Origin of the sequence: Streptomyces adelaidensis, assembly GCF_016598475.1 — a bacterium.
GTDB classification, from domain to species: domain Bacteria; phylum Actinomycetota; class Actinomycetes; order Streptomycetales; family Streptomycetaceae; genus Streptomyces; species Streptomyces adelaidensis.
On the sequence record NZ_JAEMUX010000052.1, the window covers coordinates 1 to 57671 of the forward strand.

Annotated in this window: 46 protein-coding genes and 8 pseudogenes (1 of these 54 running past the window's edge); 27 read left to right on the forward strand and 27 right to left on the reverse strand. The window is 71.1% G+C overall.

Annotated features, from left to right (window positions below):
- Positions 1–2 precede the first annotated feature (2 nt).
- The 4 genes from I8N67_RS26475 to I8N67_RS26490 all read right to left on the reverse strand — a co-directional run bounded on the left by I8N67_RS26475 (position 3) and on the right by I8N67_RS26490 (position 4494).
- Positions 3–590 (reverse strand): PadR family transcriptional regulator, encoded by a 588-nt coding sequence (locus I8N67_RS26475; RefSeq protein ID WP_200306283.1) that lies wholly within the window; start codon positions 588–590, stop codon positions 3–5.
- A gap of 41 nt (positions 591–631) precedes the next feature.
- A complete protein-coding gene (locus I8N67_RS26480) occupies positions 632–2647 on the reverse strand; it encodes an NADPH-dependent 2,4-dienoyl-CoA reductase (RefSeq protein WP_200306285.1) in 2016 nt (671 codons plus the stop codon).
- 122 nt (positions 2648–2769) lie between these two features.
- Positions 2770–3546 (reverse strand): putative protein N(5)-glutamine methyltransferase, encoded by a 777-nt coding sequence (locus tag I8N67_RS26485; RefSeq protein WP_200306287.1) that lies wholly within the window; start codon positions 3544–3546, stop codon positions 2770–2772.
- A gap of 198 nt (positions 3547–3744) precedes the next feature.
- Positions 3745–4494, reverse strand: coding sequence for a GNAT family N-acetyltransferase (locus I8N67_RS26490; RefSeq protein ID WP_200306289.1), 750 nt, complete (start codon positions 4492–4494; stop codon positions 3745–3747).
- A 104-nt stretch (positions 4495–4598) separates the two neighbouring features.
- On the opposite strand from I8N67_RS26490, the gene I8N67_RS26495 reads away from it, so the two are divergent.
- The 10 genes and pseudogenes from I8N67_RS26495 to I8N67_RS26540 all read left to right on the forward strand — a co-directional run bounded on the left by I8N67_RS26495 (position 4599) and on the right by I8N67_RS26540 (position 13621).
- Positions 4599–5861 (forward strand): FAD-dependent monooxygenase, encoded by a 1263-nt coding sequence (locus I8N67_RS26495; protein ID WP_200306291.1) that lies wholly within the window; start codon positions 4599–4601, stop codon positions 5859–5861.
- Between the two features lie 243 nt (positions 5862–6104).
- On the forward strand, positions 6105–6287 hold the full coding sequence (locus tag I8N67_RS42915; RefSeq protein ID WP_234046331.1) for a SpoIIE family protein phosphatase: 183 nt from the start codon (positions 6105–6107) through the stop codon (positions 6285–6287).
- A gap of 99 nt (positions 6288–6386) precedes the next feature.
- The gene (locus tag I8N67_RS26505) at positions 6387–6992 is read left to right on the forward strand and encodes a sulfite oxidase-like oxidoreductase (RefSeq protein ID WP_200306293.1); all 606 of its coding nucleotides are present in this window, start codon (positions 6387–6389) and stop codon (positions 6990–6992) included.
- Positions 6993–7047: 55 nt separating this feature from the next.
- Positions 7048–7812: a ferredoxin reductase gene (locus I8N67_RS26510; protein ID WP_200306378.1), complete on the forward strand. Its 765-nt coding sequence runs from the start codon at positions 7048–7050 to the stop codon at positions 7810–7812.
- A 156-nt stretch (positions 7813–7968) separates the two neighbouring features.
- A complete protein-coding gene (locus tag I8N67_RS26515) occupies positions 7969–8556 on the forward strand; it encodes an Rv1733c family protein (protein ID WP_200306295.1) in 588 nt (195 codons plus the stop codon).
- A 357-nt stretch (positions 8557–8913) separates the two neighbouring features.
- Positions 8914–9276, forward strand: coding sequence for a DUF485 domain-containing protein (locus tag I8N67_RS26520; protein WP_200306297.1), 363 nt, complete (start codon positions 8914–8916; stop codon positions 9274–9276).
- Entirely contained in the window at positions 9270–10889 is a 1620-nt protein-coding gene (locus I8N67_RS26525) for a solute symporter family protein (protein WP_200306299.1), read from the forward strand. Before I8N67_RS26520 ends, I8N67_RS26525 begins: the two co-directional genes overlap by 7 nt.
- Before the next feature lie 102 nt (positions 10890–10991).
- Positions 10992–11960: an acetylxylan esterase gene (locus I8N67_RS26530; protein ID WP_200306301.1), complete on the forward strand. Its 969-nt coding sequence runs from the start codon at positions 10992–10994 to the stop codon at positions 11958–11960.
- Positions 11961–11969: 9 nt separating this feature from the next.
- Positions 11970–12368: pseudogene (locus I8N67_RS26535) on the forward strand (nuclear transport factor 2 family protein); the annotation flags it as partial.
- 98 nt (positions 12369–12466) lie between these two features.
- Positions 12467–13621 (forward strand): serine hydrolase domain-containing protein, encoded by a 1155-nt coding sequence (locus I8N67_RS26540; RefSeq protein WP_200306303.1) that lies wholly within the window; start codon positions 12467–12469, stop codon positions 13619–13621.
- Positions 13622–13676: 55 nt separating this feature from the next.
- On the opposite strand, the gene I8N67_RS26545 is transcribed toward I8N67_RS26540, so the two are convergent.
- Positions 13677–14477, reverse strand: coding sequence for a class I SAM-dependent methyltransferase (locus I8N67_RS26545; RefSeq protein ID WP_200306305.1), 801 nt, complete (start codon positions 14475–14477; stop codon positions 13677–13679).
- Positions 14478–14541: 64 nt separating this feature from the next.
- Here I8N67_RS26545 and I8N67_RS26550 point away from each other — a divergent pair, with 64 nt between their 5' ends.
- The gene (locus I8N67_RS26550) at positions 14542–16134 is read left to right on the forward strand and encodes an alpha-amylase family glycosyl hydrolase (protein WP_200306307.1); all 1593 of its coding nucleotides are present in this window, start codon (positions 14542–14544) and stop codon (positions 16132–16134) included.
- A gap of 104 nt (positions 16135–16238) precedes the next feature.
- Here the strand turns inward: I8N67_RS26550 and I8N67_RS26555 are convergent, their stop codons facing one another.
- From I8N67_RS26555 to I8N67_RS26570, 4 genes and pseudogenes are all read right to left on the reverse strand, one after another.
- Complete coding sequence (locus tag I8N67_RS26555) at positions 16239–17027, reverse strand: SDR family NAD(P)-dependent oxidoreductase (RefSeq protein WP_307835375.1); 789 nt, start codon at positions 17025–17027, stop codon at positions 16239–16241.
- Positions 17024–18325, reverse strand: coding sequence for a histidinol dehydrogenase (gene hisD, locus I8N67_RS26560; RefSeq protein WP_200306309.1), 1302 nt, complete (start codon positions 18323–18325; stop codon positions 17024–17026). Before hisD ends, I8N67_RS26555 begins: the two co-directional genes overlap by 4 nt.
- A gap of 33 nt (positions 18326–18358) precedes the next feature.
- Positions 18359–19293, reverse strand: a pseudogene (locus I8N67_RS26565) (VOC family protein).
- Positions 19290–20267, reverse strand: coding sequence for a fumarylacetoacetate hydrolase family protein (locus I8N67_RS26570; protein ID WP_200306311.1), 978 nt, complete (start codon positions 20265–20267; stop codon positions 19290–19292). Before I8N67_RS26570 ends, I8N67_RS26565 begins: the two are co-directional and overlap by 4 nt.
- A gap of 162 nt (positions 20268–20429) precedes the next feature.
- Between I8N67_RS26570 and I8N67_RS26575 the strand changes: the two genes are divergently transcribed.
- From I8N67_RS26575 to I8N67_RS26610, 9 genes and pseudogenes are all read left to right on the forward strand, one after another.
- On the forward strand, positions 20430–20876 hold the full coding sequence (locus tag I8N67_RS26575) for an antibiotic biosynthesis monooxygenase family protein (protein WP_200306313.1): 447 nt from the start codon (positions 20430–20432) through the stop codon (positions 20874–20876).
- 9 nt (positions 20877–20885) lie between these two features.
- A complete protein-coding gene (locus I8N67_RS26580) occupies positions 20886–22010 on the forward strand; it encodes an FAD-dependent monooxygenase (RefSeq protein ID WP_200306315.1) in 1125 nt (374 codons plus the stop codon).
- Positions 22007–23025, forward strand: a pseudogene (locus I8N67_RS26585) (amidohydrolase family protein). The gene I8N67_RS26580 and the pseudogene I8N67_RS26585 overlap by 4 nt, the downstream one beginning before the upstream one ends.
- Complete coding sequence (locus I8N67_RS26590; RefSeq protein WP_200306317.1) at positions 23022–23999, forward strand: cyclase family protein; 978 nt, start codon at positions 23022–23024, stop codon at positions 23997–23999. The pseudogene I8N67_RS26585 and the gene I8N67_RS26590 overlap by 4 nt, the downstream one beginning before the upstream one ends.
- 10 nt (positions 24000–24009) lie before the next feature.
- On the forward strand, positions 24010–25317 hold the full coding sequence (locus I8N67_RS26595; RefSeq protein ID WP_234046325.1) for an FAD-binding oxidoreductase: 1308 nt from the start codon (positions 24010–24012) through the stop codon (positions 25315–25317).
- Between the two features lie 73 nt (positions 25318–25390).
- A complete protein-coding gene (locus I8N67_RS42920) occupies positions 25391–25621 on the forward strand; it encodes a hypothetical protein (RefSeq protein ID WP_234046326.1) in 231 nt (76 codons plus the stop codon).
- A pseudogene (locus I8N67_RS26600) lies at positions 25533–25922 on the forward strand (fumarylacetoacetate hydrolase family protein); the annotation flags it as partial. The gene I8N67_RS42920 and the pseudogene I8N67_RS26600, both read left to right, overlap by 89 nt.
- Before the next feature lie 254 nt (positions 25923–26176).
- Positions 26177–27070: a LysR substrate-binding domain-containing protein gene (locus I8N67_RS26605; RefSeq protein ID WP_234046327.1), complete on the forward strand. Its 894-nt coding sequence runs from the start codon at positions 26177–26179 to the stop codon at positions 27068–27070.
- Positions 27071–27111: 41 nt separating this feature from the next.
- Positions 27112–27876: pseudogene (locus I8N67_RS26610) on the forward strand (SDR family NAD(P)-dependent oxidoreductase); the annotation flags it as partial.
- A 144-nt stretch (positions 27877–28020) separates the two neighbouring features.
- Here the strand turns inward: I8N67_RS26610 and I8N67_RS26615 are convergent.
- The 4 genes from I8N67_RS26615 to I8N67_RS26630 all read right to left on the reverse strand — a co-directional run bounded on the left by I8N67_RS26615 (position 28021) and on the right by I8N67_RS26630 (position 32735).
- Positions 28021–29553, reverse strand: coding sequence for an MFS transporter (locus I8N67_RS26615; RefSeq protein ID WP_200306319.1), 1533 nt, complete (start codon positions 29551–29553; stop codon positions 28021–28023).
- Between the two features lie 11 nt (positions 29554–29564).
- Complete coding sequence (locus I8N67_RS26620; RefSeq protein ID WP_200306321.1) at positions 29565–30005, reverse strand: VOC family protein; 441 nt, start codon at positions 30003–30005, stop codon at positions 29565–29567.
- Between the two features lie 6 nt (positions 30006–30011).
- Entirely contained in the window at positions 30012–30791 is a 780-nt protein-coding gene (locus I8N67_RS26625) for an SDR family NAD(P)-dependent oxidoreductase (RefSeq protein ID WP_234046328.1), read from the reverse strand.
- A gap of 141 nt (positions 30792–30932) precedes the next feature.
- The gene (locus I8N67_RS26630) at positions 30933–32735 is read right to left on the reverse strand and encodes an alkaline phosphatase family protein (RefSeq protein WP_200306323.1); all 1803 of its coding nucleotides are present in this window, start codon (positions 32733–32735) and stop codon (positions 30933–30935) included.
- A 392-nt stretch (positions 32736–33127) separates the two neighbouring features.
- Between I8N67_RS26630 and rho the strand changes: the two genes are divergently transcribed.
- Positions 33128–34255, forward strand: a complete 1128-nt coding sequence (rho, locus tag I8N67_RS26635) for a transcription termination factor Rho (RefSeq protein WP_200306325.1) — start codon at positions 33128–33130, stop codon at positions 34253–34255.
- Positions 34256–34505: 250 nt separating this feature from the next.
- Positions 34506–35708, forward strand: a complete 1203-nt coding sequence (locus I8N67_RS26640) for a D-alanyl-D-alanine carboxypeptidase family protein (protein WP_200306327.1) — start codon at positions 34506–34508, stop codon at positions 35706–35708.
- Positions 35709–35983: 275 nt separating this feature from the next.
- Here I8N67_RS26640 and I8N67_RS42925 read toward each other — a convergent pair.
- The 12 genes and pseudogenes from I8N67_RS42925 to I8N67_RS26700 form a co-directional block, all read right to left on the reverse strand.
- Positions 35984–36841: pseudogene (locus I8N67_RS42925) on the reverse strand (glycosyltransferase family 87 protein); the annotation flags it as partial.
- A pseudogene (mptB, locus tag I8N67_RS26650) lies at positions 36838–38236 on the reverse strand (polyprenol phosphomannose-dependent alpha 1,6 mannosyltransferase MptB). The pseudogenes mptB and I8N67_RS42925, both read right to left, overlap by 4 nt.
- 142 nt (positions 38237–38378) lie before the next feature.
- Complete coding sequence (locus I8N67_RS26655) at positions 38379–38771, reverse strand: hypothetical protein (RefSeq protein ID WP_200306329.1); 393 nt, start codon at positions 38769–38771, stop codon at positions 38379–38381.
- 66 nt (positions 38772–38837) lie between these two features.
- Positions 38838–39776, reverse strand: a complete 939-nt coding sequence (locus I8N67_RS26660; RefSeq protein WP_200306331.1) for a glutaminase — start codon at positions 39774–39776, stop codon at positions 38838–38840.
- Positions 39777–39869: 93 nt separating this feature from the next.
- Positions 39870–41282: an aspartate ammonia-lyase gene (gene aspA / locus I8N67_RS26665; protein ID WP_200306333.1), complete on the reverse strand. Its 1413-nt coding sequence runs from the start codon at positions 41280–41282 to the stop codon at positions 39870–39872.
- Positions 41283–41490: 208 nt separating this feature from the next.
- Positions 41491–42540 (reverse strand): asparaginase, encoded by a 1050-nt coding sequence (locus I8N67_RS26670; RefSeq protein ID WP_200306381.1) that lies wholly within the window; start codon positions 42538–42540, stop codon positions 41491–41493.
- Positions 42541–42551: 11 nt separating this feature from the next.
- Positions 42552–44000 (reverse strand): amino acid permease, encoded by a 1449-nt coding sequence (locus I8N67_RS26675; RefSeq protein ID WP_200306335.1) that lies wholly within the window; start codon positions 43998–44000, stop codon positions 42552–42554.
- Positions 43997–44674 carry a FadR/GntR family transcriptional regulator gene (locus tag I8N67_RS26680; RefSeq protein ID WP_200306382.1) on the reverse strand — a complete coding sequence of 226 codons (678 nt, stop codon included), beginning with the start codon at positions 44672–44674 and terminating at the stop codon, positions 43997–43999. The genes I8N67_RS26675 and I8N67_RS26680 overlap by 4 nt, the downstream gene beginning before the upstream one ends.
- Before the next feature lie 367 nt (positions 44675–45041).
- Entirely contained in the window at positions 45042–45875 is an 834-nt protein-coding gene (locus tag I8N67_RS26685) for an undecaprenyl-diphosphate phosphatase (protein ID WP_200306337.1), read from the reverse strand.
- Positions 45876–45990: 115 nt separating this feature from the next.
- On the reverse strand, positions 45991–46365 hold the full coding sequence (gene crcB / locus I8N67_RS26690; protein ID WP_200306339.1) for a fluoride efflux transporter CrcB: 375 nt from the start codon (positions 46363–46365) through the stop codon (positions 45991–45993).
- On the reverse strand, positions 46362–46874 hold the full coding sequence (crcB, locus tag I8N67_RS26695) for a fluoride efflux transporter CrcB (RefSeq protein WP_200306341.1): 513 nt from the start codon (positions 46872–46874) through the stop codon (positions 46362–46364). Before crcB (I8N67_RS26695) ends, crcB (I8N67_RS26690) begins: the two co-directional genes overlap by 4 nt.
- A 202-nt stretch (positions 46875–47076) precedes the next feature.
- Positions 47077–48095, reverse strand: a pseudogene (locus I8N67_RS26700) (SMP-30/gluconolactonase/LRE family protein).
- A 124-nt stretch (positions 48096–48219) separates the two neighbouring features.
- Between I8N67_RS26700 and I8N67_RS26705 the strand changes: the two are divergent.
- On the forward strand, positions 48220–49074 hold the full coding sequence (locus I8N67_RS26705; RefSeq protein WP_200306344.1) for an ATP-grasp domain-containing protein: 855 nt from the start codon (positions 48220–48222) through the stop codon (positions 49072–49074).
- A 121-nt stretch (positions 49075–49195) separates the two neighbouring features.
- On the opposite strand, the gene I8N67_RS26710 is transcribed toward I8N67_RS26705, so the two are convergent.
- Complete coding sequence (locus I8N67_RS26710) at positions 49196–50764, reverse strand: glycoside hydrolase family 53 protein (RefSeq protein WP_200306346.1); 1569 nt, start codon at positions 50762–50764, stop codon at positions 49196–49198.
- Positions 50765–51350: 586 nt separating this feature from the next.
- Positions 51351–53384 carry a beta-galactosidase gene (locus I8N67_RS26715; RefSeq protein WP_200306348.1) on the reverse strand — a complete coding sequence of 678 codons (2034 nt, stop codon included), beginning with the start codon at positions 53382–53384 and terminating at the stop codon, positions 51351–51353.
- A gap of 208 nt (positions 53385–53592) precedes the next feature.
- Here I8N67_RS26715 and I8N67_RS26720 point away from each other — a divergent pair, with 208 nt between their 5' ends.
- The 4 genes in view from I8N67_RS26720 to I8N67_RS26735 are tightly spaced (each overlapping or abutting the next) and all read left to right on the forward strand, a layout consistent with a single transcriptional unit that may run on beyond the window.
- Positions 53593–54915, forward strand: coding sequence for an extracellular solute-binding protein (locus I8N67_RS26720; protein ID WP_200306360.1), 1323 nt, complete (start codon positions 53593–53595; stop codon positions 54913–54915).
- Positions 54912–55835 (forward strand): carbohydrate ABC transporter permease, encoded by a 924-nt coding sequence (locus I8N67_RS26725; RefSeq protein WP_200306362.1) that lies wholly within the window; start codon positions 54912–54914, stop codon positions 55833–55835. Before I8N67_RS26720 ends, I8N67_RS26725 begins: the two co-directional genes overlap by 4 nt.
- Positions 55832–56737 carry a carbohydrate ABC transporter permease gene (locus I8N67_RS26730; protein WP_200306364.1) on the forward strand — a complete coding sequence of 302 codons (906 nt, stop codon included), beginning with the start codon at positions 55832–55834 and terminating at the stop codon, positions 56735–56737. Before I8N67_RS26725 ends, I8N67_RS26730 begins: the two co-directional genes overlap by 4 nt.
- Positions 56734–57671: the 5' portion of a LacI family DNA-binding transcriptional regulator gene (locus I8N67_RS26735; protein ID WP_200306366.1), read on the forward strand. Its footprint extends 94 nt past the window's final position; only the first 938 of its 1032 coding nucleotides appear in the window; it begins with the start codon at positions 56734–56736; its stop codon lies beyond the right edge, outside the window. Before I8N67_RS26730 ends, I8N67_RS26735 begins: the two co-directional genes overlap by 4 nt.

The window sequence follows — 57671 nt, forward strand, 5'->3', positions numbered from 1 at the left end:
AACTAGCTCTCCGGCTGCTCGCGCTCCGGCTCTTCTTCGCGGCCACCGTCCTCCGGGAGCCGCCCGAACTCCTCCAGGGCGCTGGCCAGCCACTGCGTCCAGACGGTCTCCAGGTCGATCCCGGCCCGCAGGATCAGATGTTGGAGCCGGTCCTGAGCCGTGTCGCGGCCGGGCCCGAAGTCCCGCTTCTCGATCTCCTCGTACTCCGCCAACTGCCGCTGATGCAGGCTGAGATGGCGCCGCAGATCGTCCTCGACGCCAGTGGTGGTGCCGACCACCGCCGAGGCGCGCAGCCGTACGAACAGCGCGTCGCGCCAGGGCTTCGGATCCTGGGGTGCCGAGGTCCAGCGGGCCAATTCCTCGCGGCCCGCCGGCAGCACCTCGTAGCTCTTCTTCTGCCCCCGGGCCGGCCGCTCGGTGGGGAGGGCGCGGATGTAGCCCGCGCCCTCCAGTTTTCCCAGCTCGCGATAGATCTGCTGGTGCGTCGCCGACCAGAAGTAGCCGATCGACCGGTCGAACCGCCGGGTCAGCTCCAGGCCGGACGACGGCCTTTCGAGCAGGGCGGTGAGGATCGCGTGCGGGAGAGACATGCAGTCATCCTAGGGAGCTCCCCGGGCTCCCCCACAGCCTCCTACAACGCCGCCGCCAGCTCCGTTCCCTGTTTGATCGCGCGCTTGGCGTCCAGTTCGCAGGCCACGTCGGCGCCGCCGATGAGGTGCGGGGAGCGCCCGGCGGCGACGAGCGCGTCGTACAGGTCGCGGCGCGGTTCCTGCCCGGTGCAGAGGACGACCGTGTCGACCTCCAGGACCTGGCGGACCCCGTCGACGGTGACGTGCAGCCCGGCGTCGTCGATCAGGTCGTACTGGACGCCGGGGACCATCGTGACGCCGCGGTGCTTGAGTTCGGTGCGGTGGATCCAGCCGGTGGTCCTGCCGAGTCCGGCGCCGACCTTGGTGGTCTTGCGCTGGAGGAGGTGGACCGAGCGGGGCGGGGCGGGGCGCTCGGGGGCGGCGAGGCCGCCGGGGGCGCGGTAGTCCATGTCGACGCCCCACTGCCGGAAGTAGGCCGCCGGGTCCTCGCTCGTCTTCTCCGCGCCGTCGGTCAGGTACTCGGCGACGTCGAAGCCGATGCCGCCGGCGCCGAGGATCGCGACCCGGTCGCCGACGGGGGCGCCGTCGCGCAGCACGTCCAGGTAGCCCAGGACCTTGGGGTGGTCGGCGCCGGGGAGGTCGGGGGTGCGCGGGCTGACGCCGGTCGCGACGACGACCTCGTCGTACGCCGTGAGGTCGTCGGCCGCGACCCGTATGTCCAGTCGTACGTCCACGCCGTGTGCGTCGAGCTGGGTGCGGAAGTAGCGCAGGGTCTCGTCGAACTCCTGCTTGCCGGGGACCTTGCGGGCCACGTTGAGCTGGCCGCCGACCTCGCTCGCGGCGTCGAACAGGGTGACCTCGTGGCCGCGTTCGGCCGCGCTCACGGCACAGGCGAGACCCGCCGGGCCCGCGCCGACGACGGCGACGCGTTTGCGCAGCCGGGTGGGCGAGAGCACCAGCTCCGTCTCGTGGCAGGCGCGCGGGTTGACCAGGCAGGAGGTGATCTTGCCGCCGAAGGTGTGGTCGAGGCAGGCCTGGTTGCAGCCGATGCAGGTGTTGATGGAGTCCGAGCGTCCGTCGCGGGCCTTGTTGACGAAGTCCGGGTCGGCGAGCATCGGGCGGGCCATGGACACCATGTCGGCGTGGCCGTCGGCCAGCAACTCCTCGGCCAGTTCCGGGGTGTTGATGCGGTTCGTCGTCACCAGCGGCACCGAGACCGCGCCCATGAGTCTCTTGGTGACCCAGGTGTAGGCGCCGCGTGGCACGGAGGTCGCGATGGTGGGGATACGGGCCTCGTGCCAGCCGATGCCGGTGTTGATGATGGTCGCCCCGGCCGCCTCGACGGCCTTGGCCAGTGTGACCACCTCGTCGAAGCTGGAGCCGCCGGGCACGAGGTCGAGCATCGACAGCCGGTAGACGACGATGAAGTCCTCGCCGACCGCCTCGCGCACCCGGCGCACGATCTCGACGGGGAAGCGCGTCCGGTTCTCGTACGAGCCGCCCCAGCGGTCGTCGCGGTGGTTGGTGCCGGCGGCGATGAACTCGTTGATCAGATAGCCCTCGGAGCCCATGATCTCGACGCCGTCGTACCCCGCCTGCCGGGCGAGCCGGGCGGCGTTCGCGTAGTCGTCGATCGTCTGCTCGATCTCGCCGTCGGTGAGCGCGTGCGGGACGTACTGGCTGATCGGGGCCTGGAGGGCGCTCGGCGCGACCAGGTCGCGGTGGTAGGCGTACCGCCCGAAGTGCAGGATCTGCATGGCGATCCGGCTGCCCTCGCGGTGTACGGCCTCGGTGATCTCCCGGTGCTGTTCGGCCTCGGCGTCGGTGGTGAGCTTGGCGCCGCCCTCGTACGGGCGGCCGGCCTCGTTGGGTGCGATGCCGCCGGTGACGATGAGGCCCACTCCCCCGCGCGCCCGGGCGGCGTAGAACTCCGCCATGCGCTCGAAGCCGCGCTCGGCCTCCTCCAGGCCCACGTGCATGGAGCCCATGAGCACGCGGTTGGGGAGCGTGGTGAAGCCCAGGTCGAGCGGGCTCAGCAGGTGTGGGTAATGGCTCATGTGGCCCTCCGTGCGTGGCGTCGTCTCGACTGTTGTAGACGACGCCACGCTCTTTGTGCAACTAGTTGCACAATGACTGAGGGCAAGGCCACATCAGGGCGCCGGTCGGCTGCGGCGGGGGCTCAGGGCCTGGTGCCGGTCACCACGTGGGCGTACATCTCCGCCGAGACGGCAGCGTGCGCGGTGAGGCCGGAGCCGCGGAAGGCTTCGAGGGCGAGCGGGGCCTGGCGTTCGCTCGTCTCGACCAGGAGCAAACCGCCGGGGGCCAGCCACTCGGGGGCCTCGGCGGCGACCCTGCGCAGGACATCCAGGCCGTCCGCCCCGCCGTCGAGGGCGACCAGGGGCTCGTGGTCGCGGGCCTCGCTCGGCAGGAGCGGGACCTCGCCGGTGGGGACGTACGGCACGTTCGCCGCGAGGATGTCGACGCGGCCGCGCAGGGTGGTGGGCAGCGCCCCGAAGAGGTCGCCCCCGTGGGCGTGGCCGCCGTGGGGCGCGAGGTTGTGGCGGGCGCAGCGCACCGCCGCCGGGTCGATGTCGGCGGCGTGCAGTTCGGGGCCGTCCAGCGAAGCGGCCAGGGCGGCGCCCACCGCGCCCGAGCCGCAGCACAGGTCGACGACGACCGAGGCCCCGGGGACGGCGGCGAGGGCCCGCTCGACCAGGAACTCGGTGCGGCGGCGGGGGACGAACACGCCGGGTTCCACGGTGATGCGCAGACCCGCGAACTCGGCCCAGCCGAGGACGAGTTCGAGGGGCAGCCCGGCGACGCGCCGGTCGATCATGGCGGCGGCCTCGTCCGGGGTGCGGGCGGTGGTGAGGATCAACTCCGCCTCGTCCTCGGCGAAGACGCAGCCTGCGGCGCGAAGTGCCGTGACGACGGAGACGGTGGAGAGAAGTGGCATGACAGCCGAGAGCCTTTCGGTGGGCCGAAGGGCGCTCCCGCGGTGGCCTATCGGCGATGCACCGCGCCGCGTTGAGGTGAGAGCACCCGACCTGACACAGCGGTAATGGGTCTCACCTCCTCGGTCCACGTGACAACTGGCCCGGCCACCTTATCCCATGCACACGACAGGGCTTCAAGCGCCGACCACCCCAGGTGGCTACACGCCCACCCGCTCCTGCCCCGCCTCGACGGCGGGCACCCGGGCCGCCATGAAGCGGGTGGTGCGGCGCAACCGGAAACCGAGCGCCTCGTACAGCCGGATCGCGGTCGTGTTGGTCGCGGCGGTGTGCAGGAACGGGGTCTCGCCGCGCTCGCGGATGCCGTGGGCGACGGCGTGGATCAGCCGGGTGGCGAGGCCCGAGCCGCGGAAGGCCGGGTCGGTGCAGACCGCGCTGATCTCGGTCCAGCCCGGCGGGTGCAGCCGCTCGCCGGCCATCGCGACCAGGGCGCCGCCCCGGCGGATGCCGAGGTAGGTGCCGAGTTCGACGGTGCGGGACAGGAAGGGGCCCGGCTGGGTGCGCTCGACGAGGTCCAGCATCTCGGGCACGTCGGCGGGACCGAGCGGTACGGCCTCGTCGTCGGGGGCGGCGGCGATCCCGCCGTCCACGAGCTGAACGCCCGCCAGGTCGAAGGTCATCTCCCAGCCGCCCGGGAAGGTCCCGCTGTAGGCCGCAACGGCCGCCTCCGCGCCGGGGCCGGCCAGCACCGCCACGTCGGCCCAGTCCGCCGCGACGGGTTCGTCGGGCAGAGCCAGCCACGGCGACACGTCCACCGGGTAGCGCAGCACCCGGCCGCGCCGCTCGGCGAAGTGGGCGTGCGGCCCGGTGAGCGAGGCGAGGGCGGGGTTGTCGAGGACATGCGGCACCGGTCCCGCGCCACCCTTGATGCCACTCGCGTTCTCGGACATGCGCTCTCCCACGCTCACTCCCACTCTCTCGCCGCTGTTCGCCACTGTTCGCCCGGGCATCGAGTCGCCGGCCGTGCGGGCCACCGGCACCGGATCGGCTGCGAGTGGCACGCACACGGCAAGGAAGATCGCGGAGCGCCTATTCCCGGCTGCCGAAGAGTTCATGTCGCCGCAAGTTACGCAACGGCACTCGCGCCGAGGCCCCGGGAGATTCCACGACCGGCCAGCACGACGGCAGGGACCAGCAGATCGAGGCGACCGTGTACGAGCAGGCGCCGGCCCGCACCGACGTCGGTGCGGGCCTCGTCGTCTCCCCGAACGCCGTGCGGCTGCTGCGCGGCCTCGGTCAGCTGGACCGCTTCCGCGAACGCGCGGTTCCGTTGCAGGTCGGGTGGGAGTTCCGGCGCTGGGAGGACGGTCGTGTGCTGTTCTCCCAGAACCTCGGCGAGGCATGCGAACGGCGCTTCGGCGAGCACAGTTACGTCGCGCACCGCGCCGACCTCCTCGCCGCGGTGCGGGCAGCGGTCCCCGAGGCGGCACTCCGGCTCGGGACCCGTCTCGCCGGCCTGCGCCGCCTGGACGAGGCAGTGGAGCTGACGTTCACCGATGGAACACGGGAGGTCGCCCACGTGGTCGTCGGCGCCGACGGCGTCCACACCACCGTGGGACGGTACGTGACCGAGGCGGGCTCACCACGGTTCTCGGGCATCTGCGCCTGGCGATGCCTCGTGCCGGCCGAGAACGCGCCGGAGTTCGCGCGCCATCCGGTCCAGACACTGTGGCTCGGCCCCGAGCGTCATCTGGTCCACTATCCGATCTCGGCCGGCACACAGATCAACATCGTCGCGTTCGGGCCGGCGTACGACTGGACGACGGAATCCTGGTCGACCGAGGGGCGGATCGAGGACCTGCGCGCCGAGTTCGCCGGGTGGGCCGACGATCTGCGAGCGCTGCTGGCGGCCGCTGAGCGTACCGGGCGCTGGGCGCTGCTCGACCGGGACCCGCTGCCCCGCTGGACGAACGGTCCCGTCGCATTGCTCGGCGACGCCGCGCATCCCATGTTCCCCTTCTTCGCCCAGGGAGCGGCACAGGCGATGGAGGATGCCGCCGTGCTGGCGGCATGCCTCGCCGACCAGCCGGAAGACCCCTCCGCCGCGCTGCGCCGGTACGAGGACATACGCCACCCGCGCGCCACCCGCGTGCAGCGGATGAGCCGGGGCAGGGCGGAGAGCAACCACCTGCCCGACGGGCCCGCTCAGCAGGCCAGGGACGCATCGTTCTCCAGCGCGGACCCCTTTGCCCAGAGCGGATGGATCTACGGGCACGACGCCGAGCGGTCCGTGCGGGAGGCACTGGCGGCAGGCTGAGCCGATGGGGAGGCCGCCGGCCGCGGTCGACGACCTCCCCGTTCGCGCACACGGTCCGGGTGGTCGACTCGTCGGCGACACCGGTCGGCACGCGATCCGCTGCCGGTCCGCTTCGCCGGAGAACGGCACGGGCTACTCCCTCGCCGACCTGGAGATGCCGCCCGACGAGCTGTCCAGCCGTCTCGACGACCTGGTCTGCGCCTTCGGCTCTGCGCCTTCGGCGAGGACTTCCACGCCACCTGCCTGTACGCCGTCTTCGACCCCGTCGCCCGCACCTGCACGTACTCCCTGGCCGGGCACGCTCCGCCGGTCGTCGTCCACCCCGACGGCACCGTGCACAGTCCCCACCTCGCCTCCGACCCGCCTGCGGCCATGTTCAGGACGGCGACGACCAGGCCGGCGTCGTGTCGCTCTCCCATCGCGTAGCCGAGTCATGGAGCGCCGACCGCCCCGGGGACGGAGCACCCGCCCCGGGCACGTACGGTTGTATGACTCAGCAATCACCGCCGTCACGTGGGACCCCTCATGAACGTCACCCGAGGTTTCACCGGGCGCCCCCGCGTCCTCGATCCGGGGCTGCCGCCCGGCCAGTACGACGCCGGCGACGACTGGCCCGTCCTGTCCGCCGAGGTCACCCCCGACCTCACGCCCGCTGACTGGACGTTCCGGATCGACGGCCTGGTGGCCGAGCCGCGCACCTGGGACTGGGACGAGGCGCACGCGCTGCCCGCGTCGGTGTACGAGGGCGACATCCACTGTGTGACCGGCTGGTCGAAGTTCGGGGTGCGGTTCGGGGGTGTGTCGCTGGACGCGTTCCTGGACGTGGTCCGGCCCGGCGCGTCCGCCACCCACGCGGTCGCGTACTCGCACAGCGGCTACACCACGAACCTCCCGCTCGCCGACCTCACCGGTGGGCGTGCCTGGATCGCCTGGGAGTACGACGGCAAGCCGCTGCCCGCCGAGCACGGCGGTCCGGCGCGGCTGCTGGTGCCGCACCTGTACTTCTGGAAGAGCGCCAAGTGGATCGCGGGCCTGCGGCTCCTCGACCACGACGAGCCCGGCTTCTGGGAGCGGAACGGCTATCACGCGCGGGGCAACCCGTGGGAGGAGCAGCGGTACTCCGGTGACTGAGACGACAGTGGCCGAAGCGACGACCGTGACCGAACCGGCAGCCGCCGGGGCGACGGTGACCGAACCGACCGGGGCCTTCTCGCCGCCGACGCGGTTCGCCGTGCCCGGGCGGATCGCCGTCAGCGACCGGGCGGCGGCGCTCTGGCAGACCGCGACGCTGACCGAGATCCGGCGGGAGACACCGACCGTGGCCACGTTCCGGTTCGCGGTGCCCGGGTGGGCGGGGCATCTGCCCGGGCAGCACCTGATGCTGCGGCTGACCGCCGGGGACGGCTACACGGCGCAGCGCCACTACTCGCTGGCGTCCCCGCCCGACGACACCGGGCACATCGAGCTGACCCTGGACCACGTCGAGGGCGGTGAGGTCTCCGGGTGGTTCCACACGGAGGCCCGGCCCGGTGACGAGGTGGCGGTGCGTGGCCCGCTCAGCGGTTTCTTCGCGTGGCCCGGGGACCGGCCGGCGCTGCTGATCGGCGCCGGTTCCGGGGTCGTACCGCTGATGTCGATGATCCGCCACCACCGGGCGCGCGGTCTTGACGTGCCGCTGCGGCTGCTGGTGTCGGCGCGGGGGCCCGAGGAGCTGGTCTACGCGGCGGAGTACGGCGCGGAGACCACCGCCGTGTTCACGCGCCGGGCGCCCGAGGGGGTGCCGGTGGGGCGGCTGTCGGCGGCGCTGGTGGCGCCGCTCGTGGCCGAGCGGCCGCCGGGCGGGTGGGAGGCCTATGTGTGCGGTTCCAACGCGTTCGCCGAGCATGCCTCACGGCTGCTGGTCGAGGCGGGGCAGCCGGTGGACCGCATCCGCATCGAGCGCTTCGGCTGACGTTTCCGGACCGGAACATCGCGTTCCGCCGGTCCGCGCTTCCAGGATTTCTGGCGCAAATCATGCCATCACGCCTTCTTTCGGGTACACCGGAAGTGCGGACCAGTCCTAACCGGGGTTCTCGTACATGAGGGCCGCGCCGGTGAGGAGGGCGAGATGCGGGACCAGGTGTTCGGTTGGCGTTGGCGTCACAATGCGCTGCGCCGGCACTCGGACGTCGTCGAGGCGTGGACGGTGCTGCTCGTCGTGCTGCTGCTGGTTCTCGGCGCGCCGGCCGCCGGGGTGGCGGTGGGCCGGTGGGCACACGGGGACGCCAGCGCGCACGCGGCGGCCGAGCGGGCCGAGCTCGACCTGGTCAGTGCCGTGATCGTCGAGAACGCCCCGGCCGCGATGCCGTCGACGCACGGCGGCAACGAGCAGCCCCATTACTGGGTGCGGGCCCGCTGGACCGAGCCCGACGGCGGCTCCCGGACCGGCGAGGCCCGGGTACCGGCGGGCACCGGGCGCGGCGACCGGGCCGATGTCTGGCTGGACGCGGCGGGCCACAGCGTCCCGCCACCGCCGACCGACACCGCCGTCTGGCAGCACGCCCTGGCCATGGGGACCTGCGCCACGGGCGGCGTCGTCGGCATCGTCCTCGTGGGGCATGTCGTCGTCCGCCGGGTCGCCATCCGGCACCGGCTGGCCGAATGGGAGCAGGAGTGGGCGCGCACGGGGCCCGACTGGGGACACCGCTGGGCATGACACCGAACCAGAACACTGCTCAGCTAATAGCCGCGCGGCACTTATCGGCCACCCCCGAAACATCCACAAAATCCATCTCCTCAACGCAGTTGATAGTTCAATAGCCCTGCTGACATACTCCCCTCTCTCCCCCACAGTTTCCGCACAGTGACTCGGCTCCCGCGATTGTCGAATTCCCCAGCGGCGACCACCGCGACCGGACAGAGTCGACTGCGAGACATAAGGCAGCGAAGAGGGTGCATTGTGTCCAACTACACGGCACGGTACGACAGTTCCGTCCCGTTTCCTCCCTCGTCCGACCCGGGAGGTGATCCGTATTCCCCCCTACCTGGTGTCATCGGCGCGAACGGCTCGTCCATGAGTCGGCAACCCGTCCACGCGCACCCCGAATTCCGTTCAATAAGCGCCGCATATCGCAGATTCGGGGCATGGGCGACAGCACTGTCCGTCGGCGGATTCCTGTCGTACGTCCTACTGTCGAGTTTCGTACCAGGAGTAATGAATCAGCGGCTGATCGGACATCTGACGCTGGGGCTGCTTCTCGGCCTGGCCCAGTTCGCCGTCATGGGGGTGACCGCGGGGCTGTATGTGCGGCACATGCGGAAGAACTTCGACCCGATCGCCCGTCGGCTCCGCGCCCAGCTGGACGACGACCGTGCGGCCGAGCAGCGCCGCGCTCCGGGCCGTGTTCCGGCCGGACGGCGGTTCCGCACATGGTGAACCTCTCCGCGAGCACGGCACGCCTCTCCGCGAGCATCGCCGACGCGTTCAGCCTGCGGCTGACCTTCGTGCTGTTCCTGTCCGTCGTGGTGATCACCCTGTTCACCGCGTTGCTGACCGCTCCGCAGCGCGACGAGATCAGCGAGTTCTACCTCGGCAACCGTGACATGTCGCCGCTGCGCAACGGCCTCGCGATGTGCGGCGACTATCTGTCCGCCGCGACCCTCCTCGGCAGCACCGGCCTCGTCGCCCTCACCGGGTACGACGGTCTGCTCTACCTCGGCGGCACGGTCGTCGCCTGGATGATGGTGCTGCTGCTCATCGCCGAACCCCTGCGCAACTCGGGCAAGTTCACGCTCGGCGACACACTGGCCCGGCGGCTCCCGCTCCAGCAGCGGCCCGTCCGGCTGGCGCTGGCCATCTGCACGCTCACCGTGTGCACCCTGTATCTCGTCGCCCAACTGGTCGGCAGCATCGCTTTGATGACCCAGTTCGTCGGCGAACCCGGCCCGACCACCCGGACGATGATCGTGATCACCATCGGTTCCATCGTCACGATCTACGCGGCGATCGGCGGCATGCCGGGCGCCACGTTCATCCAGGTGGTGAAGGCCGTGATGCTCGTCGCCGGTGTCTCGGTGGTCGCGGTGATGGTGTTGAACCGCTTCGACTGGAACATCGACAGCCTCCTGTCGTCCGCGACCGAGGGCAGCGGTCTGGGCACCCAGTACCTCGAACCGGGACTGCGCTACGGGGCGGGCCCGATCAGCAAGATCGACTTCCTCAGTCTGCAACTGGCCATCGTGCTCGGGCTCGCCGCGCTCCCCCACGTGATGATGCGACTGCTCGCGCCCCGCAAGACCCGGGTACTGCGCGCCTCGGTGGTGTGGGCCGTGGGTCTGGTCGGGTTCGTGTGTCTGGCGGCCGGCGTGCTGGGTCTCGGCGCCACCGCCGTCGTGGGCCGGGAGACCATCTCGGACATCGACCACAAGGGCGACGCGGCCGTGCTGTTGCTCGCCCACGAGCTGGGCGGCGAGATCCTCACGGCGATCGTCTCGGCCCTGGCCTTCGTCACCCTGCTCGCCGTCGCGGCCGGTCTCACGCTCGCCGCGGCCTCGTCCCTCGCCCACGACTTCTACGGCGAGGTGATCCGCAAGGGCAGGGCCAAGGAGACGGAGGAGCTGGGCGTGGCCCGGATCGCCGCCGTGGCCATGGGCGTTCTCGGCATGATGTTCGCCCTGCTCGCCTGGGGCACCAACACGGCGACCCTGGCGTTCCTGGCCTTCGCGATCGCCGCGTCCGCCATTCTGCCGACCATCGTCTACAGCCTGTTCTGGCGCGGGTTCACCGCCCGCGGCGCCCTGCTCAGCCTGTACGGCGGTCTGCTGTCGTCGGTGCTGCTCGTGGTGTTCTCGCCGGTCGTCTCCTCCACGCCCGACTCGGTCTACCCGAACGCCGACTTCGCGTGGTTCCCGCTGCAGAACCCGGGCATCGTCTCGATCCCGGCGGGCTTCCTGCTGGGGTGGCTCGGCTCCCTCCTCAGTCCCCCGCAGGAGGAGACCGTGTACCAGGACTTCGAGGTCCGGGCCCTGATCGGGGCCGACCAGAGGTGAGCCGTGGGGCGTCGCGGGCCGGGAAATGCCCCTTGGCGGGTCCGCGACGCCCCACGTACGGTGTGATCATCCGCACCTCAGAACTCAAAAAGGTGGTCATTCATGGCCCTGTTCGACCTGCCGTTGGACGAGCTCCGGGACTATCGAAGCGCTTCGACGGAGCCCGAGGACTTCGACTCCTTCTGGGCGAAGACACTCCAGGAGGCCCGTGAGCACGACCTCGACGCACGTTTCGAGCCGGTCGAGACCCACCTGAAGACCGTCGAGACGTACGACGTCACCTTCTCCGGGTTCGGCGGGCACCCGGTCAAGGGCTGGCTGGTCCTTCCGTCCGGCGCGCGTGAACCGCTGCCCACCGTCGTGGAGTTCATCGGTTACGGCGGTGGCCGCAACCTGCCACACACCCATCTGCTGTGGGCCTCGGCGGGCTACGCGCACTTCGTCATGGACACCCGGGGCCAGGGCAGCGCCTGGGGCGGAGGCGGCGACACCCCCGACCCGGTGGGCGGCGCGCCCGCCTTCCCCGGCTTCATGACCCGGGGCATCGACGCCCCGGAGAACTACTACTACCGGCGGGTCTACACGGACGCCGTGCGCGCGGTGGAGGCCGCCCGCTCGCACCCGCTGACCGACGCCTCGCGCACGGCGGTCGTCGGCTCCAGCCAGGGCGGCGGCATCTCGATCGCGGTGGGCGGGCTGGTCCCCGACCTGGTCGCGGTCGCACCCGATGTGCCGTTCCTGTGCGACTACCCGCGCTCCACCACGATCACCGACCGCGATCCGTACCGCGAGATCGGCAAGTACCTCAAGACCCACCGCGGTCGCACCGAGCAGGTCGGGCGCACCCTCGCCTACTTCGACGGCGTGCACTTCGCCGCCCGCGGCCGGGCCGCCGCCCTGTTCTCGGCGGCCCTTGAGGACCAGACCTGCCCGCCGTCCACGGTCTTCGCGGCCTTCAACGCCTGGGCCGAGGCCAACAAGCGCATCGAGGTCTACGACTTCAACGACCACGAGGGCGGCGGCCCCTTCCAGGAGGCGGTCAAGCTGCGCTGGCTGGCATCGCAGTTCTGAGGGGGGCTGATGGACACCGCCGAGGCCGCGCGGCGTTTCGTCAGGGTCTGGCGGCGGGCATGGGCCGCCCATGACGTGGACGCGATCCTGGAGCTGTACGCCGAGGACTGCGTGCACCGCTCGATGCCGTTCCGCGAGCCGCACCGGGGCCGGGACGAACTCGCCAGGCATCTGCGCCGGTCGTTCGCCGGCGAGCGGGTGGACGACGTGCGCTTCTCCGAACCCGTGATCGGCCAGGACGGCCTGGCGGTCGCGGAGTTCCGGGTGCTGTCCGAGGAGAACGAGGAGCCCCGGACACTCGCGGGCAGCGTCTTCGTACGGTTCGACGCGGCCGGCATGGCCGTGGCGACCCGCGACTACTGGCACACGCTTCCGGGCCACACGGAGCCCGCCCCGCCGATGTTCCTCCTCCAGGGACTGCCGCACGGGTTCCCTCCCATCCGACCAGTCGGTATGTTCGGGGAGCCCGGGCGGCCCCCGTCCGGGCGACCGATGGTGGAGGGCGCATGGCTGAGGTGCGGGGTCGCTGCGAGGCGCGGTTCGAGGCCGTGCGGAGCGCGTTCGAGGAGAACTTCGGCGACCGTGCCGAGGTGGGGGCGGCGGTCACGGTGACGTTGCGCGGGGAGACCGTGGTGGACCTGTGGGGCGGCTGGGCCGACGAGGCGCGGACCCGCCCCTGGGAGCGGGACACCGTGGTCAACCTATGGTCCACGTCCAAGGGCCCGATCGCGCTGTGCGCGCACATCCTCGCCGACCGGGGGCTCCTCGACCTGGACGCCCCGGTGGCCGCGTACTGGCCCGAGTTCGCGGCGGCGGGCAAGGAGGGCGTACTCGTACGGCATCTGCTGTCGCACCGGGCGGGACTTGCCGGGCTGCGCGAGCCGCACTCGTTCGCACAGCTGTGCGACTGGGAGCTGACGGTCAAGCGGCTCGCGGCGCAGGAGCCCTGGTGGGAGCCGGGTACACAGGCCGGATACCACGCGATGACGTTCGGCTTTCTCGTCGGCGAGGTCGTCCGGCGGGTGTCAGGTCTGCTGCCGGGGGCGTTCCTGGAGCGAGAGGTCACCGGGCCGCTCGGGATCGACTTCACGATCGGGCTGCCGGAAAAGGAGGCGTCCAGGGCGGCCGAGCAGGTCCATCCGCCGGCCGCGACGACCAGCGAACAGGCCGCGATCTTCGTCCAGTTGACGCCCACCGCGCTGGCCGCCCTCACCAACCCGCCGGTCGGCGTCGCCGAGGCGGGCAGCCCCGAGTGGCGGGCCGCCGAGATCCCGGCGGCCAACGGCCATGGCACCGCGCGGGCGGTCGCGGCGCTCTACGGCATCCTCGCGCTGCGCGGCACCTGGGGCGGACAGCGGTTGCTGTCCCCCGAGGCGGCCGAGCGGGTCCGCGAGGGCCAGGGCGGCTGCCGTGACCTGGTGATCGGCGCCGGCCTCGGCCGTGACACCGAGATCGGCCTCGGCCTGTGGCTGAGCGGCGCGCACGGCTCGTACGGGCCGAATCCGAGGGCCTTCGATCACGACGGCTACGGCGGCTCCTGCGGCCTCGCCGACCCGGAGGCGGGCGTCTCCCTCGGCTATGTCATGAACCGCATGGGCCCGCACATCGCCGACGACCCACGCAAGATGGCGCTCGTCGAGGCGCTGTACAGCGCGCTCTGACGCGTGGGCCCGGCCGGGCGACAGGGGAGGAATGGCGGGAGCGTTGAGCGGTCGGTCATCCCTCGCGGGTCGCCACGACCATCCGGCACCGAGGGCTGCCGTCGGGCCGGTGCCCGAACTCGGGCAGGGGGAACAGCTCCACCTCGAACCCGGTCCGGGCCAGCTCACGCTGGACGAGGCCGAGCCGGAAGGGCCGGTAGTACATGACGAAGGGCGGTCGCCGGACCGCGTTGCGGACACGCATCGCCGTGTCGAAGCCGAGTGCCGCCCAGTACCAGGGGGAGTTCGGCGGGGCGGGTGCCGGGAGGGGGAAGGCGAAGCGGCCGCCCGGGCGCAGTACGGAGTGGACCTGGGCGAAGAGACCCGGCAGTTCGGCCGGCAGGAAGTGTCCGAAGGCGCCGAAGCTCACGGCCAGGTCGAAGGCCGGCCCGAAGGGGAGGGCTCGGGCGTCACCGCGCACCCAGGAGACGCGGGGCCGGGCGGAGGGGGACTGCGTGGAGGCAAGCCTGGCGGAGCCGGGCCCATCGGAGTCCGGCACATCGGAGCCGGTGGTGTCGGAGCCCAGCCGCTCCCTCCCCACCGCCAGCATGCCCACGCTGATGTCGACCCCGGTGACGCTCTCCCGGCACAGCTCGCGCAGCACCTCCATCCCGGCGCCGGTGCCGCAGCACAGGTCCAGTCCGTGCTGGAAGGGGCCCAGTGACGACAGGGCCCCCTCGACCGCGTCGAGGATGGTGTCCGGCGTACGGAACGGCGTCTGGTCGAACTTCGGTGCGAGCAGGTCGTAGCCGTGTTCGACGGACGAGAGCGCCTGAACGGCGAGTTCGCGGAGGCTGGGGCCTTGCGGGGTGAACATCACGTCAGCTTAGGCCTTGGGGTGGGGCAGCGGTCGGGGTGTCTGCTCGCCTATGGTCCGCTGCATGACTTCGTTCCGTCCTGCCCCGACCTGGCTGGCCGACGCCGTCTTCTACCAGATCTATCCGCAGTCCTTCGCCGACTCCGACTCGGACGGCATCGGGGACTTCGCCGGAATCACCGAGCACCTCGATCATCTGTCCTGGCTGGGCGTCGACACCGTCTGGCTCAACCCCTGCTTCGTCTCGCCGTTCCGCGACGCGGGCTATGACGTCGCGGACTATCTGAACGTCGCCCCGCGCTACGGCTCGAACGACGACCTCGCGGGGCTCGTCGACGAGGCGGGCCGGCGCGGCATCCGGATCCTGCTGGATCTCGTCGCCGGGCACACGTCCGTCGACCATCCGTGGTTCCGGGCCGCCGCGGACGACCCGGACGACCACCGTTACATCTGGACGGCTCAGGGCCGGCCCGACGGCTTCGTCGCCTCCCCCGGCAGCCGCCCGGGCGCCTATCTGCCGAACTTCTTCGACTCCCAGCCCGCCCTCAACTTCGGCTACGCGCACGGCAATCCGGCCGAACCCTGGCGGCTGCCGGTCGACGCCGACGGCCCGCGCGCCAACCGCCGGGCCCTGCGCACGGTCATGGACCACTGGCTGAGCCTCGGCCTGGCCGGCTTCCGCGTCGACATGGCCGCCTCCCTGGTCAAGGACGACCCGGGCAGGACCGAGACCGCCCGGCTCTGGACGGAACTGCGGCACTGGCTGGACACCACCCATCCGGACGCGGTGCTGCTCGCGGAGTGGGGCGAGCCGGAGGTGTCGATCCCGGCCGGCTTCCACGCCGACTTCTTCCTGCACTTCGGCGGCCCCGCCGACGGCCTCGCCCTGCGCTCGCTGTGGAACAACGGCGAGGGCACGGTCCACGAGGCCTGGGACCCGCTCGACTGCTTCTTCGACGCGAGCGGCAGGGGCTCACCGCGGCCCTTCGTCGAGGCCTGGCAGCAGGCGACGGCAGCCGTCGACGGCACGGGCTCCATTTCCCTGCCCACCGCCAACCACGACTTCTCCCGACTCAACTGCGGCCCCCGCTCCGCCGAACAGCTCCCCGCCGCCTTCGCCTTCCAGCTGACCTGGCCGACACTCCCGGCGATCTACTACGGCGACGAGATCGGCATGCGCTATGTCCCGGGCCTGCCCGACAAGGAGGGCAGCGTCCTCGGCCCCCGCTACAACCGCGCCGGCTCCCGCACCCCCATGCAGTGGGACGGCACCCCGAACGCGGGCTTCTCGACGGCACCCGCCGACCGCCTGTACCTCCCCGTCGACCCGTCCCCCGACCGCCCGACCGTCACCGCCCAGCGCTCCGACGACTCCTCACTCCTCCATCTCGTACGCCGCCTGATCGCCCTGCGCAGGCGGACTCCCGAGCTGGGCTCCACCGGCTCGGTGGAGGTGCTGCACCTGGGGTATCCGTTCGTGTACGTACGCGGCGGACGGTATCTCGTGGTCGTCAATCCGCAGCGGCACGAGGTGAGTTGGCCGTCCATGCCACCCACTCCTGTTCGCCGCGTACTGGAGACACAGGGCGTGGAGACCGCGGACGGCACGATCACCGCGCACGGCTTCGGGTACGGGATCTTCGAGCTCGGCGGATAGCGGCCAGCCGTCGGGGCCGGATGCCCGGAGCCCCGCTCCGGGCATTGCGTCGAGGCATCGCCCCGCCCGGTGCATGGCCATCACACAGCGTGCCCATAGCCGTGTCACGCGGGTGCGATCATCCCGGCAGACAGGTCGATGTCCGCTCCGCACAGCCCGGGCATCGCCAGCATCGCGAGGAGTGCCCCGGCGACCTCGTCCTCCTCCACGAGCCGGTTCAGGGCGGCGCGGGAGACGAAGTCCCGCTCGGCCTCCGCCACGCCGACCCCGGTGAGTTCGGCGATCAGCCGGAAATTGCGCTCCATGCGCGGACCCCGAACCGGGCCTGGGGAAAGGGAGTTGACGGTCACCCCGAGTGGACCGACCTCCCCGGCCAGAGTGCGGGTGAGGCCGAGCAGGGCCATCTTGGAGGCCGTGTACGGGGTGCGGTTGAGCAGCGGGCGTTTGCCGCTGACGGACGCGACGTTGACGATGTCGCCGCGTCCCGCCGCGATCATCGGCGGCAGGAAGGCCCGGCAGAGCAGATAGACACCGCGCACATTTACCGCGAACACCTCGTCCCACTCGTCCGGTTCGATGTCGGTGAGCGGCTTCACCGGGCCCGCGACGCCGGCGTTGTTGACGAGCAACGACACGTCCTCGTCGGCCAGTTCGGCGGCCAGCGTCCGCACCGACGCCGGGTCGCAGACGTCGCACACGGCCGTACGGGCCCGGCCGCCCTCCTTGGCCACACGGGTGGCGGCGTCGGCGAGGGCCTGTGCGTCGCGACCGACGAGGAGCACCCGGGCGCCCGCTCCCGCCAGGGCGAGTGCGAAGGCCCGGCCCAGCGGTCCGCCGCCGCCCGTGATCAGTGCCGTACGGCCGTCCAGTGCCCTCGATGGCGCCGGGCTCACGCCTGGTTCCAGGGCAGCTCGTCGCCGGCCGCCCGCGCCGCGCGTACGTCGCCGGAGCGGGCGTGCCCCTCGAACAGCTCGACGCGCGAGGCCCGGCCGCACAGCCGGCCGAGGAGGGCCTGCGAGCCGGGGTCGGTGACTTCCTGATAGGTGACGGTCTTGAGGTACTTCCCGACCCAGAGGCCGCCGGTGTAGCGGGCGGCGCCGCGGGTGGGCAGGACGTGGTTCGTGCCGATGACCTTGTCGCCGAAGGACACGCAGGTGCCCTCGCCGAGGAAGAGCGCGCCGTACTGGGTCATCCGCTCCAGGGCGAGCCTCGGCTCGGCGGTCAGCACCTCGACGTGCTCGAACGCGAAGTCGTCGGCCAGGGCGTACATCTCGTCCAACGAGTCGACGACATGTACCTGGCCGTGGTCGCGCCAGGCGGGTCCGGCGTAGTCGCGGGTCGGCATGTCCGGCAGCAGCCGTTCCACCTCGGCGATCGTGCGCTCGGCGACCTCGTGGGATGTGGTGATGAGGACGGCCGGGGAGTCGGGGCCGTGCTCGGCCTGGGAGAGGAGGTCGACCGCGCAGAGGAAAGGGTCGGCGTCCTCGTCCGCCAGTACCAGGATCTCGGTGGGGCCGGCGAACAGGTCGATGCCGATCTCCCCGAACAGCTGCCGCTTGGCCTCCGCGACGTACGCGTTGCCGGGCCCGGCGATCAGGTTGACCGGCCGCATCGTGTCGGTGCCGACCGCCATCGCGGCGACGGCCTGCACCCCGCCGAGCAGCCAGATCTCGTCGGCGCCCGCGAGGTGCATGGCGGCGACCGTGGCGGCCGGGATCTCCCCGCGGATCGGCGGCGTACAGGCGACGACGCGTGGCACGCCCGCCACCTTCGCGGTGACGACGGTCATGTGCGCGGAGGCGGTGAGCGGATAGCGGCCACCGGGGATGTACGCGCCCGCCGCCCGCACCGGGATGTGCTTCTGCCCGAGCCGCACACCCGGCAGGGTCTCCACCTCGAACTCGCCCAGGGCGTCGAGCTGGTGGCGGGCGAAGGACCTCACCTGGTCCTGGACGAAGCGGATGTCGTCGATGACCTGCCGGGGCACCGACGCGACGATCCGCTCGACCTCCTCGTCGCTCAGCCGGAACGCGTCCGGGCTCCATTTGTCGAACTTCTCGGAGTACGCGCGCACGGCGGCGTCACCGCGCTCGCGGATGTCCGCGATGACACCGGCCACCGTCTCGCGCACCTCGGCGAGGGAGGCGGTGACCTCCGCCTTGGGGACGGCGTTCTTCAGGATCTCTGCCACGACTTTTCGTGCCTCTCTCGAAGGTGGGGCGGATCAGACGGGGGGCGCTTCGAAGAGCACGTCGGGGTCGTTGAACTGCTCCTTGGCGACCGACTCGCTCATCGGGTCGGCGGTCCCCCACTGGTCCTGGGTCATCGGGTCGTCGACGTCATGGCGCCCCGGGTGCCACAAGTCCTCCTCCAGCACGGCGAGTTCGGTCGTGTACTCGACGGTGTTGCCGTGCGGGTCGTGGAAGTACGCGAAGGTGTTGTCGCCGGCGAGATGGCGTCCCGGCCCCCAGGTCAGCCGGGTCCCGGCGCGCAGCGCACGCCCGGTGCCGCGCATGTACTCCTCGACGCCGCGCATCTCGAACGAGGCGTGGTGCAGGGAGACATGGGGGCCCCGGGCGATGGCGAAGGAGTGGTGCAGGGGGCTGCACCGCAGGAAGTACATGAGGTCGCCCATGTGCGTGGAGTACAGGGTGTCGGTGAGCCGGAAGCCGAGGTGGCGGACGTAGAAGTCCCGCAGCCGCTCAGGGTTTTGGGAGTTGACCACGCAGTGCGAGAGCCGGACCGGGATCGCCTCGCGTTCCTCGATCCTGCGGTGGGTGCGGGTGGCGACCTCCGCGGAGACCTCGACGACCCGACCGTCGGGGTCGAAGAAGCGGAGGCCGTAGCCGCCGCCCGGAGTGTCCAACACCCTTGGCGGGCCGAGCAGTTGTACTCCTTCACGGCCCAGGCGTACGGCCAGCTCGTCGACGTCGGCGGCGCAGGCCGCGCCGAAGGCGACGAGGTCCATGCGCTTGCGCTCGTCCCGGCGGATGCGCACGACGTACTGTTCGGGGCTGCCCTCGGCCGCGAGAACGCGATGCCACTGTCGTTCGCGATCTCGGTGAGGCCCCAGGTGGTGCCGTAGAAGGCACGCTGACGGTCGAAGTCCGGCACGGCCAGGTCGCCATGGCGCAGATGAGTGATGGGCTGGAAGCTCATGTGTGGCTCCTGACGGTGTTGCGCTGGTGGCCGAGGCCGGTGATCTCCGACTCCACGACGTCCCCGGGTGCGAGGAAGACGCCCCAGTGGGCGCCGTTGCCGGCCGGGGAGCCGGTGAGAAGCAGGTCGCCGGGGCGCAGGGTGGTGGTCGTGGAGGCGTACGCGATGAGCCGCGGGATGTCGAAGATCATGTCTTTGGTCGACTCGTCCTGGCGGACGACACCGTTGTGGCGCAGGGTGATCCGCAGGTCGTTCGGGTCGCCGACGAAGGCCGCCGGGACCAGGAACGGTCCGGTCGGCAGGAAGGTGTCGGCGTTCTTGGCGGTGAACCAGTCGGTGCCGATGGCCTTCAGGTCCGGCCGGTAGAGGCGGTCGCGCGTGGTGAGGTCGTTGCAGATGGTGTAGGCGGCGACGTGTTCCATGGCCGCCTCGGCCCGGACGTTCCGGCCAGCCCTGCCGATGACGAGGGCGAGTTCGAGCTCCCAGTCGTGCTGTTCGCCGAGTTCGGGCAGGACGATCTCGTCGTAGGGGCCGCAGATGGCGCGCGGTGAGCCGAGGAAGACGTACGGGACTCCGTGCCGGCTCCGTACGTCCATCATCTTCTCGGCGTCGGCGCGGGCCTCCTCGGGTGTGGCGCCGTGGACGCTCTCCTTCTCGGCGGCGACCAGGTCGACCACGTGCTTGCGGTAGTTGGCGCCGCTCTGCAGGATCTGACCGGGCTCGATCGGGGCGCGGACGTGCAGCCCGGCGAGGTCGTGCCAGGCATCGTCGGCCTCCTGGGCCAGCTCGACGAGGCGGGGGAACAGCGCGTCCCAGTCCTCGACGACGGCTCGCACGGTCGGTGCCAGGTCGGACAGGTCGCGCACCCGTGGGCCGACGACGAGGCCGGGGAATGCGCCGGTGCCGGTGCCGGAGGTCGCCTCGAAGGTCCCGAGGGCGAAGGGTCCCGCGTGGGTGGGGAGGGGATCGGGCACGGGCGTACTCCTCGGGGAAGGGGGGCCGGGGTCGTGCCATCGACGCTAGACAGCTCGGCGCGGCGGCGGAAATGGACATCCGCGATGCCTGCCATCAGGGCGCCGCACGGCCCGTGATCAGCGGCCCATCGCCGTACGGGATGGATGACGTCCCCCTTGCCGATGCCTCGATCCGTTGACCCGGCACCGACCGCCGCTCAGGCTCGGATCACCCCACCCCGAGGAGCCGATCGTGTCGTCGAGCATGCCCAGCTGACTGTCGAGGCCGGCCGCGAACAGGACTTCGAGGCCGCCTTCGCCGAGGCCCGCGAGGTGCTCGCCGAGGCCGACGGCTTCCACTGGTCCGAGCTGCTGCGCTGCGAGGAACGCCCGCAGACGTATCTGTTGCTGGTCGGCTGGGACTCGGTCGAGGCCCACACGGTGGGCTTCAGGGAGTCGGCACGCTTTCGACGCTGGCGCGAGGCGGTGGGCCCCTTCTTCGCCGGCCCGCCGTCGGTGGAGCACTACAGCGCGGGCGCGCCCCGGCAGGGGCGCGGGGCTGTGACATCCGCGGCTCCGCCGCGTGGGCGCGACCAGCCCCCGACGACCCGCAGTGTCCCGACCACCTGAAGGATCACCATGCCCATCCAGAACGTGCTAGTCGTCGGCGGTGGAATAACCGGCAGCGTCCTGTCTCTCGCGCTGGCCCAGCGGAACGTCACCGTCGACCTCGTGGAGATCTCGCCCCGGTGGTTCGGGGTGGGCCACGGCATCACCCTCCAGGGCAACGCGCTCAAGGCGCTCCGCTCGGTGGGCGTGCTGGACCGGGTGCTCGCCCGGGCCGTCCCCTTCGACCGGATGCGGCTGCTGGCGGCGGACGGCGAGGCGATGACCGAGCTGTCCACCCCGCACACCGGCGGCGAGGACCTGCCGGCGACCGCGGGCGCCCTCCGCTCGGACCTGCAGAACGCGCTGTGCGACGCGGTGCGCGCGCACGGGGTCGAGGTCCGGCTCGGGCTGAGCGTCGAGCGGTTCGAGCAGACGGCGGACCATGTCGACGTCACCTTCACCGACGGCTCGACGGGGCGGTACGACCTGCTCGTGGCCGCCGACGGCATCCACTCCTCGATGCGTGCCATGATCGGCATCACCACCGTGCCCAGGCCTGTCGGCATGTCGATCTTCCGGGTCGTCGCGGAGCGCCCCGCCGAGATGGACTGCGCCGAGGTCTACTACGGCGGCCCGCGCTACAAGGCCGGCTACAGCCCGATCTCCCCCGATCGCTGCTACGCGTACCTCCTCGACGAGAACCTGGACGCCTCGCTCATCGGGCCCCGTGCTCCCCTGGCGCTGCTGCGGGAGCGCGGCGCCGGGTACGGCGGTACCTGGGGGAAGATCATCGGTTCGCTGCCGGACGACACGGCGGTGGACTACCGCTGGATCGAGTCGGTCCTCGTCGACGGGCCCTGGCACCGGGGCCGGGCGACGGTCATCGGTGACGCGGCGCACGCCTGTCCGCCGCTGATCGCGCAGGGCGCGGCCATGTGCGCGGAGGACGCGGTGCTCCTCGCTGAGCTGGTGACCGGGGAAGGGCCGGTGGAGGAGGCGCTGGACGCCTTCATGGCCCGGCGGCTGCCCCGGGTGCGCATGGTGCTGGAGAACTCGCTCCGGCTCGCCGAGTGGGAGATCAACCCCGGTACGCCGGGCGCCGATCCGGCCCGCATCATGTCCGAGACCCTGCACTCCCTGACGGCCGCCGCATGAACCCATGTACGGGCGCCACGCCGACCGTCGACTTCCACGGGCATCTCGCCGTCCCCGCCGCCGACGCGCTGTGCGCGGGCACCGACGGCCTCGCCGCCGAGCTGTCCGCCGAGCAGCGCGCCCACTCTCCCGCGTCCCTGGCCGTCAACCGCATCCAACTCCAGCGGCTGGCCCCGAAGTTGACCGACGCACGGGCCCGGCTCGCCGATCTGGACGCGATGGGCCTCGACATCCAGGTCGTCGGCCCGATGCCGATGCACCACTACTGGGCGGACGAGGGTCTCGCCGTACGACTCGCCCGTACCGTCAACGAGGCCGTCGCCGCGCACTGTGCCGAAGCCCCGGACCGGCTGTACGGCCTGGGCACGATTCCGCTCCAACACCCGGACCTAGCAGTCGAGTTGCTTGGTGAGGCGGTCGCCGGTGCCGGTCTGTGCGGGGTCAGTGTCTCCACGACCGTGGGCGGCCGTGAGCTGGCCGATCCGGCGCACGATCCGGTGTGGCGCAGGGCCGAGGAGCTGGGCGCGGTCGTCTTCGTCCATCCGTGGGGCTGCTCGCTCGGCGAACGGCTGGCCACCCGCTATCTGGGCAACACGGTCGGGCAGCCGGTCGAGACGACGGTGGCGCTCTCCCATCTGATCTTCACCGGGGTGCTCGACCGCTTCCCGCGTCTGAAACTGGTCGCGGCGCACGGCGGCGGCTATCTCCGACGTACATCGGCCGCTCCGACCACGCCTGGCACACCCGCGAGGACGCCCGTGGATGCGCGGAGCCGCCGAGCGCGTATCTGCGGCGGATGTGGTTCGACGCGCTCGTGTACACCCCGCACGCGTTGCGCCAACTGATCGATGCGGTGGGCGCCGACCGGGTCGTCCTCGGCACCGACCACCCCTTCGACATGGGCATCGACGACCCGGTGGCCCGGCTGGACGCCGCCGGTCTGATCGCCGCCGACCGAACCGCCGTCGCCGGGGGCAACGCCCTCGACCTGCTGCTGAAAGGACGTATCCAGTGACCCCCACGCCGCTCGGTCCCATCGAGGAGGAGCTCGCCAAAGCCCGTACCGCGTACCGTAATTGGGGCCGCTGGGGCGAGGACGACGTGCTCGGTACGCTCAACCACATCGACGACGCGATACGGGCGCACGCGGCCGGACTGGTCAGGCGCGGGCGGTCCTTCTCCCTGGCGCTGGAGTTCAACGAGTCCGGCCCGCAGCGCGGTTTCCGGGGCCGTATCAACCCCGTGCACTACATGAAGGACACCGGCTCGGACGCGGCCGCCGGCACGCAGGGTTTCCCGCACGGGTTCGGCGGCGCCGACGACCATGTGGTGATGCCGTTGCAGGCGTCCACCCAGTGGGACGGTCTGGGGCACATCTTCGACAACAAGCAGGCGTGGAACGGCCGTCCGTGCACCATCGTCAACGGCGACGGCGACTCGGTGACCGGCATCGAGCACATGGCGGACGCGTTCACCGGCCGCGGCGTCCTCCTCGACGTGGGCCGCGCGGTCGGCGACGAACACGGCGAACTCCCCGACGGTTTCCCCATCCTGGAGGAGCATCTGCGGGCCACGGTCGAGGCACAGGGCGCCACCTCGACCGTACGGCGCGGGGACCTGGTCCTCGTCCGCACCGGGCAGCTCGGCCGGGTGCGGCGGCTGGGCGAGTGGGGCGGCTACGCGGCGGGCGACGCGCCGGGCCTCTCCTTCACCACCCTCGGCTGGCTGCACCGCACGGAACTCGCCGCGATCGCCTCCGACACCTGGGGGCTGGAGGTACGGCCGCATGAGTTCGCCGAGCCGGCCATGTCGCCCCTGCACCAGATCGCGATCCCCAACATGGGCCTGCCGCTGGGTGAGATGTGGGACCTGGAGGAGCTGGCGGCCGACTGCGCGGCGGACGGCGTGTACGAGTTCCTGCTGGTCGCGGCGCCGCTCCCGGTCACCGGCGCGGTGGGCGCGCCCGTCAACCCGATCGCGATCAAGTAGGGGGCGTCCTTTGGACACGAACCGTTTCTCCGGCACGCTCCATCTCCCCGGCGACGAGGACTTCGACGAGGCCTGCTTCGGGCGGGTCTTCAACGCCCGCCGCCCGTCGGACCGCACGCCCGCCGCCGTGCTGAGGGCTGTCTGCGAGGAGGATGTCGTCGAGGGCGTACCGCTCGCCCTGGAGCGCGGCTGGCAGGTCGCCGTGCGCTCCGGCGGGCACAGCTGGGCCGCCTGGTCGGTGCGGCAGGACGCGCTGCTGATCGATCTCGGCGGCTTCCGCGAGCTGTCGTACGACGAGGCGACCGGGATCGTGACGGCGACGCCCAGCGTCAAGGGCGGCGACGAACTCAACCCGTATCTCGGGCAGTTCGGCCGCTTCTTCAACGGCGGGCACTGTCCCTCCGTCGGCATCGGCGGGTTCCTGCTCCAGGGCGGTCAGGGGTGGAACGCGCGTGGCTGGGGCTGGGGCTGGGCGGCGGAGAACATCACCGCGATCGATGTGGTGACCGCCGAGGGCGAGCTGGTGCGCGCGGACGAGACGCGGCACAGCGACCTGTTCTGGGCGGCACGCGGCGCCGGCCCGGGTTTCTTCGGCGTCGTCACGCGCTTCCATCTGCGCACCCGCCCCCTGCCCCGACACCTCGGGCACACCGTGCACGCCTACCCGCTCGCCCTCTTCGACGAGGTGATGACCTGGCTGCACGGCATGCACCACATGGTGTCCGACCTGGTCGAGATCGTCGCCCTGACGCAGACCCCGCCCGGTCGCACGGAGCCCGTACTGCTCGTCACCGGTGTCTCGATGACGGACACCGCCGAGCAGGCCGCCGAGGCGCTGGCGCCGCTGCACGCCAATCCGTACGCCGACCGCGCCCTGTTCCGCGTCGAGGCGCAGCCGACCACGCTCGCCGAACAGCTGGCGGGCCAGCGGGCCGCCAATCCCGAGGGCCATCGCTATCTCGTCGACAACGCCTGGCTGACCGGGCCCGCCGAGGCGGTCGTGCCGGCGATGCGCAAGGTGTTCACCGAGCTGCCGACCCGGCAGAGCTTCACCATCTGGTTCTCGATGGCTCCGCTGCGGCGACTACCGGACATGGCCTTCTCGTTGCAGTCGGAGATCTACTGCGCGACCTATGTCGTCCACGACGATCCCGGGCGGGACGCCGAGCTGCGCGCCTGGCTCGACGGGGCGATGGCGGAGCTGCGGCCGGTCACCGCCGGCCAGTATCTCGGGGACTCCGACTTCACCGTGCGGCAGCTGAGGTTCATGGGGGGACGAGCAGTGGGCGCGGCTGACGGAGATCCGGGCCGCCCGTGACCCCAAGGGCCTCTTCGCCGGCCATCTGAGCGCCGGCACGGTCACCAACACCAACCACTGGGAGCTGTGAGGCATGCGGTTCACGACGTACGAGCACGAGGGCGTGGAGCGCGCCGGGGTCGTCCGGGGCGAGGTGATCCATCCGCTGCCGGCCGGCACGACGGTGCTGGGCCTCATCGAGGAGGAGTCGCTGACCGAGGCGGGACGCCAAGCCCCCGTACCTGGTCACCGCCGAAGAGGTCGCGGACCGGCGGGACGCGGACGGATTCCTCGACCTGGAGATGACGGTCACCCTCAACGGTGAGCTGATCGGCCGGGACACCCTCGCCAACGTGTCGTGGACCTTCGAGGAGATGATCGCGTACGCGGCCCGCGACACCTGGGTGCGCCCGGGTGACGTCCTCGGGTCGGGCACGTGCGGCTGGGGCGCGCTCGCGGAGTTCTGGGGGCGTATCGGCGAACGTACGCCGCCGCCGCTGACACCCGGCGACGAGGTGACGCTCAGCGTGGAGCGGCTGGGCACCCTCGCCAACCGGGTCGTGCCCGGACTCACGGACGTCTACCTCCCGCGGTCCCGCAAGCGAGGCCGGACACCCCGGCCGTAGTGCGTCGCCGACCTGCGCGTATTCGCCGGTCCGATGACTGTCATCGCATCCCTGTGAGTTCCCGTCCGGCCCCTTCCTCGGCAGAAGTCGGGTCGTTACGCTCCGGTTACGCCAGGCTTCGACGACGCGGCCGGAAGGGAAACACACATGGGCCTCGGGGCGATCGACCTGAATCTTCTGGTGGCGCTGGAAGCACTTCTGGAGGAGAAGAACGTCACGCACGTGGTGTCCGGCTGAACACCAGCCAGTCCGCGATGAGCGGCTCGCCGGCCCGGCTGCGGCGGCACTTCAACGACGAGCTGCTGGTGCGGGTCGGCCGCGAGTACGACCTGACCCCGCTGGCGGAGCGGCTGCTGCCGGTCGTCCAGGCCTCCCTGCACAAGGCGGAGGAGGCCCTGTCGCTGACCCGGCACTTCGACCCGACGCGCAGCCGTCAGCGGTTCTCGATGGTGATGTCCGACTACGTGATGACGGTGCTCGTGGAGCCGCTGCTGCGGGTCGTCGCGGAGGAGGCGCCGGGGGTCCGGCTCGACTTCCATCCCATCGTCGACGGGCAGTTGGAGACGGAGATGCATCTGCGCTGCCACGACCTGATGATCGTGCCGCTGGGCTATCAGCTGCCGGGCGTCAGCGAGGCCGTCATGCACGACCGGTTCGTGTGTCTCGTCGACCCCGACAATCCGCGCCTGGTGGACGGGCGGCTGGGCCTGCGCGATCTGGCGGAGATGCCGCACGCCGCGTGCGCCATCGGCAAGAGCCTCACCCCGGCGGACCGCCAGCTGGAGACCCTGGGCATCACCCCGAAGGTGCAGGTCAGCACCCCCGGATTCAGTGTGCTGCCGTTCCTGGTGAGTGGCACCGACCTGGTCGCCGTGGTCCCCGAGCGGCTGGCGCTGCGCTACGAGGGGTTCGCGCGCTGCGCGGTCGTACCGACGCCGTTCCCGGAGGTTCCGCTGGTGGAGGCCATGTACTGGCACCACAACCGGCACGCCGACCCCGCCCACCGCTGGCTGCGGGAGACCGTACGGCGGGTGGGAGCCTCCCTGGACGAGCCGCGGCCGCTCGGCGCGGCGCCCTCGCGGCGGATCGACGGCACGGATGCCAGCCATGGTGAACACGCGTTTGTGGAGCTGACGGTCGCTTCCTAGCGTGGACGGGAGACATCCCGCCCCCGTCCAGTGGAGGAACCGTGAGCCGTACGCGTCTGTCGGGCCGTACCGTCGTCGTCACCGGAGCCGCGCAGGGGCAGGGGGCCGCCGAGGTGGCGGCCGCCGCCCGGGAGGGCGCGGCGGTGGTCGCGACCGATGTGCTCGACGAGGCCGGCGAGAAGCTGGCCGCGTCCCTGCGCGCCGACGGCCTCGATGTGCGCTTCCGGCATCTGGATGTGTCGTCGCCGGACGACTGGGCGTCCCTCGCCGGTGAACTGAAGGTCGTGCACGGCCTCGTCAACAACGCGGGCATCGCCGTCCGGGCCCGGCTCGGCGAGGTCGAACTCACCGACTGGAACCGGGCGTTCGCGGTCAACACCACCGGCGCGATGCTCGGCATCCAGGCCCTCGCCCCGCTGATGCCCGCCGGTTCCGCCATCGTCAACGTCGGCTCCGTCGCGGGCCTCACCGCCCACCACGCCGTCGCGTACACCACCAGCAAATGGGCCCTGCGCGGCCTGTCCAAGGTGGCCGCGCTGGAGCTGGCCCCGCGCGGCATCCGTACGAACGTGATCCACCCCGGCTACATCGACACCCCGCTGATGGCCTCCGCCAACCCGGTGTTCGTCGAGGCCCATCTGTCCATGACCCCTCAGGGCCGCGCGGGCACCCCCGACGAGGTCGCCCCGCTCGTCGTCTACCTCCTCTCCGACGAGTCGTCGTACGTCAACGGCTCCGAGATCACGGTGGACGGCGGTTACGCGGCCCACGGCGGGGTGAAGGCGATCACGAACGCGCTGGACGCGTACGCAGTGATCACCGGTCGACGGGCGGCACTCGGAAGGATCGGCCGGCCGCGGGCGCATGGCTGTGCCCCCGGTTCCGGGGAGGGAACCAGGGGCACGTGCCGGCCGCCGTACAGCGGCTGGGCGCCCAGGGGCTGACCGGTCCTAGACCGCCGACGCCTCCACCGCGGGCTCGCCCGTGGCCTCGCGCGCCACGCTCCTGCGGACCAGGACGAGGGTCACGGCGGCGCCGGCCAGGGAGGCGATGCCGCAGACGGTCATGCCGAGGGAGAGGCCACTGGCGAGGGCGTCCTGGGCGAGGGCCTGGGCCTCCGCTCCGGCGTCGGGGACGTTGACGACGGCGAGGGGGCCGCCCGCCTCGTTGATCGCCGCGCCGGGTCCGGTGAGCTTGCCGGCCAGTTGCGCGGAGGCCGTGCTCATGGCGACCGCGCTGATGACGGCCGGGCCGAGTGCCTGCCCGAACTCGCGGACCAGGCTGGTGGCGCCGCTGGCCATGCCGGTCAGTTCGATCGGTACGGCGTTGACGGCGGCCTGGGTCAGTGAGGAGACGACGCAGATGAAGCCGACGCCGAGCAGCAGCACCGGCCCGATGAACGCCCCGAGGGAGGTCGTGGTGATCGGGATGGCCGCCAGCCAGAACTGTCCCGCCGCCATCGGCAGCAGACCGCCGGCGAGCAGCCGGCGCGCGTCGACCTGGGTGAGCATCCTGCCGAGCACCGGGGCGAGCAGTAGCGGGATGAGCTGGAGGATCACGAACGGCATGCTCGCGTCGAGCGCGCTCAGATGCATCACCGCGCCGAGCCGGATGGAGACGCAGTACGCGGTGCCGATGAAGCCGAGCATGCCGACCAGGGCGACCACGGCGGCGGCCGCGAAGGACGGGATCTTCAGCAGGGAGAGGTTCATCATGGGCGACTCGGAGCGCAGTTCGGCGTAGACGAACCCGGCGAGGGCGACGGCCGCCAGCACCAGCGTGCCGACGATCGCCGGGTCGCCCCAGCCCTTGTCGGAGCCCTCGATGACACCCCAGAGCAGGGCGGTGAGGGCGACCGCGATGGTGATCTGGCCGGGCCAGTCCAGCGAACGGCCCTTCGGCGCCCTGGAGTCGGTGACCCACTTCCAGCAGACCACGCCCACCAGGACACCGAGGACGACGGGCGGCACGAACGCCCAGCGGAAGTCCGTGACCGTGCCGAGGATGCCGGAGGACAGCGGGCCGAGCGCGGAGGCGAGGGAGATGCTCAGCGCCCAGGTGGAGACCGCTTTGGCCCGGTCCCGCTTGTCGGGCGTGGCGGCCGCGATCACGGCGAGCGAGGAGGGGAACAGCGCGGCGGCGCCGACGCCGGCGACGCCCTGGCCGATCCACAGCATGGTGATCGACTGGGCGGTGGCGTTGATGAGTTCGCCCAGCGCGAGAATGAATCCGCCGAGCACCAGCAGCCGTTTACGGCCGAAGATGTCGCCGAGCACGCCGAAATTCAGTTCCAGAATGGCGGTGGGCAGAATGAAGGCGGAGGTCACCCACGCCACCTGGGACGCGGAGGCGCTGAATGCGCTGGTGATCTCACCGTTGATCGGGGCGGGCACGGTAATGCACAACTGTGCCGCCGCGACCGCGAGACAGCACGCTATGAGCGTTCCGCGGTCCAGTCTTTTCAAGGAGATGGAATCCGTCATCGTACGTGCCCTCACTCTGACTTCTGCTCAGCGCGCCGCGAGACGCTTTTCTCTATGAGTTCGATGAGATTTCCCTCGGGGTCGCTGACCCAGGCCATGCGTACTCCGGGTTCGGGGGACGGCCCGGGTGCCATGACGTCGCCCGCTCCGTGGGCCAGCAAGGCCCGGTGGACGGGGTCGAGTGCGGGGGTGGTGACCGCGAAGTGCCCGTATCCCTCGGTGAGGGAGGCGGTCAGCGGGTCCGGTGCCCGGGGGCCGGGGACGGACCCGGGCCGGGCGAGGAGTTCGACGCGCCAGCCCTGGTGCGGGTGTTCGAGGACGACACCGCGCAGACCGGGCCCTTCGAGGGCGAACTCGAAGACGGTCCTCAGGCCGAACGCCGCCTGGTACCAGCTGGTCTGGGCGGGCAGGTCGCGTACGGTGACGCCCACGTGGTCGAGTCGCGCGTCCATCGGCGCTCAGCCCGCCATGGCGCTGTCGCCGCCGTCGACCATGAGGTTGGCGCCGTTGACGAAGGCCGCCTCGTCGCAGCAGAGGAAGGCCGCCACGCGTGCGATGTCCTCGGGCTGCCCCACCCTTCCGGCCGGGATACGGGCCTCCAGTCGTGCCTTCGGTCCCTCGGGGTCATCGAGGAAGGGCGCCGTCGCCGAGGTGCGGGTCATGCCGGGGGCGATGGTGTTGACGCGGATGCGGTGCGGGGCGCCGGCCGCGCACAGGTGCATGCTCATCGCCAGGACCCCGCCCTTGGCGGCGCCGTGCGGGACCATCGGTATGAAGGGCGCGCCTCGCACGGCGGCCACCGAGGCGACGTTGAGGACGGCTCCGCCGCCGCGCGCGATCAGGTGCGGCCAGGCGGCCCGCGTACAGAAGTACGAGATGTCCAGCTCGTTCCTGATCGTGAAGTACCAGTCCTCGGCGGGCATCGTCTCGAACGGGCCGTTGCGCAGCGCGGAGGCGTTGTTGTAGAGGATGTCGATGCCGCCGAAGGCCGCGATGCCCGCGTCGATCCATGCGCGGGCGCCTTCTTCGGTGGAGAGGTCCACGGGCGCCAGGGAGCGCATGACTCCGTCGGTCTTCTCGACGATTTCCACGGTTTCCGCGGCCGCGTCCGCGTCGATGTCACAGCCGAATACGAGTGCGCCCTCGGCCGCGAATATCTCGGCAGCCGCCCGGCCTATTCCGACCCCCGTTCCACTGATGAACGCTGTTTTCCCGGCCAGTCGGCCCATGTTCGCCATGTCCCTTGTCCCATGCCGCCGGAGTGCGGTTCTGGAAGCGTAGGGACGCCCAATGGGCAGAACAAGAAAAGGGACGCGTCAGGCCCATCGGGCGTTCGTATGGCAGGTATGTGGGAGTGCGACCGGCGACCGGCGGACTCCTTACGGCGTGGGCGAGGCGGCCACGTCCGGCTCCTTGCCGTACGCGGTGAGGAAGCGGTCGCGGAAGGAGTCCATGCGCCAGACGGGAGCGTCGTCGCCGGGCCGCAGACCGTCCGACCAGCCCCAGTCGTCGATCCTGTCGAGGACCTTGGGGTCGCGGGCGACGACCGTGACCGGTACGTCGTGGTCGGCGCCGTTTCCGCTGACGCTGGCCATGGGCTGGTGGTCGCCGAGGAAGACCAGCACGGTGTTCTCGTCGCCGTACTTCTCCACGTACCGCAGGAGGCTGTGCAGGGAGTACTGGACGGACTTGCCGTACTCCTCCTTCACCTTGACAGGGTCGGTGAACACGTCCGCCGGGTCCTTGCCCGCCTTCTCGATGCCCTTGTAGACGGAGCCGTCACCGACCTCGTCCCAGCCGATCATCTTCGGCAGCGGCGCCCAGGGCTGGTGGCTGGAGGTCAGGATGATCTGCGACATCAGCGGCTTGCCGCCCTTCTTGGCGGCCTCCAGGCGCTCGAACGCGGTCAGGGCGTACTGGTCGGGCATGGTCGACCAGCTGAACTTCGGCCCCTGGTAGCCGAGATCGCGGGAGTCGTAGACCTTGTCGAGTCCGTAGAAGTCGCCCTCGGGCCAGTTCTTCTGCACGCCGGGCACGATGCCGACCGTCCGCCAGGCCCCGGTCTTGTCGAACGCGCCGGGCAGGGTGAGGCGTTCGCCGGCGGTGACGGTGCGGTAGCGGCTCTGGTTGTCGATCCACAGGCCGGTCAGGAACGTGGAGTGCCCGAGCCAGCTGCTGCCGCCGTACGTGGCGGAGGTCAGCCAGCCGCTCTTCGCCGCGAACCCGGCCTTGCTCAGCGCCTCGCCCTCCTCGTCGAGCGCCTCGTTCACGCCCGGCGCGATGGCCGGGTCCTCCAGGGCGGCGCGGCCGTAGCTCTCGATGAAGGTGAACATGACGTCCTTGCCGCGCAGTCCGGTCAGGAGCTGGTCGGCGGGCACATCGGCGAACTTGTCCTTCTTGGCCTCCTTGGCGAACGCGGCCTCGTCCCTGAGGGTCTCGCGCACCCGGTCCAAGCGGTCCTGCACGAACCCGATGGTGTTCCTGGAGGCGACGGCGGTGGTCCCGAGGGGCGTCAGGCCGAGCGCCGCGCAGGTGATCCACACCGTTCCGGCGACGATCGTGCCCTTGGTCGCGCGGTCCCGGTCGCGGACCAGGAGGTTCACGAGCCGCACCACCGCCAGCGCCATGACGACGAACAGCAGCAGTACCAGGGCCACGAGGCCGATGACGGCGACCCGCGCCCCCGTGGCGCCGAGCGTGTCCTTCACATACGACTCGGCGTCGTCGAGCAGACCCCAGTCGAGGACCACGTTGAAGCCGCGTCCGAGGAACTGGTTGAAGCCGATGTCCAGGCCCTTCACCACCACGAGCGCGGCCAGGCCCACCCCGGTCAGGACCGCCGCGACCAGCCGCGGCCTGCGCGGCAGCGCCGTCAGCAGGGCGGCGGCGAGGATCGGCTCCACCGGTATCCGCAGGAACTGCCGCGCCTGGAAGAACTCGGCCTTGCCCGGCATGAGCAGTGCGAAGAGTACGAGGGCGGCGGCCAGCGCGGTGATCCCCCACGAGACGCTCCGCGCGGCCACGGGGTACTTCCGCCGGAGCGCCTCCGGATACTTCTTCCAGCGGGCCCGGCGCCCGCCGGCCTTTTCCGGCGGGGACGCGGCCCCCTCCTCCGAGGTCTCGTCGGCCTCGCTTGTCCCATGCGTGTCCGGCAGTTGACTGGAGCGCGTGAAGAGCGACACGCGACGTTCCTTCCGTACGAAGACCGCTGGTCGTGCCCCCATCTGTACGAGGGGTCCGCGAGATCAGTTCAAAGACCACGGGTAAGCCATCGGTAAGGAACTCCCCAACGGCCCGCCACCGGTAGTGGTACGCTTGCCTCGGCACCTGTGTATCGCCCCTTCTTCGGGCGCCGGTGCCGCTCTCTCAACTCCCGAGATCTTCTCTGAGATCTCTGATCCGCTGAACCGCCCGTCGATTCCCGATCGGCCGTCAGCTTCTCCGCACCACCTGCCGCCCACGGCCCGTCTCTGACGTACGGCCGTACACGGCTTCGCCGTAGCCGCGGGTGTGTGCTCTCCCCTCCCCCTTCTCCATGTGTCTGCCATACGTCCTCGAAAGGACCCCCTCACCCATGACCACCACCACACTCGAACGCACTTCCACTCATCAGCAGCCTCCGGCCCGGGTCACCGGCGTCCTGGAGATCGCCCAGGGCGGGCACGGGCACCTGCGCACCGAGAGCGGCCTGCCCACGCCCGCCGACCCACAGGTCTCCGCCGCGCTGATCCGCCGGTACGGCCTGCGCAAGGGCGACACCGTCGAGGGCGTGCGCGACGGCCGGCGCGGACTCACCGAGGTCGAGCGGCTCAACGGCCGTACGCCCGAAGAGCTGCGCGGCCGCCCGCACTTCCACGACCTCACCCCGCTGCACCCGCGCGAGCGGCTGCGGCTCGAACACCCGACGAGCGGCGTGACCGGCCGGCTCGTCGACCTCGTGGCTCCCGTCGGCAAGGGCCAGCGCGGGCTGATCGTCGCCCCGCCCAAGACGGGCAAGACGGTACTGCTCCAGCAGGTGGCCGCCGCGATCGCCGCCAACCACCCCGAGGCCCGCCTGCTGGTGGTGCTGCTCGACGAGCGGCCCGAGGAGGTGACCGACATGCGGCGCTCCGTGCGGGGCGAGGTGTACGCCTCGACGTTCGACCGGTCCCCCAAGCAGCACATCGCGCTCGCCGAGCTCGTCGTGGAGCACGCCAAGCGGCTCGTCGAACAGGGCGAGGACGTCGTGATCCTCCTGGACTCCCTGACCCGGCTGTGCCGGGCCCACAACAACGCGGCCGCCGCCGGTGGCCGCACCCTCAGCGGTGGAGTCGACGCCGCCGCGCTCCAGGGTCCCAAGCGGCTCTTCGGCGCCGCCCGGCTGACCGAGGAGGCCGGCTCTCTCACCATCCTGGCCACCGCCCTGGTGGAGACCGGCTCGCGTGCCGACGACTTCTTCTTCGAGGAACTCAAGAGCACCGGCAACATGGAGCTCCGCCTGGACCGCGCCCTCGCCGACCGGCGCGTCTTCCCCGCCGTCGACATCGTCCCCTCCGGCACCCGCCGCGAGGAACTCCTCCTGGCACCGGCCGAGTCGAGCGCCGTACGAGGGCTGCGGCGGGCCCTGCGGTCGCGCGAGGGGCAGGCGAACCTGGAAACGCTGCTGGAGCGGTTGCGTGCCACGCCGGACAACGCGGCGTTTCTGGGGCAGCTGTCGCGATAGAGCGTCGCGATAGAGGTCGGGGGTGGGGGTGCGTTGGCGGGTGCGGGTTGGATGTGGTTGTTCGCGCCCACGCGGCGAAGCCGCACGATGTCACAGCCCCGCGCCCCTGAAGAGCACGGTGGTGCCGCCTGGCTTCAAGGCCCCCCACCGACGCGCGGACACACAGCCGGCGTGAGGCATCCGGGTGTTCGATCCGCTCGCCCGGCCCTGGCACCCCGGTCTGCGGCGCGACCGTTCCTACGTTTGCGGTATGACCATCGGATTCTCATCCCGCACTGCCCGTGTTGCCCGCGTCGCCGTCTGCTGCTCCGCCGCCTGCGTGATGGGCGCCCTGGCCCTCGCGTCGAGCCCGCAGGGCGGCCGGCTCTCCCCCGGGGCGGGCGCGCAGGACGCCAAGGCCGAGCAGGAGCCGCCGTCGCTGTACCGGCCGGGGACGCATGTGCGACCGCGTCCCGGGGCGCCCCGGGTGCCCCGGGACGTCTCCGCGGTGGCGTGGCTGGTGGCCGACGCCCGTACGGGCGAGGTGCTCGCCGCGCACAACGCGCACCGCAGGCTGCCGCCGGCGAGCACACTGAAGACCCTGTTCGCGCTCACCGTGCTGCCGGGACTCCCGGCGGGCCTCAGACACACCGTCGAGCGCGAGGAACTGGCGGGCGTCGGCGCCGGGAGCAGTCTGGTCGGCGTCAAGGAGAACCGCACGTACCGCGTGGCCGACCTGTGGCGCGGAGTCTTCCTCAGCTCGGGCAACGACGCCGTGCGCGTCCTGGCCGCCCTCAACGGCGGCTGGCGGACCACCGCCGAGCAGATGCGGGACAAGGCCCGATCGTTGGGCGCCCGGGACACCCATGTCGTCTCGCCCGACGGCTACGACGCGCCTGGACAGGTGTCGTCCGCGTACGACCTCGCGGTGTTCGGCCGGGCCGGGCTGCGCAACGCGGAGTTCGCCGAGTACTGCGCCACGGCCAGGGCGAAGTTCCCGGCGGGCGGCTCGGCGTACGGCATCCAGAACACCAACCGGCTGCTCACCGGCGCCGGCGTCGACCGCTATCCGGGGCTGATCGGCATCAAGAACGGCTACACCAGCAACGCGGGCAACACCCTGATCTCCGCCGCCGAACGGGACGGACGCACCCTCGTCGTGACGGTGATGCGTCCCCGCGCGGGCGGTGGTTTCGCCGTCTACGAGGAGACGCGTTCGCTCCTCGACTGGGGTTTCCGTGCCGCCGGACGCGTCGATCCCGTGGGCTCACTCCTGCCGCCGCGCCCGGCGGCGGCACCTCAGGCCTCCCTCGAGTCGCCGTACGTCCGCGAGGAGAAGAAGAAGGAGAAGAAGGAGGTGGCCACCGGTCCGGGCTGGCCGGAGGCGGGCGCGATCACCGGTGCGGCCGGATTCGGTGCGGCGGCCGTGGTGCTGACGCTGCGGCTCAAGAAAGGCCGGCTCACCCGGGACTGACCGATCGGCAGCCACAGCAGCAGGCCGAGCGTGATCCACACATAGGTGTTGCTGCCGAGGAAGCCGCCGATGCCGGAGGCGTAGTCGAACCACAGCCAGACGACGCTGCTGCACAGCACGGCGTAGAGCGCCGCCGCGAGCGGCAGCAGCCGGCGGTGCCGCACCAGCACGGCGAAGGACGGCAGCAGCCAGACGAGATGGTGCACCCAGGTGATCGGGCTGACCAGACACGCGGTCAGCCCGGTGAGGGCGAACGCGACCGTCCAGTCCTCGCCGCGCACCGCCGTCCGCACGCGCCATGCCCACACGCACAGCACCGCGAGGACGAGCAACGCCCAGACGGCACGGCTCGGTTCGTGCGGTGCCACGAGCCGGGCCAGCACGCCTTGCAGCGACTGGTTGGAGACATGGTCGAGGCGGCCGATGCGGCTGGTGTCCCACAGCGCCTCGGTCCAGTAGAAGCGTGAGGCGGCCGGGGCGATCCAGGCCGCCGCCGCGGTGGCGGCCGCGGCGACGGCCGTCGCGACCCCGGCGGCCCGCCACCGCCGGGCGAGCAGCAGCAGACCGATGAAGATCACGGGTGTCAGCTTGATCGCCGCCGCCAGGCCGATGCCGACGCCCGCCCGGCGCCCTGGGCCGGTGGACAGCAGCCAGGCGTCGGCGAGGACGAGAGCGAGCAGCAGAAGGTTGACCTGGCCGAAGCTGAAGGTGTCCCGCAGCGGCTCGAACAGGGCGAGCGCGCAGAGGGCGAGGGAGGTGCCGAACCAGCCGTAGCGGCGCAGGAGCGGCCCGGCCGGCACGTACAGGACGGCCGCGAGTGCCGCCAGGTCGAGCCCCAGGCACAGCGCGATCGCGGTGCGCGGCCCGACCAGGGCCATCGGCAGCATGGTGACGGCCGCGAACGGCGGATAGGTGAAGCCGTACGTCGTGCCCCGCCCCCGGTAGTCGTAGATCCGGCCGTCGTGGTGGACCCAGGTGTCGATGGCCCTGGTCGGGCCGCGCAGGTCGAACCAGTCGCGCAGCAGCGGGACGGTCGCGGTGAAGACGGTCACGGCGGTGGCGAGGCCGAGGACGAGCAGTGTCCGGGCGCCGTCGGTGCGCGGCGGGAACCGCGGGTGTCGCGGTTCGCTCATGCCGTCCGCTCCAGGACCGGCGGCGCCCAAGCGGCCTGGTGTGCCTGCCACAGCACGACCACCGCGAGCACTCCTCCGCACACCGCCAGGACGATCTGCTCGGTGTCGGCCGGGTCGCCGCTCGGCAGGACGGCGAGCGCGAGGACCCCGCTGGCGGCCGCGACCCGGCGCTGCACGGAGGCGTTCGCCGCGGCCGCGGCGATGAGGAACAGGCCCCACAGGGCGTACCAGGGCCGGACCGCCGGGCCGAGCAGCGCCACCACGGCCAGGCTGAGGCCCAGCGCGTACACCGGGCCGGGTCTGAGGCGGAGCCATATGAAGAGGACGACGGCCAGGGTCACCAGCAGTCCGGCCGCGCGCCAGGCCGGGAGCGCGAGGGGTGCCAGGTCGCTGCCGAAGTCGTGGAGCAGGGTGCCGGTGGCGCGGCCCAGGACGCTGGTGGGCGACCAGTTCTGCGGGGAGAGCGGGGTGCGCAGGGCGGCGATCCAGCCGTATCCCGTGCCGGTCAGGGCGGTCGCGGCGGCCGTGGTGGCCGAGGCGACGGCCACCGTGGTCAGGGTCGTCCGTATCCATCCGGTGCGGCCGCGCATCACGATCACCGCCGGCAGGCCGAGCGCGGCGGGTGCCTTGACCAGGGCGGCGAGCGTCACGAGGGCCACGCCGAGGACGTACCAGCGGCCTCGCCCGGCGACCAGTGCGACGCCCAGCAGCCCGAGCATCATCGCGTCGTTGTGGGCCCCGGCCACGAGGTGCAGGAGCACGAGCGGGTTGAGTGCGCCGAGCCAGAGCGCGGCGGCCGGGTCCGCGTCGCTGTGCCGGGCGAGCCGGGGCAGCGCCACGGCCATCAGGGCCACACCGAGCAGGGCGATCACGCGCATGCCGATGAGCCCGGCCGGTATCCGCCCCTCGGTGAGACCGGAGAGCCCGGAGGCCAGGGCGAGAAAGACCGGCCCGTACGGCGTCGCCGTGTGCTGCCACATGGGTGCCACCTCGTCGGCGAGCGGTCCGCCGAGCCGGGCGGGCCCGTGTGTGTAGACGTCGATGTGCGCGTCGACCATGGCGCCCTGGGCGAGGTAGCTGTACACGTCCCGGCTGAACAGGGGTGGCGCGAGCAGCAGCGGCGCCGCCCAGACGGCCAGTACGAGGAGCAGGGCGCGGGGCGTCGGGGGTTCGGGGGTTCGGGCCGCGTATCACCTTGCCCAGCAGCACCCAGGCGGCTATCAGCAGGACGACGCCGAAGTAGACACCGACCAGGCCCAGTGCTCCGCGCCCCGAGGTGGGTGACAGCAGGTCCTGGACCGGCAGGGCACCGGCGGTCTCACCTCCCAGGGCGAGGAAAGCGGATCCGGCCAGGCCGAGGGCCTGGCAGCGGCGGAGGTCGACGGGGAAAGCAATGGCCAACACTCGGTCAGCGTGTCGACGCCGGGTGGCGGGGAGGCGACGCGGCGCCCTCCAGTCGGGTACCGGAACGTGACCATGAGCGAACCCGCCGTCCCGGACGGGTCGGCGGGTCGGCCCTACCGCGCTGTGGTGCCGATCAGCAGGAGGACGCCGTGTCGATCCTGATGCCGGTCACGGTGTTGCCCGCGGGGAAGGTCGCCGTGTGGTTCGGCGGCAGGCAGAGGTACTGGGTCGCGCCGGTGCTGTCGACGACGTAGCGCAGATACGCCCGGTCGTCGTTGCGGGTGTTGTGCACCTTGTCCGCGCCACGGCTGTTGGCGCCGAGGTTCTGGTAGGACGTCGTGACGTCCTGGTACGCGGCTGTGTAGCTGGCGTTGTTCCAGTTGGAGACGGTGAGGTAGAAACAGACGCGGGGGTAGCCGCACCCGTTGTAGGAATCGGCCGACGCGGTGGGGGCCATGGCCAGCGTGGTGGCGGCGACAGCGGCAGCGGTCGTACCGATGACAGCCAATCTCTTGGTCATGTTCATGCCGCACAATCCTGCGAGCGGAACGTCTCCACCGTAAGCGCGTTTTCGGCCGAATGGTATGAGAGGTCAGAAAACAGACAATCCTGTGAGCGTCGTGAACCGGTCCAGCGCCGCCACTCCCGCCACCGAGTTGCCCCGCTCGTCCAGACCCGGGCTCCATACGCACAGCGTGCAGCGGCCCGGTACGACCGCGATGATGCCGCCGCCCACCCCGCTCTTGCCGGGCAGGCCCACGCGGTAGGCGAAGTCGCCGGCCGCGTCGTACGTGCCGCAGGTGAGCATGACCGCGTTGACCTGCTTCGCCTGACTGCGCGTCAGAAAACGGGTGCCGTCGGCGCGTACGCCGTGCCGGGCCAGGAAGGTGGTGGCGAGGGCCAGGTCGGCGCAGGAGGCGGTGAGGGAGCACTGGCGGAAGTACTGCTCCAGCAGGACCGGCACCGGGTTGCCGATGTTGCCGTACGACGCCATGAAATGGGCGAGGGCGGCGTTGCGGTCGCCGTGGGCGGACTCGGACGCGGCGATCTCCCGGTCGAAGTCCAGGCCCGGGTTGCCGCTCTCCGCGCGGAGGAAGGACAGCAGCTCGCCGGCCGCGTCGCCGGTACGGCTCTGGAGGCGGTCGGTGACGACGAGGGCGCCCGCGTTGATGAACGGGTTGCGCGGGATGCCGTTCTCGTACTCCAGCTGGACCAGGGAGTTGAAGGGGTTGCCGGAGGGCTCGCGGCCCACGTGCTCCCAGAGGACGGCGCCCTCCCGGGCCAGGTCGAGGGCGAGGGTGAAGACCTTGGTGATGGACTGCGTGGAGAACGGCTCCCGCCAGTCCCCCACGCCGTACACCGTGCCGTCGAGCTCTGCGACGGCCATGCCGAAGCGGCCCGGATCGCGGGCCGCGAGCGCCGGGATGTAGTCGGCGGGCCGGCCCCGGGCCGGAGTCTGCTCCATCTCCTCGGCGATGCGCTCCAGGACCGGCTGGAAGGTGAGGGACGACGTCGTTGTCATGATCACCATTGTCCCTCCGCGCCGGTCCTGGCGCGTCGTCACCGGTCGGGGATGAGGCGGGAGCAGGGCGGGTCGGGGGTGCGCCCGGCCCGCCCCTCGGGGTCAGGCCAGGGGTGCGCCGTTGCCCGCGAGCACCTCGGGCCGCAGCAGCTCCTGGAGCCGCTCGGCGGGCAACAGGCCCTTCTCCTGGACGAGTTCGGCCACGCCCCGGCCGGTGGCGAGGGCCTCCTTGGCGATGTCGGTGGCCGCCGTGTACCCGATGTGCGGGTTGAGGGCGGTGACCAGGCCGATGGAGTTCTCGACGCTCGCGCGCAGGGCCTCGGTGTTGGCGGTGATGCCGTCGACGCACCGCTCGGCGAGGGTCAGACAGGCGGCGCGCAGATGCGTGATGGACTCCGACAGGGAATGCAGGATGATCGGCTCGAAGGCGTTCAGCTGAAGCTGTCCGGCCTCGGCGGCCATGGTGATGGTGACGTCGTTGCCGATCACCTCGAAGGCGACCTGGTTGACGACCTCGGGGATCACCGGGTTGACCTTGCCGGGCATGATGGACGAACCGGCCTGCACCGGCGGCAGGTTGATCTCGTTGAGGCCCGCGCGCGGTCCTGAGGAGAGCAGCCGCAGGTCGTTGCAGCTCTTGGAGAGCTTGACGGCGATGCGCTTCAGCACCCCCGACATCTGCACGAACGCGCCGCAGTCCTGGGTCGCCTCGACCAGGTTGGCCGCCGTCACCAGCGGCAGCCCGGTGATCTCGGCGAGGTGGCGGCGCGCCGACTCCGCGTACCCGGCGGGGGCGTTGAGCCCGGTGCCGATCGCCGTGGCGCCCAGGTTGATCTCGTGGACCAGTTCGACGGCCTCGGCGAGGCGCAGGCGGTCCTCGTCGAGCATCACCGCGTACGCCGAGAACTCCTGGCCCAGCGTCATCGGGACCGCGTCCTGGAGCTGGGTGCGGCCCATCTTCAGCACATCGCGGAACTCGACGGCCTTGCGGGCGAAGGAGTCCTGGAGCACCGCCATCGCCTTGAGCAGCTCACGCACCGCGTACACGGTCGCGATCTTCACGGCGGTCGGGTAGACGTCGTTCGTCGACTGGCCGAGGTTGACGTCCTCATTGGGGTGCAGGTGCCCGTAATCCCCCTTCACGTACCCGAGCAGCTCCAACGCCCGGTTGGCGATCACCTCGTTGGCGTTCATGTTGGTGGAGGTGCCGGCTCCGCCCTGGATCACGTCGACGACGAACTGGCCGTGCAGCTTGCCGTCACGGATCTCGCGGCAGGCCTCGATGATCGCGGCGGCCTTCGCGGGGGCGAGCAGGCCGAGTTCCTCGTTGGCCCGGGCGGCGGCCTCCTTGACGGCGGCCAGGGCGTCGATCAGATGGGGGTAGGCGGAGATCGGCGTCCCGGTGATGGGGAAGTTCTCCGTCGCGCGCAGGGTGTGGACGCCCCAGTACGCGTCGGCGGGGACGTCGCGGTCTCCGAGCAGGTCGTGTTCGCTGCGGGTCACTGCGGCGGTCATGGCGGTACGGGTCCTCTTCTTTGAGGTGGGTGCGGGTGGGCCCCGGTCGTGCGTGGCCTCGGTGGGGCCGCGCCTTCGTGGGACGGTCGGTCGGTCGCAGGGGAGACGAGTTCGGGTGGGCCGAAGGTTCAGACTGATCTCGGTTCACACGGCTCCGGGTTCAGACGGATCCGGCTTCGGACGGCTCCGGGTTCAGACGGCTCCGGGTTCAGACGGACGTGGCGTCCGTGAGCGGGTCGAGGGCGCGGGCCGGCCGGATGTGTCCGACCACCTCGCCGCCGCCGAACAGCGGGGCGCCCGCGAACGCGGCGAGGGCCGCCGGGTCGACGCCGGCGCGGGCGAGGGCCGCAGCGGTGACGGGGATCCGGGCCCGGTCGGCGCCATCGGCGATCTTCACGGCGACGGCCCGGCCGTCCGGGAGCGCGGCCACCTGGACGCCCTCGAAGCCGTCCTTGCTGAGCAGCCCGGGCACCGCCCGCATCAGCGCCGCCACGTCGCGGCCGGCGCCGGACGCCATCTCGGGGTGCTCGCGCATCGCGTCGGCGACGACGCGCTCGGGGGTGTCCTCGGCGGCGGTGGTGATCCGGGCGAGGGCGCGGGCCAGGCCGTGCAGGGAGACGGAGAAGAGGGGGGCGCCGCAACCGTCCACGGTCACCTGGGCGATGGCCTGCCCGGTGAGGTCCTCGACGATCTCGGCGATGGCCTGCTGCAACGGGTGGGCGGGGTCGAGGTAGTCGTCGAGGGACCAGTTGTTGAGCTTGCAGGTGTAGAGCATGGCCGCGTGCTTGCCGGAGCAGTTCTGCGCGAGCCGGGAGGGCCGGCGCCCGTCCCGTATCCAGGTGTCGCGGACGGCGGGGGCGTACGGCATGTCGGTGACGTTGCGCAGGTCGTGCTCGGTGGCCCCGGCCAGCTCCAGGATGCGCCGGGCTCCGGCGAGGTGGCGTTCCTCGCCGGAGTGGCTGGCCGCGGTCAGGGACAGCAGTTCGCCGTCCAGGGGCAGTCCGGCGCGCAGCATGGCCACGGCCTGGACCGGCTTGAGCGCCGACCGGGGGTAGAACGCCGCCTCGATGTCGCCGAGTTGGAGTTTCACCTCCCCGTCGGCACCCAGCACCACGACGGAGCCGTAGTGGATGCCCTCGATGACACCTCCGCGTACGAGGTGGGCGACGGGGGCGTGGAGCGGTTCCCGGATCGCGGGGGCCGCGCCCACCGGAGCCGCAGGGATCGCCGCGGCGCCGGTGGTCGTGGGGTCGTACATCACTGCGTGGTTCACTTCTTCACTCCGGCCGACTGCTGGGCGACCCTGCGTCGCACGCCGAACCACCCCGCGATCAGCGCCAATACGATCAGGGGAAGGCACAGCACGGTCGTCCGGCCGGCGCCGCCGTCCGCGTACATCAGGACCAGGACCGACGCCAGGAAGAACAGCGTCACCAGCTCGGTCCACGGGGAGCCCGGCAGCCGGTAGCCCGGCCGGGTCAGCTCGCCCCTCTCGGTCTTCTGCCAGAAGAGCAGGTGGCAGACCATGATCATGCCCCAGGTGGCGAGGATGCCGATCGCGGCGAAGTTGAGCACGATCTCGAACGCCTCGGCCGGGACCACGAAGTTCAGCCCGACGCCCAGCACACAGATGCCGCTGGTGAGCAGGATGCCGCCGTAGGGGACCTGGCTGCGGCTCATCACGCCGGTGAACTTCGGGGCGGAGCCCGCCACCGCCATGGAGCGCAGGATGCGGCCGGTGGAGTACAGGCCCGAGTTGAGCGAGGACATGGCCGCGGTCATCACGACCAGGTTCATGATTCCGCCGGCCGCCGGGATGCCGATGTTGGAGAGCACGGTGACGAAGGGGCTCTCGCCCCCCTTGTACGAGGACCAGGGCAGCAGCATCGCAAGGAGCAGGACGGAGCCCACGTAGAACAGGCCGACGCGCCACATGATCGAGTTGATCGCCTTCGGCATGATCTTCTCAGGGTTCTCGGTCTCGCCCGCCGCGACGCCGACCAGTTCGACGGAGGCGTAGGCGAAGACGACGCCCTGGATGATCAGCAGCATGGGCAGCAGGCCGTTGGGGAAGATGCCGCCGTTGTCGGTGATCAGGGACGGGCCGGGGGTGTGGCCGTCGACGGGCTGCTGGGTGACCAGCAGGAAGATCCCGATCAGCATGAAGATGACGAGCGCGCTGACCTTGATGATCGCGAACCAGAACTCCAGTTCGCCGAACATCTTCACCGAGATCAGGTTCACGGTGAGGACGACCGCGAGCGCGATGAGCGCGATGACCCACTGCGGGATGTCGGAGAACATGCCCCAGTAGTGGGTGTAGAGGGCTACCGCGGTGATGTCGGCGATACCGGTGGTGGCCCAGTTCAGGAAGTACATCCAGCCGGCCGTGTAGGCGCCCTTCTCGCCGAGGAACTCCCGGGCGTAGGACACGAAGGCGCCGGACGAGGGCCGGTAGAGGACCAGTTCACCGAGGGCGCGGACGACGAGGAAGGCGAAGAGTCCGCAGACCGCGTACGCGATGAAGAGGGACGGGCCGGCGTCGGCGAGACGGCCGCCGGCGCCGAGGAACAGGCCGGTACCGATCGCGCCGCCGATGGCGATCATGTTGACGTGGCGGGCCTTCAGGGACTTGCTGTAGCCGGCGTCCCCGGCGTCGACATGCGCGGGGATCTGTCCGGCCTGTGCGACGTCTTTGTCGAGGGACTGCTCGCTCACGTCTCGCGTCCGCCTTCCGTGGAGCTGTCCGTGCGCGGGGAACGCACGATGTCGGTGAGGGTGGTCTCGACGCGGTCGAGGTGGTGGGACATGGCCTCCACCGCGTCGAGTTCGGAACCGTCGATCAGCGCCTCGACGATGGCCCGGTGCTCGCGGTTGGACTGCTCACGGCGGCCGCCCAGCTCGTTGAGGAAGGCCGACTGGCGGGCCAGCGCGTCCCGGATCTCCTCGATCACCCGGCGGAACACCGGGTTCTGGGCGGCCTCGGCCACGGTGAGGTGGAAGAGCGTGTCCATGGCCACCCAGGCGGTGGTGTCGGTCTCCCGCTCCATCCGGTCCAGGAGGTGGGCCAGCCGGTCCAGGTTCTCCGGCGTGCGGCGCACCGCCGCGTAACCGGCGACCGGGATCTCCACGTGCCGGCGCACCTCGAGCAGATCGCTGGCCGCGTAGTCGCCGAAGGTGGGGTCCTCGACGGCGTTCGCGATCACGAAGGTGCCCTTGCCGGTACGGGACTGGGTCAGGCCCATCACCTGGAGGGCGCGCAGCGCCTCGCGGAGCACCGGGCGGCTCACTTCGAGCTGCCGGCAGAGCTCCGCCTCGGAGGGGAGCTTGTCGCCGATGGCGTACATGCCGCGCTCGATGGAGCCGCGGAGGTGGGTGAGCACCGCTTCCATGGCGCTGACGCGCCGGGGTGCCGAGCCACCTGTCTGGCTGTCTGACAGGTTCACGGGGGTGATCCTGCGGGTCACGGGAGGGGGCTGTCAAGGGGGTGGCGATTCGATCTTGCAGTCGTGGACGGACAGGGATCGGCCGTCGGTCATGGATCAGCCGTGGATCAACCGCGGCTCAGCCGTGGATCAACCGTGGATCAACCGCGGCTCAGACATGGATCAACCGTGGATCAACCGTGGATCAACCGCGGCTCAGCCGTGGATCAACCGTGGATCAACCGTGGATCAACCGCGGCTCAGCCGTGGATCAACCGTGGATCAACCGCGGCTCAGCCGCGGCTCGCTCGCGAGCGAGCCCGTCGGGTCGCTGTCAGCTGAGGCCACCCGCGCCGAGGAGCCCGAAGAGGAGCACGCCGACGACGATCCGGTAGGACACGAACACGTTGAAGGAGTGCCTGGTCACGAACTTCAGCAGCCAGGCGACCGAGGCGTATGCGACCGCGAACGAGACGGTGGTGCCGACGATCAGCGGGGCGGCGCCCACCCCCGCCCCGAGGGCGTCCTTCAGCTCGTACAGCCCGGCGCCGGTCAGGGCCGGGATGCCGAGGAAGAAGGAGAGCCGGGTGGCCGCGACCCGGTCGAGGTCGAGCAGCAGCGCGGTGGACATGGTGGCGCCGGAGCGTGAGAAGCCGGGGAAGAGCAAAGCGAGGATCTGCGAACCGCCGACCAGCATCGCGTCCCGGAAGCGGGTGTCCTCCTCCCCGCGCCCGCGCCGCCCCATCTGCTCCGCGACCCACATGACACCGCTGCCGGCGAGCAGCGAACCGGCCACCACCCACAACGAGGCGAGCGGCCCCTCGATCAGCGGCCGCGCGATCAGCCCCACGAACACGATCGGTACCGTCGCGGCGATCACCCACCACGCGAACCGGTAGTCGCGGTCCTGCCGCTCCCCCGCGTCGAACAGCCCGCGGAACCACGCGGCGCCGATCCGGGCGAGGTCCTCGCGGAAGTACACGAGCACCGCGGCGATCGCGCCGACCTGGATGACCGCCGAGAACCCGACGACCGCCTTGTCCTCGACCTGGATCCCCATGAGGCCCTCGGTGATCTTCAGATGACCGGTGGAGGACACCGGCAGGAACTCGGTCACTCCCTCCACCGCTCCGAGGACGACGGCCTGACCGACGCTGATGGTGCTCATGGGGTCCAGTTCTGCTCGGCGAGGGCATGACGGACGTACAGCCGGCGGGCGAAGCCATCACGAGTGATCGCGCCGGGGGAGGCAGTCGTACTACAGCCGGGTAAGGGGCCCTCGCTCAGGACCAGAGGGCCTGCGCCGCCGCCACCCCCGCGAAGACCGCGCCCAGCCCCGCCGTCACGCTCGCGACCGCGTTGGCGACGGCGTGGAAGCGGGCGCCGCTCTGGGCCAGGCGCAGGGTCTCGTAGGAGAAGGTCGAGTACGTGGTGAGCGCCCCGCACAGTCCGGTGCCGAGGAGAAGTTGCAGGTGGGAGCTGGCGGCGCCGGCCGTCACGGCGCCGGTGAGGAGGCCGAGGACCAGTGATCCGGCGACGTTGACGGTGAAGGTGCCCCAGGGGAAGCCCATGTCGTGGCGGGACTCCACGGCGCGGTCGGTGAGATAGCGCAGGGGTGCGCCGACCATTCCGCCGATGATGACGAGCACCCAGTTCATGACGAGCTCTTACCTTTCTCACGCGTTCCGGTCGGCCCGGCCGGCAGCGCCAGGCGTGCGGCCGTGACCGCCAGCCAGACCGCCGCGAGGGCGGCGAGGAGGGTCGCGGCGAGATAGGCGAGGGCCGTGCCCGGGTGGCCCTCCTCCATCAGGCGCCGACTGTCGACGGCGTAGGTGGAGAAGGTGGTGAAGCCGCCGAGCACTCCGGTGCCGAAGAAGGGCCGGACCAGCCGGTGCGCCGCCCGTCTCTCGGTGATCAGGACCATGAGGAGGCCGATCACGAAGCAGCCGACGACGTTCACCCAGAACGTGGTCCAGGGGAAGCCGCCGGCCCCCGTGGGCCAGAGCAGGGACGCGCTGTAGCGGGCCGCCGCGCCGATGCCGCCGCCGATCGCGACGACCGCGACGACGGGTGCCTGGCCGTGCCAGGGGGCGGCACGGGGCGGATCGGCGACAGGGGCGTCGGGGGACGGGAGGGCTTCGACCCCGTCGGGGTGCGGGACTGTCATGCGTGTACGTCTCCTACTCGCCGGGGCCCGGACGTCCGCCGGGCACACTCCGTCGCGAGCAGGGACCGTTGGCGGCAACGGTGCCGCGGTTCGGGTACGGCGGGCCCCACCGCCGCGCCGCGAGCATCGTCGCGGCCGGTCGACAGCGTAACGCGGGGCCCGTCCGCCGTGCACTCGCCGGTGGCGAGCCATGGTCACCGGCTCAGCCGGGCTTCCCCGGCAGCTCGCACACCGCGACCCCGCGCTCCCACAGGCTGCCCACGATCAGCCGGCCGTCGGCCACACAGGCGCTGGTGACCGTGCGGAACCGGGAGTGGTGGTCGACGAGGGTGTGCACGACATGCCCCTCGTCGTCGACCGCGAGGGCTCCCGCGAACCCCAGGGGCCGGTACGGCACCCGCACCGCGACCCGGCTCGCGGCGCGCCGCACGGCGGGCCCGGCGCGGTGCAGGAGGTCCAGGGCGCCGATGCGGGGCCCGGCCAGCGCCACCCAGATCAGTCCGTCGGGGGCCCGCCACATGTTGTCGGGCGTGCCCGGCAGGTCCTCGGCGAAGGGCTCGCTCGTGCCCGCCTTCGTCCCCGTGAGGTGGACGCGGGTGAGGCGGCGGTCGCCGGTCTCCGCGACCACGAGGAACGACTCGTCGGCGGCGGGCGCGAGGCCGTTGGCGAACTGCAGCCCCTCCAGGACCACTTCGGGCGTCCGCTCGCCCGGCGCTAGGCGCAACAGCCGCCCGGTGCCGGTGTGTTCGACGATGTCGCCGAGCCTCCCCCACTGCCTGAACGGCGTGGGGGGACCCCCAGGTCGAGGGGGTAGCGGCGGGTGGAGACCGTGAAGTAGACGGTGCCGTCGGAGAGCGCCACGACATTGCTGCAGAACCGCAGCCGCTCGCCGCCCGTCTCGTCGGCGAGCACGCGCACGGTGCCGTCGCCGGTCGTGACCCGCAGCAGTCCCCGCTCGGCGTCGCACACCAACAGGTCGCCGTCCGGGAGGAGTTCGAGTCCCAGCGGCCTGCCGCCGGTCTCGGCGAGCGTCTCGACGCCGGCCCGGCCCGGCTCCGCGAGCCCGGTCAGCCGCAGGACGCGTCCGTCCTCGACACCGGTCAGCACCCGCCCCTGCCCGTCGGCGATCACATCCTCGGGCCCGCGCCCGCCGATCCCGACGAACGCCCGGGGTACGAGGTCCGTGGGCCGTGAGTCCGTCCTGCCCGCCGCGCGCGTCATCTTCCGCCTCCGGTCGCCCGCCGATGCCTGCGTGGCCCATCCTGGCAGCTCCCGGCAGGGGCCCGGCCGCCTCTCGTCGTGACCTCGGGTTACGTTGGCCGTCACCGACCACGGAGGCAACACCGTGCCCGCTCGCCCCAGCCTGCTGTACGTCACCGACCTCGCCTACCCGGCCCGTGGGCGGCGCTACTGTGACGAGGACATCTTCCTCACCTCCCGGCTGCGCGCTGAGTTCGACATCGCCCTGTGCCACCCGCTGGACGCCGCCGCTCTGCTGGACGGCTTCGACGCCGTCGTGGTCCGCAACAGCGGGCCCGTCCTGCACTACCAACAGGCGTACGACGCCTTCCGCGAGCGGGCGGCGGCACGCGGCACCCTCGTCTACAACCCGCTGACCGGCCGCGCAGACATGGCGGGCAAGCAGTACCTGCTGGACCTCACCGCCGCCGAATACCCGGTCATCCCCACCATTGATCATCCCAAGGACCTTGGAAAGCTACCCCAGACCGCCTCGTACGCCATCAAACCGAAGGTCGGCGCGGACTCCATCGGCCTGCGCTTCGTGACCGGGCCCGAACTGGCGGACCTCACCGGGGAGGGCGGCCCGGCCTGGGGCGACGTCCTCGTCCAGCCGCGCGTCGACTTCCGCTACGAGGTGTCCTTCTACTACGTCGACGACACCTTCCAGTACGCCCTCCACGCCCCCGACCCCGCTCAGCGCTGGGTCCTGGAACCGTACGAGGCCTCCGCGGCCGACCTCGCCTTCGCCCGCCGCTTCATCGACTGGAACACCCTCGACCACGGCATCCAACGGGTGGACGCCTGCCGCACCCCGGCCGGGGACCTGTTGCTGGTGGAGTTGGAGGACCTCAACCCGTATCTGTCCCTGGACCGCGTGCCCGAGCGGACCCGGGACGCGTTCGTGGACGCGATGGCGACTTCGCTGCACCGCTTCCTGGACACGGCAGTCGGCTCTTGACGACCGGAGGGGGCCGTACGCCGAAACGTACGGCCCCTGCGGCGCCCCGTCAGGGGGGCGGGGAGCTGCGCGACCAGCCCCCACCGGCCCGCAGCTTGCTCACCGACCTATCGGCCGCGCCCTACCGATGGCTGAACCACGCCATCGCCGGGAGCGCCTTGTCGTCGTAGCCGAACAGCGCCTGGTTCTCCCAGCCGTTGCCGGAGGACGAGTCCGTCGGGTCCCAGCCGTTGCCGGTGCGGGCGGTCCATGTGGACTCCCAGTAGAAGATGCCGAGGCCGCGGCCGTTCGGCACGGCTTCGACGATGCTCGCGACGTCCTTCATCCAGCGGGTCTGACCGGCGGTCGTGGCCGGGTAGCCGGACACGAGTTCGCTGCTCAGGTCGATGATGTTCTCGTGCGAGTCCTCACTGTCCAGCCGGAACGGGTAGGCCGTCTCGGCGACGAACACCGGCTTGGCGTAACGGGAGGCCGCGTCGTCCAGGGTCGTCTGGAACTCGGCGAGGGTGCCGTGCCAGTAGCCGTAGTACGACAGCCCGATGACATCGAACTTCACGCCGCCCGAGACCGCGCTGTCGAACCACCAGCGGGTGCCGGACAGGTCACCGCCCTTGGCGAGGTGCAGCGCCACCTGGGTGGAGGAGTTGACCGCCTTGACCGCGTCGTAGCCGGAGTTGAGCAGACCGGCGAGCTGCGACCAGTTCGAGGTGGAGCCCGCGGACCACAGCATGCCGCCGTTGATCTCGTTGCCGACCTGGACCATGTCGGCGGTGGTGCCCTGGGACTTGAGGGCGCTGAGGACGTCGTACGTGTGGTTGTAGACGTCCGTCTTCAGCTGGCTGTAGGAGTGCCCGGTCCACGGGGACGGCACGGTCTGTGCGCCCGGGTCGGCCCAGGTGTCCGAGTAGTGGAAGTCGACCAGCAGCTTCATGCCCTGCGCCTTGATGCGCTTGGCGGCGGCGAGCACACGCGTCTTGTTGTTGTAGCCGTCGGCGGGGTTCACCCAGACCTTGACGCGCGCGTAGTTCTGCCCCGCGCTCTTGAGGATGGCGAGCGCGTCGCCGGTGGTGCCGGAACTGTTCTTGTAGACGCCGCCGAGTGCCTCGCTCTTGATGAGCGACGACACGTCGGAGCCCTTGATGGACAGGCCCGTCGTACCGGACGCGAAGGTCAGGTCGTCGACGTTGATCCAGTTACCGGCGTTCGCATCGGAGTTGAGGCTGATCGTGCACTGGTTGTTCGTCACCGCGATGGAGGTGACGATCCGCACCCAGCCGCTGGAGGAGACCGGGATGTCGGTGCGCTGTTCGGCGCTGCCGCAGTTCTTCAGCGCGATGTACGCGGAGTTCTGGCCGCCACCGGAGCGCACCCACGCGGTGAGCTTGTAGTTTCCGTTGGTCAGCCCGGACAGGTACTGGTACGTCTCCACCTTGTAGGCCGAGGCCGAGTAGTGGGAGAGACGGTAACTGCCGCCGTGGCCACCGGACTCGGTGAACGAGGCGGAGTTCTGCCCGGCCGCCGAGTACGTCGACCAGCCGGCCGGCGTCGCGGTCCCGGTGCCGTCGGACTCGAAGCCTCCGTTGGTGAGCGTGGAGGCGGCGTGTGCCGAGGTGGCGGGCAGAGTGGTGAGCGCCAGGCCTGCCAACAGCGGTATCAGCAGGGCCCTGAGGGCGCGTCTCGCGTGGAACATCGTCGTCCCTTCGACAAGGACGGGGACCTTTTGAGCGGTTGTGCGGCGGCGCCGTGACCCGAAGGCCGTGGGCACGGCGCCGCCCTGACCGACCGGACGTCCCCAGAAATCCGGCCGGAGTCGGGGGTGACCCGGGGCTGTGGGTACAGCCGCGGGCGGGTGGCCCGAGGTCGGTGACCGACCCCGGACCGTGCCGGGCCGCCGCGTCGGACGGCCCTCGTACACGGCCGCCCCTCGGGACGACCGTCCTGCGCGGCCGTCACGTCGTACGACCGTCCTGCGCGGCCGTCACGTCGTACGGCCCGTCCTGCCGGGCGGCGGTCAGGCGCGCCCGGGGAGCGCGGCCACCTTGTCGGGTGGCCCCTCTGCCCGGGCGCCGTCACCGGCGCCCTTCTCGTACGGCCGTCACGCGGGGCGGCCGTCCCGCGAGGCCGTCGGGCAGTCCGGCTCGCGGTGCGGCCGCCACCTCGTGCGGCCCCGGTGGAGCGGCCCCGGTCACGTCGTACGGCTCTGTGACCTGGCCCCGCCCACCGTGTCTGTGATCAGCCGGTCAGCCGGTCGGCCGACCGATCGATCTGCTGATCGATCACTCGGCCGACCGCCCGTCGAGGCGTACGACCCGTACTCCCCCGGCGGGCACGGCCAGATGACCCGCCGCGCGTTCACCCGTGAGGAGTTCCGTGCCGTCCGTGTCCAGCGGCACCTTCGTGTCGAGCGTGGTGTGGTTGATCGCGAAGAGGAAGTCGCCCGACTCCCCCGCGCGGCGCACCACTTCGACGTCGCGCGGGAGGTCGGCGCGCGGTGCGATGCCCGCGTCGTCGGCGGCCCAGCCGAGGAGCGCGTCCAGCCCGGCCGGGTCCAGTCGGGTCGACACGTACCAGGCGGAGCCCTCGCCGAGCCGGTGCCGGGTGACGGCGGGCCGGTCGGCGGTGAGACCGTCGGCGTACGTCCATACGGTCTCGGCGCCGCGCGGTACGACGAACTCCGTCCACACGTCACCGGTGAGTTCGGAGCCGTCGGGCCCGGTGATGCGCACGCTCTCCCCGCTCAGCAGCGGCGAGAACTCCTCGACCGTCAGACCGAGTACGTCCCGCAGGGCGCCGGGGTAGGGGCCCTCGTGGACCGCGTCGTGCTCGTCGACGATGCCGGAGAAGTAAGAGACGACGAGGGTGCCGCCGTTCTCGACGTACGCCTTGAGATTGGCTCCTGCCGCCTCCGTCATCAGGTACAGCGCCGGAACGACGACAAGGGGATACGCCGACAGGTCGGCTTCCGGGTGGGCGAAGTCGACCGTGAGATGGCGGTCGTAGATCGCTTCGTAGAAGGCGTCGGCGCGTTCGCGGGCCTCGTGGTCCTCGGTGGGGCGCCAGGCGAGGTTCTGCGCCCACCAGGAGTGCCAGTCCCACAGGACGGCCACGTCGGCGACCGTGCGGCTGCCGCGGATCTGGCTGAGCGAGTCGAGGGACGAGCCCAGTTCGACGACCTCACGCCAGAGCCTCGACTCGGTGCCGGCCTGCGGCAGCATCGCCGAGTGGAACTTCTCGGCGCCGCGCCGGGACTGCCGCCACTGGAAGAACATGGCGCCGTCGGAGCCGCGGGCCACATGGGCGAGGGAGTTGCGGGCCATCTGGCCGGGGGCCTTGGCGGGGTTGCGGGCCTGCCAGTTGACGCCCGAGGTGGAGTGCTCCAGGAGCAGCCAGGGGGCGCCGCCGCCGACCGAGCGGGTGATGTCGGCGGCCATCGCGAGGTTCACATGGGTGCGGCGGCCGTCGGTCATCAGATAGTGGTCGTTGGTGACGAGGTCGACCTCGCGGCCCCAGGCCCAGTAGTCGATGGAGTCGCACTGACTGAGGGCGGTCATGAAGTTGGTGGTGACCGGGATGCCGGGGGCCAGCCGGTGCAGGATGTCCCGCTCCGCCACGAAGTTCTCGCGGATGGTCTCGTCGGCGAACCGCTTGTAGTCGAGGGCCTGGCCGGGGTTGCCGACCGTGGGGGCCACCCGCGGCGGGTTGATCTGGTCGAAGCCGGTGTAGTGCTGGCCCCAGAAGGCGGTGCCCCAGGCCTCGTTGACCGCCCCGACGTCGCCGTACGTGCGCTCCAGCCAGCGGCGGAAGTGCGCGGCGCACGAGTCGCAGTAGCAGGCGGAGACGGGGACGCCGTACTCGTTGTGCACGTGCCACAGGGCGAGCGCCGGGTGGTCGGCGTAGCGCTCGGCGAGCCGGGTGGTGATGCTCGCGGCGGCGGCCCGGTAGTCGGCGTTGCTGTGGCAGATGGCGCCGCGCGAGCCGAACTCGTAGCGGGTGCCGTCGGCGGCCACGGGGAGCGCCTCGGGGTGCTCGCGGTAGAACCAGACGGGCGGGGCGACGGTGGGGGTGCCGAGGTCGGCGCGGATGCCGTTCTCGTGCAGCAGGTCGAGCAGGCGGTCGAGCCAGGCGAAGTCATGGACGCCTCGCTCGGTCTCCAGCAGGGCCCAGGAGAAGATGCCGACGCTCACCATGGTGACGCCCGCCTCGCGCATCAGCCGGACGTCCTCGTGCCAGACGGTTTCCGGCCACTGCTCGGGGTTGTAGTCCCCACCGAAGGCGAGCCTGGTGAGGCCCGTGGGTGTGGTCTCCGGCATGGATCTCTCCCGTTTTATCGATCATCTGGGAACGTACACACACAGCGGCGGCGGTGCGAGCCCAACATAACCGCACAGCAACAACCATTGACAAGTGTCCGGGATGTTTCTCTACTGTGAACGCTCACAGACGCAGTTCCTGTGATCGTTCACAGAGCATGGCATTGTCTTCGCAGCAGGCGAGGACCCAGGTCAGGGAGAAACATCCATGCCCAGCATCACCAGACACCGTCGATTTATGGCCACCGCTGTCGCAGTGACCCTCGGCGCCACCACGCTCGCCGCATGCGGCGGGTCCGACGACGACAGCGAGGCCCAGTCCGGGCCGGCGAAGCTGACGTACTGGACCTGGACCCCGGGCATGGACAAGGTCGTGGACCTGTGGAACGAGGGGCCCGGCAAGGAGCAGCAGATCACCGTCACGGTGAAGAAGCAGGCCTCCGGTGACACCCTCGTCACCAAGATCCTCACCGCGCACAAGGCGGGCAAGGGCCCGGACCTGGTGCAGGCCGAGTACCAGGCCCTGCCGACGCTGGTCAGCAATGACGCGGTCGCCGACATAGCCGAGGAGGCCGGCGACGCGAAGAGCAAGTTCGCCGACGGGGTGTGGCAGCAGACCACCCTGGGCTCGGACGCCGTCTACGCGATCCCGCAGGACATCGGCCCGATGATGTTCTACTACCGCGAGGACCTCTTCGAGAAGTACGGCCTGACCGTCCCGAAGACCTGGGACGAGTTCGCCGAGACCGCGCGGAAGCTCAAGAAGGAGGACCCGGACGTCGATCTGACCACCTTCTCCGCCAACGACTCCGGTCTCTTCGCCGGTCTCGCCCAGCAGGCGGGCGCCCAGTGGTGGACCACCGAGGGCCAGAAGTGGAAGGTCGGCATCGACGACGCGGCGACGCGGAAGGTCGCCGACTTCTGGGGCGGCCTGGTCAAGGAGGGCGCCGTCGACAACCAGCCCATGTACACCCCGGCCTGGAACAAGGCGCTGAACACCGGCAAGCAGATCGCCTGGGTCAGCGCGGTGTGGGCGCCGGGCACGCTGACCACCGCCGCGCCCGACACCAAGGGCAAGTGGAAGGTGGCGCCGCTGCCGCAGTGGTCGTCGTCCGAGAACACCACCGGCAGCTGGGGCGGCTCCTCGACGGCCGTCACCACGGACTCGGACAACAAGGGTGCCGCCGCGAAGTTCGCCGCCTGGCTGAACACGGACCCCGACGCGCTCACCGCGCTGGCGAAGGAGGGTGGCATCTACCCGGCCGCCACGACCGCGCAGACCAGTGACGCGTTCGCCGAGCCGCCGGCCTTCTTCTCCAACCAGGCCGACTTCTACACCACGGCCTCCGAGATCGCGAAGACCACGGCGCCCTCCGCGTGGGGCCCGAACGTGAACGTCGCGTACACCACCTTCAAGGACGCGTTCGGCGCCGCCGCCAAGAACAAGTCGGACTTCGGTGACGCGCTGAAGACGATGCAGGACGACACCGTCGCCGACATGAAGAAGCAGGGCTTCGAGGTCGCGGAGTGACGACGGCACGGCGGAAGTCGTACGGGGTCAAGGGGGCCCCGTACGCCTTTCTCTTCCCCGCGACGATCCTTTTCGCCCTCTTCTTCGCGCTGCCCATCGGCTACGCGGTCTGGCTCAGCCTGCACAAGGTGCAGGTCAAGGGCCTGGGCCTCGGCTCGGGCGCGCGCAGCGAGGTGTGGGCGGGCTTCGAGAACTACACCGACGCGCTGACCGACTCCGAGCTGCTGGCCGGCACGCTGCGGGTGCTGGGCTACGGCGCGATCGTGGTCCCCCTCATGCTCGGTCTGGCGCTCGTCTTCGCCCTGATGCTGGACAGCGACAAGGTGCGGCTGGCCCCGTTCACCCGGCTGGCGATCTTCCTGCCGTACGCCATCCCGGGCGTCGTGGCGGCCCTCCTCTGGGGCTTCCTCTACCTCCCGGACGTCAGCCCCTTCTACTTCGTGCTCGAAAAGCTGGGGCTCCCGCAGCCGGATCTGCTGGACGGCGGCGGACTGTACGCGGCGCTGTCGAACATCGCGGTATGGGGCGGCACCGGCTTCAACATGATCGTCATCTACACCTCGCTCCGGGCGATCCCCGTCGAGGTGTACGAGGCGGCGAAGCTGGACGGTGCGACGCCGCTGCAGATCGCGCTGAAGATCAAGATCCCGATGGTGGCGCCCTCGCTGGTGCTGACCTTCTTCTTCTCGATCATCGCCACGCTCCAGGTGTTCAGCGAGCCGACCACCCTCAAGCCCCTCACCAACTCGGTCTCCACGACGTGGAGTCCGCTGATGAAGGTGTACCGGGACGCCTTCGGCGAGGGCGACATCTACTCGGCGGCCGCCGGCGCGGTGATCATCGCCGTGGCCACGCTGATCCTCTCCTTCGGCTTCCTGAGGGCCGCGAACTCCCGTAACAAGCAGGAGGCAGCACGATGAGTTCTCTTGCCGTCCGCAAGACCGCCCCAGCGGCGGGCACCACGCCCGGCACCGCCCAGGGTCCGCCGCTGTGCCGCCGGATCGCGCTCGTGCCGACGCTCACCCTGCTGCTGGGCGCGATCTACTGTCTGCTGCCCGTGGCCTGGGTGCTGATCGCGGCCACCAAGTCGGGCAGCGAGCTGTTCTCCACCTTCACCTTCTTCCCGGGCACCGGCTTCGCGGACAACGTGTCGGACCTGAACGCCTACCGCGACGGCGTCTACTGGAAGTGGATGGGCAACTCCGCCCTGTACGCGGGCGTCGGCGCCCTGCTGTCCACCGCCGTCTCCGCGGTCAGCGGTTACGCGCTGGCGATCTACCGCTTCAGGGGCCGCGAGACCATCTTCAACGTCCTGATGGCGGGCGTGCTGATGCCGCCGGTGATCCTCGCGATCCCCCAGTACCTGCTGATGGCCAAGGCGGACCTCGCGGACTCGTACTGGTCGGTGCTGCTGCCGCTGATCCTGTCGCCGTACGGCGTGTACCTGTCCCGGATCTACGCCGCTGCCGCCGTACCGACCGACGTGGTCGAGGCGGGCCGGATCGACGGGGCGAGCGAATGGCGGATCTTCACCCGGGTCGCGCTGCCGATGATGGTGCCGGGTCTGGTGACGGTCTTCCTGTTCCAGTTCGTGGCCGTGTGGAACAACTTCCTGCTGCCGTACATCATGCTCAGCGACGACGAGAAGTTCCCCATCACGCTCGGTCTGTTCACGCTCCTCGAACAGGGCTCCAACACTCCGGCGCTCTACACCCTGGTGATCACCGGTGCGCTGCTCGCGGTGATCCCGCTGATCGCGCTCTTCCTGGTCATCCAGCGCTTCTGGAGCCTGGACCTGCTCTCCGGAGCCGTAAAGTCATGACCATGAGCAACACCGGGGGCAGGCGGAAACCGCCGACCATTCACGATGTGGCGCGCGAGGCGGGAGTCTCCCGAGGGACCGTCTCCCGCGTGCTCAACGGCGGTCACTACGTCAGCCCGAGCGCCGCCGAGGCGGTCAACTCCGCCATCCGCAAGACGGGTTACGTCGTGAACCGGCACGCCCGCTCGCTGATCACGGGCCGTTCGGACTCCATCGGCTTCCTGTTGACCGAACCGCAGGAGAAGCTCTTCGAGGACCCCAACTTCAATGTGCTGCTGCGTGGCTGCACCCAGGCGCTGGCCTCGCACGACATCCCGCTGCTGCTGATGCTGGCCGGCACGGAGGACGAACGGCGGCGGCTGACGCGGTACATCACGGCGGGCCACGTCGACGGGGTGCTGCTGGTGTCCAGCCACTCCGCCGACCCGGTCGCCGAGGAGCTCCGCGAGGCGGGGGTGCCCCTCGTCCAGTGCGGCAAGCCCATGGGGCGCGGCTCCAAGGTGAGCTACGTGGCCGCGGACGACCGGGACGGCGCCCGTGACATGGTGCGCCACCTGCTGTCGCTGGGGCGCCGCCGCATCGGTGTCGTGACCGGTCCGCTGGACTCGCCGGGCGGTGTCGATCGCCTCGCCGGGTACAAGGAGGTGCTCACCGAGGCGGGTATCGAGATCGACGAGCGGCTCATCGTCTCCGGCGACTACGGCCGGGCCAGCGGCCAGGCGGGCGCCGAACAGCTACTGGCACGGGTCCCGGACATGGACGCGGTGTTCGTGGCGTCCGACCTGATGGCGCAGGGCGCCCTGACGGCGCTGCGCCGGGCGGGCCGCCGGGTCCCGGAGGACGTGTCCCTGGGCGGCTTCGACGACTCCGCCGCGGCGACGGAGGCCACCCCCGCCCTCACGACGATCCGCCAGCCCTACGACCGCATCAGCAA

Coding starts and splice junctions, on each gene's coding strand:
- I8N67_RS26550 (WP_200306307.1), top strand. CDS start 14,542: ATGACTTCGTTCCGTCCTGCCCCGACCTGGCTGGCCGACGCCGTCTTC.
- I8N67_RS26580 (WP_200306315.1), top strand. CDS start 20,886: ATGCCCATCCAGAACGTGCTAGTCGTCGGCGGTGGAATAACCGGCAGC.
- I8N67_RS26680 (WP_200306382.1), bottom strand. CDS start 44,674: ATGGAAGCGGTGCTCACCCACCTCCGCGGCTCCATCGAGCGCGGCATG.
- I8N67_RS26490 (WP_200306289.1), bottom strand. CDS start 4,494: ATGTCCGAGAACGCGAGTGGCATCAAGGGTGGCGCGGGACCGGTGCCG.
- I8N67_RS26615 (WP_200306319.1), bottom strand. CDS start 29,553: ATGACGGATTCCATCTCCTTGAAAAGACTGGACCGCGGAACGCTCATA.
- I8N67_RS26545 (WP_200306305.1), bottom strand. CDS start 14,477: ATGTTCACCCCGCAAGGCCCCAGCCTCCGCGAACTCGCCGTTCAGGCG.
- crcB (WP_200306341.1), bottom strand. CDS start 46,874: ATGACAGTCCCGCACCCCGACGGGGTCGAAGCCCTCCCGTCCCCCGAC.
- I8N67_RS26670 (WP_200306381.1), bottom strand. CDS start 42,540: ATGTACGACCCCACGACCACCGGCGCCGCGGCGATCCCTGCGGCTCCG.
- aspA (WP_200306333.1), bottom strand. CDS start 41,282: ATGACCGCCGCAGTGACCCGCAGCGAACACGACCTGCTCGGAGACCGC.
- I8N67_RS26620 (WP_200306321.1), bottom strand. CDS start 30,005: ATGGACGCGCGACTCGACCACGTGGGCGTCACCGTACGCGACCTGCCC.
- I8N67_RS26485 (WP_200306287.1), bottom strand. CDS start 3,546: ATGCCACTTCTCTCCACCGTCTCCGTCGTCACGGCACTTCGCGCCGCA.
- I8N67_RS26520 (WP_200306297.1), top strand. CDS start 8,914: ATGAGTCGGCAACCCGTCCACGCGCACCCCGAATTCCGTTCAATAAGC.
- I8N67_RS26730 (WP_200306364.1), top strand. CDS start 55,832: ATGAGTTCTCTTGCCGTCCGCAAGACCGCCCCAGCGGCGGGCACCACG.
- I8N67_RS26605 (WP_234046327.1), top strand. CDS start 26,177: ATGAGCGGCTCGCCGGCCCGGCTGCGGCGGCACTTCAACGACGAGCTG.
- I8N67_RS26660 (WP_200306331.1), bottom strand. CDS start 39,776: ATGGTGATCATGACAACGACGTCGTCCCTCACCTTCCAGCCGGTCCTG.
- I8N67_RS26655 (WP_200306329.1), bottom strand. CDS start 38,771: ATGAACATGACCAAGAGATTGGCTGTCATCGGTACGACCGCTGCCGCT.
- I8N67_RS26525 (WP_200306299.1), top strand. CDS start 9,270: ATGGTGAACCTCTCCGCGAGCACGGCACGCCTCTCCGCGAGCATCGCC.
- rho (WP_200306325.1), top strand. CDS start 33,128: ATGACCACCACCACACTCGAACGCACTTCCACTCATCAGCAGCCTCCG.
- I8N67_RS26625 (WP_234046328.1), bottom strand. CDS start 30,791: ATGGCGAACATGGGCCGACTGGCCGGGAAAACAGCGTTCATCAGTGGA.
- crcB (WP_200306339.1), bottom strand. CDS start 46,365: ATGAACTGGGTGCTCGTCATCATCGGCGGAATGGTCGGCGCACCCCTG.
- I8N67_RS26515 (WP_200306295.1), top strand. CDS start 7,969: ATGCGGGACCAGGTGTTCGGTTGGCGTTGGCGTCACAATGCGCTGCGC.
- I8N67_RS26715 (WP_200306348.1), bottom strand. CDS start 53,384: ATGCCGGAGACCACACCCACGGGCCTCACCAGGCTCGCCTTCGGTGGG.
- I8N67_RS26475 (WP_200306283.1), bottom strand. CDS start 590: ATGTCTCTCCCGCACGCGATCCTCACCGCCCTGCTCGAAAGGCCGTCG.
- I8N67_RS26530 (WP_200306301.1), top strand. CDS start 10,992: ATGGCCCTGTTCGACCTGCCGTTGGACGAGCTCCGGGACTATCGAAGC.
- I8N67_RS26640 (WP_200306327.1), top strand. CDS start 34,506: ATGACCATCGGATTCTCATCCCGCACTGCCCGTGTTGCCCGCGTCGCC.
- I8N67_RS26540 (WP_200306303.1), top strand. CDS start 12,467: ATGGCTGAGGTGCGGGGTCGCTGCGAGGCGCGGTTCGAGGCCGTGCGG.
- I8N67_RS26505 (WP_200306293.1), top strand. CDS start 6,387: ATGAACGTCACCCGAGGTTTCACCGGGCGCCCCCGCGTCCTCGATCCG.
- I8N67_RS42920 (WP_234046326.1), top strand. CDS start 25,391: ATGCGGTTCACGACGTACGAGCACGAGGGCGTGGAGCGCGCCGGGGTC.
- I8N67_RS26710 (WP_200306346.1), bottom strand. CDS start 50,764: ATGTTCCACGCGAGACGCGCCCTCAGGGCCCTGCTGATACCGCTGTTG.
- I8N67_RS26575 (WP_200306313.1), top strand. CDS start 20,430: ATGCCTCGATCCGTTGACCCGGCACCGACCGCCGCTCAGGCTCGGATC.
- I8N67_RS26480 (WP_200306285.1), bottom strand. CDS start 2,647: ATGAGCCATTACCCACACCTGCTGAGCCCGCTCGACCTGGGCTTCACC.
- I8N67_RS26720 (WP_200306360.1), top strand. CDS start 53,593: ATGCCCAGCATCACCAGACACCGTCGATTTATGGCCACCGCTGTCGCA.
- I8N67_RS26685 (WP_200306337.1), bottom strand. CDS start 45,875: ATGAGCACCATCAGCGTCGGTCAGGCCGTCGTCCTCGGAGCGGTGGAG.